Origin of the sequence: Bacillus sp. AFS059628, from assembly GCF_002571225.1 — a bacterium.
In the GTDB taxonomy this organism is placed as follows: Bacteria; Bacillota; Bacilli; order Bacillales; family Bacillaceae_G; genus Bacillus_A.
Genome location: NZ_NVEC01000007.1, coordinates 57,672 through 115,342, shown reverse-complemented (window position 1 = coordinate 115,342; position 57,671 = coordinate 57,672). Strand labels below are relative to the sequence as shown.

The 57,671-nt window shown below is 37.2% G+C and carries 53 protein-coding genes and 3 pseudogenes (2 of these 56 cut by a window edge); 2 read left to right on the top strand and 54 right to left on the bottom strand.

Annotation, left to right across the window (positions count from 1 at the left end; genetic code table 11):
* Window positions 1-739, top strand: partial view of a hypothetical protein gene (locus tag COL05_RS04650; protein ID WP_098667749.1) — the 3' portion only. The gene continues 134 nt to the left of window position 1, outside the view; only the last 739 of its 873 coding nucleotides appear in the window; the start codon falls outside the window, past its left edge; the stop codon is at window positions 737-739.
* Between the two features lie 93 nt (window positions 740-832).
* The gene (locus COL05_RS04645; protein WP_098667748.1) at window positions 833-2,380 is read left to right on the top strand and encodes a recombinase family protein; all 1,548 of its coding nucleotides are present in this window, start codon (window positions 833-835) and stop codon (window positions 2,378-2,380) included.
* 32 nt (window positions 2,381-2,412) lie between these two features.
* Here the strand turns inward: COL05_RS04645 and dpaB are convergent.
* The 54 genes and pseudogenes from dpaB to fabD form a co-directional block, all read right to left on the bottom strand.
* Window positions 2,413-2,838: pseudogene (gene dpaB, locus COL05_RS04640) on the bottom strand (dipicolinate synthase subunit B); the annotation flags it as partial.
* Complete coding sequence (gene dpaA, locus COL05_RS04635; RefSeq protein ID WP_087996537.1) at window positions 2,835-3,737, bottom strand: dipicolinic acid synthetase subunit A; 903 nt, start codon at window positions 3,735-3,737, stop codon at window positions 2,835-2,837. The gene dpaA and the pseudogene dpaB, both read right to left, overlap by 4 nt.
* 273 nt (window positions 3,738-4,010) lie before the next feature.
* A complete protein-coding gene (locus tag COL05_RS04630; RefSeq protein ID WP_098667747.1) occupies window positions 4,011-4,262 on the bottom strand; it encodes a YlmC/YmxH family sporulation protein in 252 nt (83 codons plus the stop codon).
* 253 nt (window positions 4,263-4,515) lie between these two features.
* Window positions 4,516-5,757 carry a M16 family metallopeptidase gene (locus COL05_RS04625; protein WP_098667746.1) on the bottom strand — a complete coding sequence of 414 codons (1,242 nt, stop codon included), beginning with the start codon at window positions 5,755-5,757 and terminating at the stop codon, window positions 4,516-4,518.
* An 86-nt stretch (window positions 5,758-5,843) separates the two neighbouring features.
* A complete protein-coding gene (locus COL05_RS04620) occupies window positions 5,844-6,743 on the bottom strand; it encodes a polysaccharide deacetylase family protein (RefSeq protein ID WP_098667745.1) in 900 nt (299 codons plus the stop codon).
* Between the two features lie 151 nt (window positions 6,744-6,894).
* Window positions 6,895-9,033, bottom strand: coding sequence for a polyribonucleotide nucleotidyltransferase (gene pnp, locus COL05_RS04615; protein ID WP_098667744.1), 2,139 nt, complete (start codon window positions 9,031-9,033; stop codon window positions 6,895-6,897).
* Between the two features lie 160 nt (window positions 9,034-9,193).
* Window positions 9,194-9,463, bottom strand: coding sequence for a 30S ribosomal protein S15 (rpsO, locus tag COL05_RS04610; protein WP_001229392.1), 270 nt, complete (start codon window positions 9,461-9,463; stop codon window positions 9,194-9,196).
* A gap of 100 nt (window positions 9,464-9,563) precedes the next feature.
* Complete coding sequence (ribF, locus tag COL05_RS04605) at window positions 9,564-10,535, bottom strand: bifunctional riboflavin kinase/FAD synthetase (protein WP_098667743.1); 972 nt, start codon at window positions 10,533-10,535, stop codon at window positions 9,564-9,566.
* Window positions 10,536-10,578: 43 nt separating this feature from the next.
* On the bottom strand, window positions 10,579-11,502 hold the full coding sequence (truB, locus tag COL05_RS04600) for a tRNA pseudouridine(55) synthase TruB (RefSeq protein ID WP_098667742.1): 924 nt from the start codon (window positions 11,500-11,502) through the stop codon (window positions 10,579-10,581).
* An 86-nt stretch (window positions 11,503-11,588) separates the two neighbouring features.
* Window positions 11,589-11,945, bottom strand: a complete 357-nt coding sequence (gene rbfA, locus COL05_RS04595; protein ID WP_000776443.1) for a 30S ribosome-binding factor RbfA — start codon at window positions 11,943-11,945, stop codon at window positions 11,589-11,591.
* A 15-nt stretch (window positions 11,946-11,960) separates the two neighbouring features.
* Complete coding sequence (locus COL05_RS04590; RefSeq protein ID WP_000582364.1) at window positions 11,961-12,242, bottom strand: DUF503 domain-containing protein; 282 nt, start codon at window positions 12,240-12,242, stop codon at window positions 11,961-11,963.
* Window positions 12,239-14,299 carry a translation initiation factor IF-2 gene (gene infB / locus COL05_RS04585; RefSeq protein ID WP_098667741.1) on the bottom strand — a complete coding sequence of 687 codons (2,061 nt, stop codon included), beginning with the start codon at window positions 14,297-14,299 and terminating at the stop codon, window positions 12,239-12,241. The genes COL05_RS04590 and infB overlap by 4 nt, the downstream gene beginning before the upstream one ends.
* A 4-nt stretch (window positions 14,300-14,303) precedes the next feature.
* Window positions 14,304-14,615: a YlxQ family RNA-binding protein gene (locus COL05_RS04580; protein ID WP_001286518.1), complete on the bottom strand. Its 312-nt coding sequence runs from the start codon at window positions 14,613-14,615 to the stop codon at window positions 14,304-14,306.
* Window positions 14,616-14,888 (bottom strand): RNase P modulator RnpM, encoded by a 273-nt coding sequence (rnpM, locus tag COL05_RS04575; RefSeq protein WP_000071128.1) that lies wholly within the window; start codon window positions 14,886-14,888, stop codon window positions 14,616-14,618.
* 11 nt (window positions 14,889-14,899) lie between these two features.
* On the bottom strand, window positions 14,900-16,006 hold the full coding sequence (gene nusA, locus COL05_RS04570) for a transcription termination factor NusA (RefSeq protein WP_098667740.1): 1,107 nt from the start codon (window positions 16,004-16,006) through the stop codon (window positions 14,900-14,902).
* A 17-nt stretch (window positions 16,007-16,023) separates the two neighbouring features.
* Window positions 16,024-16,494, bottom strand: coding sequence for a ribosome maturation factor RimP (gene rimP, locus COL05_RS04565; protein ID WP_000359097.1), 471 nt, complete (start codon window positions 16,492-16,494; stop codon window positions 16,024-16,026).
* A 332-nt stretch (window positions 16,495-16,826) separates the two neighbouring features.
* Window positions 16,827-18,242, bottom strand: a pseudogene (locus COL05_RS04560) (PolC-type DNA polymerase III); the annotation flags it as partial.
* 97 nt (window positions 18,243-18,339) lie between these two features.
* Window positions 18,340-20,166 carry a group II intron reverse transcriptase/maturase gene (gene ltrA / locus COL05_RS04555; protein ID WP_098667739.1) on the bottom strand — a complete coding sequence of 609 codons (1,827 nt, stop codon included), beginning with the start codon at window positions 20,164-20,166 and terminating at the stop codon, window positions 18,340-18,342.
* Between the two features lie 164 nt (window positions 20,167-20,330).
* Window positions 20,331-20,543, bottom strand: coding sequence for a hypothetical protein (locus tag COL05_RS04550; protein WP_257152534.1), 213 nt, complete (start codon window positions 20,541-20,543; stop codon window positions 20,331-20,333).
* A 354-nt stretch (window positions 20,544-20,897) separates the two neighbouring features.
* Window positions 20,898-23,795 (bottom strand): annotated as a pseudogene (locus COL05_RS04545) (PolC-type DNA polymerase III); the annotation flags it as partial.
* A gap of 124 nt (window positions 23,796-23,919) precedes the next feature.
* A complete protein-coding gene (locus COL05_RS04535; protein ID WP_098667736.1) occupies window positions 23,920-25,620 on the bottom strand; it encodes a proline--tRNA ligase in 1,701 nt (566 codons plus the stop codon).
* Window positions 25,621-25,729: 109 nt separating this feature from the next.
* A complete protein-coding gene (gene rseP / locus COL05_RS04530) occupies window positions 25,730-26,986 on the bottom strand; it encodes an RIP metalloprotease RseP (RefSeq protein WP_139365409.1) in 1,257 nt (418 codons plus the stop codon).
* A gap of 16 nt (window positions 26,987-27,002) precedes the next feature.
* Entirely contained in the window at window positions 27,003-28,145 is a 1,143-nt protein-coding gene (dxr, locus tag COL05_RS04525) for a 1-deoxy-D-xylulose-5-phosphate reductoisomerase (protein WP_098667735.1), read from the bottom strand.
* 23 nt (window positions 28,146-28,168) lie between these two features.
* Complete coding sequence (gene cdsA / locus COL05_RS04520) at window positions 28,169-28,960, bottom strand: phosphatidate cytidylyltransferase (protein ID WP_098667734.1); 792 nt, start codon at window positions 28,958-28,960, stop codon at window positions 28,169-28,171.
* Between the two features lie 17 nt (window positions 28,961-28,977).
* Window positions 28,978-29,754 (bottom strand): undecaprenyl pyrophosphate synthase, encoded by a 777-nt coding sequence (uppS, locus tag COL05_RS04515; RefSeq protein ID WP_078419066.1) that lies wholly within the window; start codon window positions 29,752-29,754, stop codon window positions 28,978-28,980.
* 85 nt (window positions 29,755-29,839) lie between these two features.
* Window positions 29,840-30,397 carry a ribosome recycling factor gene (gene frr, locus COL05_RS04510; RefSeq protein WP_000531503.1) on the bottom strand — a complete coding sequence of 186 codons (558 nt, stop codon included), beginning with the start codon at window positions 30,395-30,397 and terminating at the stop codon, window positions 29,840-29,842.
* Window positions 30,398-30,399: 2 nt separating this feature from the next.
* Complete coding sequence (gene pyrH, locus COL05_RS04505) at window positions 30,400-31,122, bottom strand: UMP kinase (RefSeq protein WP_000042663.1); 723 nt, start codon at window positions 31,120-31,122, stop codon at window positions 30,400-30,402.
* 66 nt (window positions 31,123-31,188) lie between these two features.
* Complete coding sequence (tsf, locus tag COL05_RS04500; RefSeq protein WP_060631984.1) at window positions 31,189-32,076, bottom strand: translation elongation factor Ts; 888 nt, start codon at window positions 32,074-32,076, stop codon at window positions 31,189-31,191.
* A 103-nt stretch (window positions 32,077-32,179) separates the two neighbouring features.
* Window positions 32,180-32,881 (bottom strand): 30S ribosomal protein S2, encoded by a 702-nt coding sequence (rpsB, locus tag COL05_RS04495; protein ID WP_000111485.1) that lies wholly within the window; start codon window positions 32,879-32,881, stop codon window positions 32,180-32,182.
* A 352-nt stretch (window positions 32,882-33,233) separates the two neighbouring features.
* Window positions 33,234-34,013, bottom strand: coding sequence for a GTP-sensing pleiotropic transcriptional regulator CodY (gene codY, locus COL05_RS04490; protein WP_000421288.1), 780 nt, complete (start codon window positions 34,011-34,013; stop codon window positions 33,234-33,236).
* Window positions 34,014-34,090: 77 nt separating this feature from the next.
* A complete protein-coding gene (hslU, locus tag COL05_RS04485) occupies window positions 34,091-35,482 on the bottom strand; it encodes an ATP-dependent protease ATPase subunit HslU (protein ID WP_002194930.1) in 1,392 nt (463 codons plus the stop codon).
* Window positions 35,483-35,504: 22 nt separating this feature from the next.
* The gene (gene hslV / locus COL05_RS04480; protein ID WP_000526271.1) at window positions 35,505-36,047 is read right to left on the bottom strand and encodes an ATP-dependent protease proteolytic subunit HslV; all 543 of its coding nucleotides are present in this window, start codon (window positions 36,045-36,047) and stop codon (window positions 35,505-35,507) included.
* A gap of 42 nt (window positions 36,048-36,089) precedes the next feature.
* Window positions 36,090-36,989 carry a tyrosine recombinase XerC gene (gene xerC / locus COL05_RS04475; RefSeq protein WP_098667733.1) on the bottom strand — a complete coding sequence of 300 codons (900 nt, stop codon included), beginning with the start codon at window positions 36,987-36,989 and terminating at the stop codon, window positions 36,090-36,092.
* Window positions 36,990-37,054: 65 nt separating this feature from the next.
* Window positions 37,055-38,359 carry an FADH(2)-oxidizing methylenetetrahydrofolate--tRNA-(uracil(54)-C(5))-methyltransferase TrmFO gene (trmFO, locus tag COL05_RS04470; protein ID WP_098667768.1) on the bottom strand — a complete coding sequence of 435 codons (1,305 nt, stop codon included), beginning with the start codon at window positions 38,357-38,359 and terminating at the stop codon, window positions 37,055-37,057.
* Window positions 38,360-38,409: 50 nt separating this feature from the next.
* Window positions 38,410-40,488 (bottom strand): type I DNA topoisomerase, encoded by a 2,079-nt coding sequence (gene topA / locus COL05_RS04465; protein WP_098667732.1) that lies wholly within the window; start codon window positions 40,486-40,488, stop codon window positions 38,410-38,412.
* Window positions 40,489-40,632: 144 nt separating this feature from the next.
* Window positions 40,633-41,502 carry a DNA-processing protein DprA gene (gene dprA / locus COL05_RS04460; RefSeq protein ID WP_098667731.1) on the bottom strand — a complete coding sequence of 290 codons (870 nt, stop codon included), beginning with the start codon at window positions 41,500-41,502 and terminating at the stop codon, window positions 40,633-40,635.
* 87 nt (window positions 41,503-41,589) lie between these two features.
* Complete coding sequence (gene sucD / locus COL05_RS04455; protein ID WP_000115178.1) at window positions 41,590-42,492, bottom strand: succinate--CoA ligase subunit alpha; 903 nt, start codon at window positions 42,490-42,492, stop codon at window positions 41,590-41,592.
* Window positions 42,493-42,511: 19 nt separating this feature from the next.
* Window positions 42,512-43,672 (bottom strand): ADP-forming succinate--CoA ligase subunit beta, encoded by a 1,161-nt coding sequence (sucC, locus tag COL05_RS04450; RefSeq protein ID WP_001020785.1) that lies wholly within the window; start codon window positions 43,670-43,672, stop codon window positions 42,512-42,514.
* Window positions 43,673-43,865: 193 nt separating this feature from the next.
* Window positions 43,866-44,639: a ribonuclease HII gene (rnhB, locus tag COL05_RS04445; protein ID WP_098667730.1), complete on the bottom strand. Its 774-nt coding sequence runs from the start codon at window positions 44,637-44,639 to the stop codon at window positions 43,866-43,868.
* Window positions 44,640-44,690: 51 nt separating this feature from the next.
* Entirely contained in the window at window positions 44,691-45,581 is an 891-nt protein-coding gene (gene ylqF / locus COL05_RS04440) for a ribosome biogenesis GTPase YlqF (RefSeq protein WP_078419062.1), read from the bottom strand.
* A gap of 20 nt (window positions 45,582-45,601) precedes the next feature.
* The gene (lepB, locus tag COL05_RS04435) at window positions 45,602-46,153 is read right to left on the bottom strand and encodes a signal peptidase I (RefSeq protein ID WP_000711855.1); all 552 of its coding nucleotides are present in this window, start codon (window positions 46,151-46,153) and stop codon (window positions 45,602-45,604) included.
* 101 nt (window positions 46,154-46,254) lie between these two features.
* Window positions 46,255-46,599, bottom strand: a complete 345-nt coding sequence (gene rplS / locus COL05_RS04430) for a 50S ribosomal protein L19 (protein ID WP_001186516.1) — start codon at window positions 46,597-46,599, stop codon at window positions 46,255-46,257.
* A 146-nt stretch (window positions 46,600-46,745) separates the two neighbouring features.
* Window positions 46,746-47,480: a tRNA (guanosine(37)-N1)-methyltransferase TrmD gene (gene trmD, locus COL05_RS04425; protein ID WP_000686892.1), complete on the bottom strand. Its 735-nt coding sequence runs from the start codon at window positions 47,478-47,480 to the stop codon at window positions 46,746-46,748.
* Window positions 47,480-47,995, bottom strand: a complete 516-nt coding sequence (gene rimM, locus COL05_RS04420; protein WP_098667729.1) for a ribosome maturation factor RimM — start codon at window positions 47,993-47,995, stop codon at window positions 47,480-47,482. Before rimM ends, trmD begins: the two co-directional genes overlap by 1 nt.
* 121 nt (window positions 47,996-48,116) lie before the next feature.
* A complete protein-coding gene (locus COL05_RS04415) occupies window positions 48,117-48,344 on the bottom strand; it encodes a KH domain-containing protein (protein WP_048530518.1) in 228 nt (75 codons plus the stop codon).
* 14 nt (window positions 48,345-48,358) lie between these two features.
* Window positions 48,359-48,631, bottom strand: coding sequence for a 30S ribosomal protein S16 (rpsP, locus tag COL05_RS04410; RefSeq protein ID WP_000268750.1), 273 nt, complete (start codon window positions 48,629-48,631; stop codon window positions 48,359-48,361).
* Between the two features lie 100 nt (window positions 48,632-48,731).
* On the bottom strand, window positions 48,732-50,081 hold the full coding sequence (ffh, locus tag COL05_RS04405) for a signal recognition particle protein (protein ID WP_000863461.1): 1,350 nt from the start codon (window positions 50,079-50,081) through the stop codon (window positions 48,732-48,734).
* A 12-nt stretch (window positions 50,082-50,093) separates the two neighbouring features.
* Window positions 50,094-50,426 carry a putative DNA-binding protein gene (locus COL05_RS04400; protein WP_000891062.1) on the bottom strand — a complete coding sequence of 111 codons (333 nt, stop codon included), beginning with the start codon at window positions 50,424-50,426 and terminating at the stop codon, window positions 50,094-50,096.
* A gap of 133 nt (window positions 50,427-50,559) precedes the next feature.
* The gene (gene ftsY, locus COL05_RS04395; RefSeq protein ID WP_098667728.1) at window positions 50,560-51,549 is read right to left on the bottom strand and encodes a signal recognition particle-docking protein FtsY; all 990 of its coding nucleotides are present in this window, start codon (window positions 51,547-51,549) and stop codon (window positions 50,560-50,562) included.
* 15 nt (window positions 51,550-51,564) lie between these two features.
* Window positions 51,565-55,134 (bottom strand): chromosome segregation protein SMC, encoded by a 3,570-nt coding sequence (smc, locus tag COL05_RS04390; protein ID WP_098667727.1) that lies wholly within the window; start codon window positions 55,132-55,134, stop codon window positions 51,565-51,567.
* A 146-nt stretch (window positions 55,135-55,280) separates the two neighbouring features.
* Window positions 55,281-56,018: a ribonuclease III gene (gene rncS / locus COL05_RS04385; RefSeq protein WP_001146876.1), complete on the bottom strand. Its 738-nt coding sequence runs from the start codon at window positions 56,016-56,018 to the stop codon at window positions 55,281-55,283.
* A gap of 58 nt (window positions 56,019-56,076) precedes the next feature.
* A complete protein-coding gene (gene acpP, locus COL05_RS04380) occupies window positions 56,077-56,310 on the bottom strand; it encodes an acyl carrier protein (protein WP_000786062.1) in 234 nt (77 codons plus the stop codon).
* A gap of 69 nt (window positions 56,311-56,379) precedes the next feature.
* Complete coding sequence (fabG, locus tag COL05_RS04375) at window positions 56,380-57,120, bottom strand: 3-oxoacyl-[acyl-carrier-protein] reductase (RefSeq protein WP_016718306.1); 741 nt, start codon at window positions 57,118-57,120, stop codon at window positions 56,380-56,382.
* A protein-coding gene (gene fabD, locus COL05_RS04370) for an ACP S-malonyltransferase (protein WP_098667726.1) crosses the window boundary here: on the bottom strand, window positions 57,120-57,671 show its 3' portion. It continues 393 nt past the right edge of the window; the window shows 552 of its 945 coding nt (coding positions 394-945); its start codon lies beyond the right edge, outside the window; the stop codon is at window positions 57,120-57,122. The genes fabG and fabD overlap by 1 nt, the downstream gene beginning before the upstream one ends.

Genomic DNA, 57,671 nt, shown 5'->3' with positions numbered 1-57,671 from the left:
CAATAGTAAAGAGCAAAAAAACAGATTAAAAATTACAGAGCTTATTAGTGTATTGTGTATATTCATACTACTCATTTACCTTGTTCCAGGATTATTGATTAATGCTGCATTCTCTGACTATATACATAAACACGGTTTTATTTTCAGTATAATTGCTCTAATAGCAATTTCAATATCAGCATTTGCAACTGCAAAGTTATTTAAAATCACTGAACATGGAGATAAATCCAACGAAATAAAGAAAGAAATTCGTAAACAAGCACTATATTTTCTTTTATCAAGTATATTTTGGTATTACACACTTCTAACCATAGCAATAGATAGGGCTATTTGGTACGAAATCATTGGATTAGGACTTGCATTCCCTATATTTATCAGCGGACTTTTCATTTATCATCTCATTAGAGTGCAAGAATTAGATAATAAAAAGTACTCAATTCGTATCTTAACTCAAGATGAAATTATAAAACTAAATTTGATTCATAATTATGTAATTGATGAAAAGAAAACCCTTTGTACATTAGCGAATACTCCTGAAGATAAACTTTTTTATATCTGTGACTTTTCTTCTAAAGTTTACTTAGAATATAAAGAATTAGGATTTAAAGTAAAGAAGGTTAGACAAACAACATCTACTAGTACGAAACTAGAAATTACAGAAGCTGATCATGATTCTAATCCTATCAAAGATAATTCTGATACAAATATATCTATCAATGTACATATAAATCCAAAATAATTTACTAAAGCTCTTATACAGGGCTTTTTCTTTTCTTTACTTCTTCTATCTATCTGCTTTTCGTATACTAACTAATAACAAGGAGGTCTATCTATGAAAACCGCAATCTACCTAAGAAAATCCCGTGCCGATCTCGAAGCTGAAGCGCGCGGCGAAGGAGAAACATTAGCTAAGCACCGCACTACCCTGCTGAAAATAGCGAAGGAAATGAACTTAAATGTTTTAGCTGTCCGTGAGGAAATTGTTTCTGGTGAGAGCTTAGTGAAACGTCCTGAGATGTTAGCGCTGCTTGAGGAAATTGAAGATAATAAATATGATGTTGTTCTTTGTATGGATATGGACCGTTTAGGTCGTGGCGGTATGAAAGAGCAAGGAATCATTTTAGAGACGTTTAAACGCTCGAATACGAAGATTATGACACCTAGGAAGACTTATGACCTTAATGATGAGTGGGATGAAGAATATAGCGAATTTGAAGCGTTTATGGCTCGTAAGGAGTTAAAGATTATTACGCGTCGTATGCAACGCGGCCGTATAGCAAGCGTGGAGGCTGGTAATTATCTCGGTACCCATGCGCCTTATGGTTATGATATCCACCGTTTAAATAAGCGTGAGCGTACGTTAACGATTAATTCAGAAGAGGCTTCTGTCGTAAGAATGATATTTGATTGGTATGCAAATGAGGATATGGGCGCTAACGCAATCCGAAGCAAGTTAAATGATCTTGGTTACAAAAGTAAGTTAGGGAATGAATGGAACCCCTACAGCATCTTGGATATATTAAAAAACAATGTGTACATCGGAAAAGTGACTTGGCAAAAGAGAAAAGAAGTAAAACAGCCTGATGCCGTAAAAAGAAGTTGTGCTCGTCAAGATAAATCAGATTGGATTATTGCTGATGGCAAACATGAGCCAATCATACCGGAAAGTTTATTTGAACAAGTACAAGAAAAATTAAACTCAAGATATCACGTTCCTTACAATACGAATGGAATTAAAAATCCTCTAGCTGGCATTATTAAATGTAGTAAATGTGGTTATAGCATGGTCCAACGTTATCCGAAGAATCGAAAAGAAACGATGGATTGTAAACACCGTGGCTGTGAAAACAAATCAAGTTATACTGAATTAATTGAGAAGCGTTTACTCGAGGCATTAAAAGAATGGTACATCAATTATAAAGCTGATTTTGAAAAACATAAGCAAGATAACAAATTAAAAGAAACACAAGTTATTCAAATGAATGAAGTTGCATTACGCAAGCTTGATAAAGAATTAGTAGATGTCCAAAAACAAAAAAATAATTTACATGATTTATTGGAGCGTGGTGTTTACACAGTCGATATGTTTTTAGAACGTTCGAATGTAATTTCTAATCGCATTACTGAAATTACTTCCACGATGGAAAACCTAAAGAAAGAAATTAAAACAGAAATTAAGAAAGAAAAAGTTAAGAAAGATACAATACCTCAAGTAGAGCATGTTCTTGATCTGTACTTTAAAACAGATGATCCCAAAAAGAAAAACAGCCTCCTAAAGTCAGTTTTAGAAAAGGCTGTTTATAAAAAGGAAAAGTGGCAAAGACTCGATGATTTCGAACTTGTGCTTTACCCTAAGCTCCCTCAAGATGGCGACATATAAGCGTTTATGCTTTGTTGTCACCTTGTTGGTGTAATTAGATTTACTCCATTAAGCCCTAGAGCATCATTCGTCGAAACAGCCAATACGACAGGCTTGCCATTTCTTAGCGTCGCCTTCGCTGCCATTAATACTGGAGAGTCTGTCATTGCATTTGCAAATTTACTCATTGAATTTCCTGTTAGTGGTGCAATTACCATACAATCTAGTGGAATTTTAGGTCCTAGTGGTTCTGCACCAACGATTGAATTAATCGCTTTAAAGCCTGTTACTTCTTCAATCTTTTTAATCCACTCTGCTCCTTCGCCAAATCTCGTATTCGTTGATTGAACAGTATAAGAAACAACGGGACGTACTTCTGCTCCCTCAGCAATCAATTTTTCTAAATGAGGCATTACTTCTTCGTACGTACAATGTGAACCAGTAAAACCAAACCCTATTCTCTTCCCTTTTAAATTCATTCTCCATTCTCCTTTCTTGCGATTACATCTTCTGCTAATAACTGAGAAAGAACGTTCGCTAAAATTTGTCCTGCTGTTTTTGGAGCAACAATACCTGGTAATCCAGGTGCTAACAGCGCTTTGACTCCTCTTTTTTCCGCATATCTAAAGTCGGTACCGCCTGGTTTAGAAGCTAAATCAATTACTAACGTATGGGCCGGCATTTTTGAAATGACATTCGCTGTCACAACGAGATGCGGAATTGTATTAATGACAATATCGATATTCCCTACTTCTTTCTCAATGTTCTGCATATGAAAAGGAGAAAACATCATCTCTGTAATACGTGCAATATGTTCCGATCGTCTTGCTCCAACTTTGACATGGGCTCCTAATGATTGAAATGCTCTGGCAACGCTCATCCCTGTTCTACCAAATCCTAAAACCATTACATTAGAACCATGAATCGTATAGTCGGTATGTTGAATTACCATCATTAATGTACCTTCTACAGTTGGTATAGAATTGTAGATTGCCACATCATCACGATCAAATAATTTAATTAATTTACGGTTTGTAGTAGATACGAGATTTTCCAAGTAAGGCGTACCAATACCTGAATATATAGTAAAATGTTCTGGTGTATTTTCAATTTGTTCTTTCGTTATAGAAACTTTTTCGTTTGAAAAAATAGTATCTACTTCTCCCTTGGCATTTGTACCTGCAACTGGCAAAATAATTGCATCTACAGAAGTGAAATCTAAATTTTGTATACTTTCTTTTGCCGCCCCTGTGAAGCCATGATCTAACTGATCAAACCCTATCAATGAAAGTTTCGCATCCAATTCAACTAGCTTGCGAATTACTTCTAGCTGTCTTGCATCTCCTCCTATGACAGCAATATGCATCTCAGTCAACATTCCCTAATTCACCTTCTTTTTCTGTCATTTATAAGAAAAGTGCCTACTTTTTCTTTTTCCTCCACATCATATGTAATGTACGAGTTTTAGGTGATTGAAAAACAAAAAGCACACATGATTGATTTCGCTCTTTGTATGCAAAAAAACCTCCCCTCAAAATTCCGCATATGAGAGGACATTATGTAGGAAATTGATTGCCCGTAGAAGCTCGATTCATGTGAGCTAATACTCTGCGGGGAATGCACAAAAAAAGATGACCAAAATGGCCATCTTTCACTTCAAATTTGGACGATCTGTAATATCACAAAGGATCATATCATGCCCTACTTTTTTAATTTGGCTCCACGTAACTCTTACTTCTTGTGGTTCCTTTTTAAAACCTCCCCATTTCCCAGCTGGTATGATAAGAGCCTGTATTTGGCCATCCTTCTCATCAATCTCTAAATCCACATATCCTAAAACACCCATTTTTTCGGCTCTTTCTAAATTTACGATCTCTTTACCGCTTAATTCACTTAATCGCATATGCTCTCCCCCTATCGAAATTATGAATGTAAGTTATCCATAATTAGTACCTATTCTGTATATCCAAAAAAAATAACCGTATCTCTTTTAAAAGAGATACGGTTATTTTTACATACTTCATATAAAGTGAAACTTTAATCAGTGGGGGGATGAACATCCCCCCCACTGATTATCAGCTCTCACCTAACTTCTTTGCTCCAGCCGAATTTTGAGGTGGGAGTCTTACTGCCCGGCGAATAGCGGGATAAAGCAATTATAGTTTTATTCCTTTTGGAAGTTTTCCATCTGGACTAATTAATGCTGCAGAGAATTCATCTGTAAACATGTTACGAATTAACCCATCTACATTTTCTTTTGTTACAGTGTTTACACTTTCAATAATTTCATCAAGTGAACGGTGCTTACGAAGTAGCAATTCATTTTTACCATTACGGCTCATACGGCTATTCGTACTTTCTAAACTTAACATTAAGTTTCCTTTTAATTGCTCTTTACTATTAATAAGCTCTTTTTCTGTGATACCTGTATTTTTCAATGTTTCTAATGTTTCTTGCATTGTTTCATACAGTGTATCTAATTGTTGACTACCTGTTCCACCATACAGTGTTAACATACCTGTATCTTCATAAGAAGAATGGTAAGAAAATACTGAGTATGCTAACCCACGTTGCTCACGTACTTCTTGGAATAAACGGCTACTCATACTACCGCCTAAAACGTTATTTAATACGATTAAGTTATAAATATCCTCGTGCCCCATTTGTAAGCCTTTATATCCTAGACATAAATGAGCTTGTTCTGTTTCCTTTTTACGTGCTACCTTATTAAAATGGAAGATTGGGCTATGTACTTGTTCACGGTTTGTCGTTCCTTCATAACTACCGAAATATTGCTCTACTGTTTGTAAGAAGGCTTCATCAATATTTCCTGCAACTGAAACAACTACATTTTCAGGTGTGTAATGATCCTTAATATATTGGCGTAGCGTATCACCTGTAAACGTATTAAGCGTTTCTTCTGTTCCTAAAATAGGATATCCAAGCGGATGCGTTTCATATGTTGCTTTCGTTAACATATCATGCACAATATCATCTGGAGCATCTTCGTACATTTTAATTTCTTCACATACGACATTCTTCTCTTTTTTCAATTCTTCTTCATCAAATGTTGAATTAAAGAACATGTCTGCTAATACATCTAAAGCGTATTTAGCATGCTCATCTAGCACTTTTGCATAGTAACAAGTGTATTCTTTTGAAGTAAAAGCATTCACTTGCCCACCAATGCTATCAAATGATTCTGCGATTTCGCGTGCACTACGTGTTTCCGTCCCTTTAAAGAACATATGCTCTAAAAAGTGAGAAATCCCGTTATTTTTTTCATTTTCATTTCTTGATCCTGCATGAATCCAAATACCAATCGCAACTGATCTTACAGTTGGTATATTCTCCATAACTATTCTTACACCATTTTTACAAGTATATTTTTTAATCAAAAACTTTCCTCCTACTGCCAGTTTCTCTAAATAAGTGCTATTATTTAATGATAACAAGTTTAAGGATGAATGTCATGCAAATGTATTTAATCCACGCGTTTTTCATCCATTAATTCTGTTATATTCCCTATTTTATATCCTTGTTCCTTCAATTTTGTAATCATTGTATCTAATGCTTCTGATGTAGATGAAGTAGGATGCATTAATACGATAGCACCAGGATGTATTTTTCGCATTACTCTCTGCAATAGTACATCTGGCTCAGGTCGCTTCCAATCAATTGTATCGACAGTCCACATGATCGTTCCCATTTGGAAATCATCTGCAATTTTCACGACTTCATCCCGAAAACTTCCGCTCGGCGGTGCAAACCATCTCACCTTTTGATTCGTAGCTGCTTCAATCATTCGATTTGTTTTTTGTAACTGCTCTCGTATTTCATCAGACGATAGCGTTTTCATATTAGGGTGAGTGTATGAATGATTTCCAACTTCTTGATTTGCATCGACAATCATTTTTGCAAATCGTAAATTTTCTTTCACCCAACGTCCTTCTAAAAAGAAAGTTGCCTTCACATCGTGTTTTTTCAATATTTCTAATATACGAGGCAAATACTCATTTCCCCATGCCACATTTATTGTTAATCCCACCATCTTTTTATTCGGATGCCCCCTATAAATTGGAGCTGGTGATAAATCTTCTAAGTGGACACTCGGTGATACTTCCTTGAATTCAAGATGTTTTTGATCAAATTTCTTTAGCTTCTTCATATTGTTGTAGGATGCTTCCATATCAACTTGTCTTCCATTATATCCTGGTGTTGCTTTCCAGATCTTATCAATCATCGCATTTTGAGGTGCAATCTCATATTGTTTTGCATGCTTTTGAATTTCTTCATATAAGTTATCCTGTGCAAAAACGGAATAAGAGCCTACACTGACATATAAAAAGAATATACATATGTATGCCAATATACGAGCTTTCATATAAACCCTCCCATTAACTATATAAAAAACATTTTTCTTCTTATCTTTGTTAATTTGAGCGTTATAATGAAAACTATACCTATGCTGACATAAAAATATATATAAATCATATTTTTACATAACAAAAAAAGCCAGTTAAACTGGCTTTTACTTATTGCTGCTCTTGTTTGTTTTCTTCTTTAGCAGCTTCTTTTTCTTGCTCTTCTTTTAGCAATACTTTTCTAGATAGATTCACACGACCTTGCTTGTCAATCTCGATAACTTTAACTGTAATTACATCACCGATTTTCACAACGTCTTCTACTTTACCTACACGCTCAAGTGCAAGTTCAGAAATGTGAACTAATCCATCTTTTCCGCTGAATAATTCAACGAAAGCACCGAATTTCTCAACACGTTTCACTTTTCCTTCGTAGATTTCACCTACTTGTACTTCGCGAACGATATCTTCGATAATTTTCTTAGCTTTGTCGTTCATTTCTTGATTTATTGAAGAAATGAATACTGTACCATCTTGCTCGATATCAATTTTAACGCCAGTTTCTTCAATAATTTTATTGATTTGTTTACCGCTTGGTCCGATAACGTCACGGATTTTATCTGGGTTAATTGTCATTGTAATAATCTTTGGAGCGTATGCTGATAATTCAGTACGTGGCTCTGCAATAACAGATAACATATGATTTAGAATGTGCACACGACCAACTTTCGCTTGTTGTAATGCCTCTTCTAAAATTTCACGAGATAGACCATCGATTTTAATGTCCATTTGTAGTGCAGTTACACCTTGCGCTGTACCTGCTACTTTAAAGTCCATATCACCTAAATGATCTTCCATACCTTGAATATCAGATAAAATTGTGTAATGCTCACCTGATTTAACTAGACCCATTGCAATACCTGCAACTGGAGCTTTAAGTGGAACACCAGCATCCATCATTGCTAAAGTACTACCACAAATACTTGCTTGTGAAGTCGAACCATTTGATTCTAAAACTTCAGATACAAGACGTACTGTATATGGGAAATCTTTTTCAGATGGAATTACAGGCTCAAGAGCACGTTCTCCTAGTGCACCGTGACCGATTTCACGACGACCTGGCCCACGCATTGGTCTTGTTTCACCAACACTAAATGATGGGAAATTGTAATGGTGCATAAAGCGTTTTGATTCTTCTACACCAAGACCATCTAAAATTTGCACATCGCCTAATGCACCTAATGTACAAATACTTAATGCTTGTGTTTGTCCACGTGTGAATAAACCAGAACCGTGTGTACGAGATAAAATGCCAACCTCTGATGCTAATGGACGGATTTCGTCACCTTTACGGCCATCTGGGCGGATTTTCTCAACTGTAATAAGACGACGTACTTCTTCTTTTACAATTTTATATAAAATCTCATTTACTTGTCCTAATGTATCAGCGTCAGCTTCTTGCGCTTCGTAATGCTCGATTACACGCTTTTTCACTTCATTAATTGCATCTTCACGTGCATGTTTCTCATGTACTTGAATTGCAGAATGCATATCCTTCTCAGCCATTTCACGTACAGCTTGGTTAAGATCAGCGTCAACTTCATAAAGTTTCACTTCTGATTTCTCTTTACCTACAGCTTGTACAATCTCTTCTTGGAATGCAATTAGACGTTTAATTTCGTCATGACCAAACATAATTGCTTCTAACATTGTTTCCTCAGGCACTTGATCTGCTCCTGCTTCAACCATGTTAATTGCATCTTTCGTACCAGCTACAACAAGGTGAATATCACTTTGTTCTTGCTGTTCTACTGTTGGGTTGATAACGAATTCGCCGTTAATACGACCAACTGTTGCACCCGCGATTGGACCTTCAAATGGAATATCTGAAATCGATAACGCTAATGAAGAACCAAGCATAGCTGCCATTTCAGAAGAACAATCTTGATCAACACTCATTACGATGCTGACAACTTGTACTTCGTTACGGAAACCATCTGCGAAAAGTGGACGAATTGGACGGTCGATTAAACGACTTGCCAAAATTGCTTTTTCACTTGGACGACCTTCACGTTTAATGAAACCGCCTGGAATTTTTCCGACTGCATATAAACGCTCTTCATAGTTTACTGTAAGTGGGAAGAAATCTACATTTTTTGCTTCTTTTGATGCAGTTGCTGTAGATAGAACCGCTGTATCGCCATATCTTACTAATACTGCTCCGTTCGCTTGCTTTGCAAGCTGACCTGTTTCAACTGTTAGCTGGCGACCAGCTAAATCTATCGAGAAGACTTGCTTTTCTTGACTCATTTAAGTACCCCTCTCAATTTAAAGTATTCAATTCTTCTATGTAAATGGATAGTATATCACAATATTCTACCTCTAGTATTACCGAAAATGAAGTAAGCTATAAAGAGTAGAAGATATATTTTTACCTAACAAAAAAGCGGGAATATTCCCGCTTCTTTGACTATCGACGTAAGCCAAGCTTTGTGATTAATTCACGGTAACGTGTGATATCGCTATTACGAAGGTAAGTTAGTAAGTTACGACGTTTACCAACCATCTTTAATAGACCACGACGTGAATGATGATCTTTCTTGTGAGTACGTAAGTGCTCGTTTAGAGTGTTAATTTGCTCCGTTAGGACAGCAATTTGAACCTCTGGAGAACCAGTATCAGTCTCATGAGTTCTAAATTGTGCAATGATTTCATTTTTACGCTCTTGTGTTAAAGCCATCCTATTTCACCTCCTATTAATTAAACCCCCGATTACCTAGCAAGCGTCGGTGAGTCGCAATGCCAAGCAATGGTTGTCATAAAGTACATAACATAGAATACTACTTTTCATTTGAAAAAGCAAGTATATTCTTTTCGTTCGCAAAATATTCTTGTGCTGTTTTCTTATCTTTTGCGATTTGTTCAACTAACTCATCGATGCCATTGAATTTCTTCTCTTCTCTTATACGCATATGCCACTCTACTGTAACATTTTGATCATATATGTCTTTGTTAAATTCAAATAAGTGCACTTCAATAGAAAGTTGACGCTCATCTTCTTTAAAGGTTGGTTTATATCCAATATTACATACACCATCGAACCATTCATCGTGAACTTTTAATCTCACTGCATAAACACCTACAGGTGGTAATAGATACTCATCACTTAAACCAACATTCGCTGTCGGGAAACCAATTTGACGTCCACGTTTATCACCGTGTACAACCGTTCCCCCTACTGTATATGCTCTACCTAAAATAGATGGAATTTTTTCCATTTCGCCATTTCGAATTAACTTTCGTAATGCTGTAGAACTTACTTTCTCTTCTTGAAATTCAACTTTTTCAATCACAGTCTGTGTAAACTCCCCTCTTGCATGAAATGGTAAAGTCTCCATCTTTCCTTTTCCTAAACGTCCATATGAATAATCAAACCCTGCTACTACATGCTTTACATTTAAACCAATAATATAATCATCTACAAATTGTTGTGGTAATAACTCTGCAAATAATTCATCAAATTTAACAACATATAATATATCGATTCCTAAGTTCTCGACTATTTTCTCTTTATCACACATCGGTGTAATATACTCGGCATGCGCTTCCTTTTTACCTAAAACAACAGATGGATGTGGGTAAAATGTCATCACTGCACTTTTGTATCCTCGTTCATCTGCTATTTGTTTCGCAGTTCGAATTACACGTTGATGTCCTAAATGAATGCCATCAAAAAATCCTAATGCCATTACAGTAGGTGGTAATTCTAATTTATTTTGTTCATGTGGATGAGTTAAATGAATAAGTTTCACGCTTGAATTCACCTTTTTCTGTAATAATCCTTCCAATAATTCATTATAGCTTTAGTTCTTGATTATTCACAAGTACTTTCATCGGCTTTAGCATACCAGGGTGTTTTGGATGGTGTTCATAAATTGCAAGGCAGCGCTCGTTTTTATCAAATACTGTTATAAATGGCGCCGTTATTTGCGATTCATTTTTTAAGAACATACCATTCTTTATTTTTTCTGCTTGCTTTTCATCTACAACCATTTTCGGGAACTTACTTAATGCTTCATCAATTGAAATGAAGATAGACTCTACTGTTCCATTTTGCACGTTTTCTTCAATTTCTTCAAATGATATGCAATCTTCTAATAAAAATTCACCAGAAGCCGTTCTTACAAGGTGAGACATATGTGATGGAAAACCAAGTTTTTCACCAATCATTACCGCTAACGTTCTTACATATGTTCCTTTACTACACGTTACACGGAAACGGAATGAAATATTTTCACCTTCAAACACTTCACGGTCATCTAGTAATACAAATTCATGAATTGTAATTGTACGCACTGGACGTTCAACCTCTTGTCCGGCTCTTGCGTATTCATATAATTTTTTTCCGTTAACTTTTACAGCCGAAAACATCGGAGGCATTTGCTCAATCGTACCTGTTAATGCCGCAAGAACCTCTTCCACTTCTTTACGAGAAAGAACACGATCTACATGTTTCGTTTCCACAACTTCACCAGAAGCATCTTCAGTTGTTGTTGAAAATCCTAATGTTACTTCACCTTCATATGTTTTCGTTTCGCTTGTTAAAAATTGTGCAATCTTCGTTGCTCGTCCAACACAAATAGGTAATACTCCTGTTACATCTGGATCTAATGTTCCTGTATGACCAATTCGTTTTTCACGTAATATCTTTCTTAATTTAAATACACAATCGTGTGATGTCATGCCTTTTGGCTTATGTAATAATACTATACCTTCCATATATGTTCACCTCATCGTATTTCTTTCATAATGATTACCTAAAACTTATTTTACATTGAAAAAATGGATAGACAAATGTCTATCCATTATTCTTCACGTTTACCTTCTTTATTAATTTCATGTAAAAGTGTATCAATTCGATGACCATATCCGATAGATTCATCAAATTCAAAAGAAATTTCCGGCGTTTTACGAAGACGAATACGTTGGCCAATTTCTGAACGAATGAAGCCTTTTGCCTTCGCTAAACCTTTTAATGTACTTTCTTTCTGTTCTTCATCACCTAAAACAGAAATATACACTGTAGCAATTTGTAAATCTCCACTCACTTGTACATCTGTTACTGTAACAAATCCGACACGTGGATCTTTAATTTTACGACTGATGATGTCGCCTAATTCTTTTTTCATTTGCTCGCCTACACGGTTTGCACGTAATTTCATAACTCTTCACCTCATTCAATACCATTCCAATTGTGTTATTGTACGTTCAATTTCAGGAAATGAATCGATGTACTCAAGTACACGATTCATTTCTTTTTCACAAATAACACGATTGGAGGATACAGAAACAATTGCAATTTCTGTACGTTGCCATACATCTTGATGCCCTACTTCTGAAACAGCTACGTTATAACGCTGCTTCACACGAGTTAGCACACGTTGCAAAATTGCTCGTTTCTCTTTTAAAGAATGCACATCGTAAATCATACACTCGAATGAGAGTGAAGCGATAATCATCGCTTCACTTCTTCCATAATGTACGCTTCAATGATGTCCCCTTCTTTAAGATCATTATATCGCTCAATTGTAATACCACACTCATAGTTTTGTGCAACTTCTTTTACGTCGTCTTTGAAACGTTTTAACGTATCAAGTTGTCCTTCGAAGATTACTACGCCGTCACGGATAATACGCACGCCACTATCACGTGTAATTTTACCGTCTGTTACGTAACAACCTGCGATTGTTCCAACTTTTGTTACTTTAAACGTTTGACGTACTTCCGCTTGACCGATTACTTTTTCTTCGAATTCTGGATCTAGCATACCTTGCATTGCTGATTCGATTTCTTCGATTACTTTATAGATAATACGGTGTAAACGAACGTCAACATTTTCTAATTCAGCTGTACGCTTCGCATTCACATCAGGGCGTACGTTAAATCCAATTACAATTGCATTAGATGCAGAAGCTAAAATGATATCAGATTCTGTGATTGCACCTACGCCTGTATGGATAATTTTAACTTTAACACCTTCAACATCAATTTTACGAAGTGATGCTGCCATTGCTTCTACAGAACCTTGTACGTCTGCTTTCACAATTAAGTTAATTTCTTTTACATCGCCCTCTTGGATTTGTTGGAATAAATCTTCAAGGCTTAATTTAGATTTTTCACCACGTTGAGCAAGTAACGCTTCTTGTGCACGTGATTCACCGATTTGACGAGCTTTCTTCTCATCAGCGAATGCCATGAAACGATCTCCCGCTTGTGGTACTTCGTTTAAACCTGTAATCTCAACAGGAGTTGATGGGCCAGCAACTTTTACACGACGACCAATATCACTTACCATCGCACGAACACGTCCGAATGAAGTACCAACAACGATTGGATCTCCAACTCGAAGCGTACCGTTTTGAACAAGTAATGTCGCGATAGTTCCTTTACCTTTATCAAGCTGTGCTTCGATTACAGTACCAGTTGCATAGCGGTTTGGATTTGCTTTATATTCTTCTACTTCACTTACAAGAAGAATCATTTCTAGTAAGTTGTCAATTCCTTCACCTTGAATTGCAGAAATTGGTACAAAAATTGTATCTCCGCCCCAAGCTTCTGGAACTAATTCATATTCTGTTAATTCTTGCATTACACGATCAGGATTTGCCGCTGGTTTATCCATTTTATTCACAGCTACAATAATTGGTACTCCAGCTGCTTTCGCATGGCTAATTGCTTCAACTGTTTGTGGCATAACACCGTCATCAGCTGCAACAACAAGAATTGTAATATCCGTTACTTGCGCACCACGAGCACGCATCGTTGTAAATGCTGCGTGACCAGGTGTATCTAAGAATGTAATCTTCTTATCATTTACTTCAACTTGGTATGCACCAATATGCTGAGTAATTCCACCTGCTTCGCCTGCAGTTACTTTTGAATTACGGATAGAGTCAAGTAATGTTGTTTTACCATGGTCAACGTGTCCCATGATTGTAACTACAGCTGGACGTTCTTTTAAGTTCTCTTCATCATCTTGCTCATCGATAAATGTTTCAAACTCAGTCTCGCTTACAATTACTTCTTCTTCTACTTCAATACCATAATCAGTAGCAATTAATTCAATTGTATCTTTATCTAAGTCTTGGTTAATTGTTGCCATAATTCCAAGCATGAAGAGCTTCTTAATAATTTCAGACGGCTCTTTGCTTAATTTCTTAGCAAGCTCACCTACTGTAAGACTTCCAGAGAAAGTAATTTTATCTGGTGTTTCTACAGTTTGTGTTTGTTGTCTTCCAGCAAAGTTATCTTGACGTTTGTCTTCATTTCCTTTGCCTTTTTTCTTTTTCTTATTGCTGTTCTTTTTACTACGAACAACTTTTTCTTCTACTTCAAACTCATCTGCAACAGAAGGTTTTTCAGTTTGATACTCATTATCTAATTTGTTTACTACTTCATCGTCTAACATTGTCATATGATTCGAAACCTCGATATTCATTTCTTTTAGTTTTGTCATAAGATCTTTACTTGAGATATTATGTTGTTTTGCATATTCATGCACTCGAATTTTACTCATACCTTCACCCCCGGTAATTTGTATCGAGCATGCTACGCAGCTTTTTCGCAAAGCCTTCATCTAACACAGCTACAACGACTCGCTCATCTCTCCCAATCGCATGCCCTAATTGTTGTCGATTTTCGACCTTTCTCATTGGTACGTTGTAATACGTCGTTTTATCCGTAATACGCTTTGCAGTATTTGCTGACGCATCCTCAGATAGCAATACAAGCTTTGCTTTGCCACTTCGTACTTCTTTTAAAACAAGTTCTTCACCCGAAATAATTTTCCGAGCCCGGTTTGCTAGTCCTAAAAACGATTTCCAATCGGACACTTATTTCGACTCCTTCTCAACAAGCTCAAGAAGCTCTTCATAAAGAGAACTGTCGATTTTCGCTTTTAGATGATGTTCCAAAACATTTTTCTTTTGGGCTTGAAGAATACTTTCTTTATCTTTTGATAAATAAGCACCTCGTCCTGATTTCTTTCCAGTTAAATCAATGGACACTTCTCCCTCTTTGGAACGAACAATGCGAACGAGCTCTCGTTTTGATTTCATTTCTTGCGTCGCAACACATTTTCGTAACGGAACTTTTCGATTGCTCATACTCATCACCTCTATTCGATTTCGTCTTCAACTGAATCGAATCCGAATGCGACTACGCTATCTTCTTCTGTTACAATACCAAGTTGTTTCGCATCAGACTCACTCTTAATATCAATTTTCCAACCTGTTAATTTAGCTGCTAGACGTGCATTTTGTCCACGTTTACCGATAGCTAATGACAGTTGGTGGTCTGGAACAACAACTGTTGTTGCTTTTTCTTCTTCATCTACAAGTACTTTCACAACTTGTGATGGGCTTAAAGCATTGGCAACATATTCTACTGGATCATTTGACCAGCGAACGATGTCAATCTTTTCACCTTTTAGTTCGTCTACAATACGTTGTACACGTTGTCCTTTTGGTCCTACACAAGAACCTACTGGATCAACATCAATGTTCTCTGCATGTACAGAGATTTTAGAACGATCGCCCGCTTCACGTGCTACAGAACGAATTTCAACAGTTCCATCATAAATTTCAGGAACTTCCATTTCGAATAAACGTTTTAAAAGACCAGGATGTGTACGTGATACGTAAATTTGTGGTCCTTTTGTTGTTTTTTCTACTTTCGTAATGAATACGCGAATGCGATCATGTGGTTTGTACTGTTCGTTTGGCATTTGCTCACTTACAGGTAATAAAGCTTCTACTTTTCCTAAGCTTACGTAAATGAAACGAGCATCCTGACGTTGTACGATACCAACCATGATATCTTCTTCACGGTCACTAAACTCAGAGTAAATAACACCACGTTCTGCTTCACGCACTCGTTGTGTTACAACTTGTTTTGCAGTTTGTGCTGCAATACGACCGAAATCTTTTGGTGTTACTTCAATTTCTAGTACGTCACCATCTTGATAGTTTGGATTAATTTGTCTTGCTTCTTCAACAGAAATTTCAAGACGTGGATCAAACACATTATCAACAACGTCTTTACGTGCTAAAACTTGGATTGTTCCCACTTCTGGGTTAAAGCTCACACGAACGTTTTGTGCTTGGTTAAAATTGCGTTTATAAGCAGAGATTAACGCTGCTTCAATCGCATCAATAATAATATCTTTGCTAATTCCTTTTTCTGACTCTAATACGAGCAAGGCATCTAACAACTCAGTGCTCATGAAGATCCCCCTTCTAACTAAAACGTAACAGCAAGTCGCGCATTTGCAACTTTATCCATTGGAATTTGGATTTCTTTTTTACGTGTTTTAATTGTTAATAATAGTGTAATTGTAGTACCATCATAGGAAAGCATTTTGCCTTCAAACATCTTTTCACCATCAATCGGCTCATATGTTTTAATTGCCACTTGTTTTCCTACCGCTTGCTGGAAGTCTTTCTCTTTCTTTAATGGGCGTTCTGCTCCAGGAGATGACACATCCAAAAAGTAAAGATGAGGAATTGGATCCTCTTTATCTAAAGCTTCGCTTAAACGTTCACTCACCGCACCGCATTCTTCAATGTCGACTCCCTTTTCAGAATCGATGAATACGCGTAAGAACCAGTCTTGTCCTTCTTTCACATACTCTACATCTACAAGTTCAAGATTTAACTCTTCAACGATTGGCTGCGCAAATGCTTCTACAACTTCTGTGACTTTCTTATCCATAAACAGCCTCCTTCCTGCCGTCATGTACCATTTACAAGAAAAGACTCCGTCCATAGAACGGTCTATCTTATTCTTTCTCGTTAGCTAACAAAAGCCCCTGCTGTTAAGCAGGGAATATCTGTCTTAGTATTACCAAATTTAAGAAGTAAAACTTGTAACAAAATATGTATATACGACAGAAATTTCTTACCTCTCCACATCAATAAAATGTAGATAGTAACACGAAAGAGTGGGTTTCCCCACTCTTTTTTTCACACAATATACATGACATGGTTATCTCGGTTAATAGTATACCATAGCAAATGTTGATTTGCAAAGACTTTTCCTACCTATTAGAACAGTGATAACTGGTTTTGGTCAGGTAGATCTCCTAAGCAACCTTGACTATCTAGATACTCAATAATTGTTTTTGAAACCTTACTGCGTTGCTGTAAATCTTCTTTTGATAAGAAATCTCCATTTTTACGTGCTTCTACAATACTTAAAGCTGCGTTTGTACCAAGTCCAGGCACTGCATTAAATGGAGGAATTAACGTATCTCCATCAATAATAAAGTCTGTTGCATGTGAGCGATATAAATCAACCTTCTGGAATGAGTATCCACGCTCACACATTTCAAGTGTCATTTCTAGTACCGTTAATAAACTCTTCTCTTTCGGCGCTGCATCCAAACCTTTTTGCGCAATTTCATCAATTCTTGCACGTATAGATGCTGAACCTTTCGCCATCGCTTCTACGTCAAAGTCATCTGCACGAACCGTAAAGTATGCGGCATAGAATAGAAGCGCGAAATGTACTTTAAAGTATGCGATACGCACAGCCATAAGTACGTACGCAGCCGCATGAGCTTTAGGGAACATGTACTTAATCTTCTTACATGAATCAATATACCAACCAGGTACATTATTACTTTTCATGTCCTCTTCCCATTCTTCTGGTACACCTTTACCTTTACGAACGGACTCCATGATTTTGAATGCTAATGATGGGTCTAAACCTTGATAGATTAAATATACCATGATGTCATCACGACAACCGATAACTTCGCTCAGCGTACATGTACCGTTATAAATTAACTCGTTGGCATTACCTAGCCATACGTCCGTACCATGCGATAGTCCAGAAATTTGGACTAACTCTGAGAATGTCGTCGGTTTCGTCTCTTCTAACATCTGTCTTACGAATTTCGTACCAAACTCTGGTATACCAAGTGTACCTGTTTTACAGTTAATTTGTTCTTCCGTTACCCCTAATGATTCTGGACCTGAGAAAATTTTCATTACTTCTGGATCGTCCGTTGGGATTGTTTTCGGATCAATACCACTTAAATCTTGTAACATACGAATAACCGTCGGATCATCGTGTCCTAGTATATCAAGTTTCAATAAATTATCATGAATCGAGTGGAAATCAAAGTGTGTTGTTCTCCACTCAGCCCCTATTGAATCTGCCGGAAACTGTATTGGTGAGAAGTCAAAGATGTCCATATAATCTGGCACAACGATAATACCACCTGGATGCTGTCCTGTTGTACGTTTTACACCAGTACATCCTGCTACTAAGCGGTCAATCTCTGCATTTCGAATCGTCAAGTTATGATCGTTCGCATAACCTTTTACATATCCATAAGCCGTTTTTTCCGCAACTGTACCAATCGTTCCTGCACGGTATACATAATCTTCACCGAACAGTACTTTCGTATAGTTATGGGCACGTGGTTGATATTCCCCGGAGAAATATAGTGATAGGTAAGCATTTGATATTATCTCCAGCTTTTCCCCCACTCCACACCGTGCATGAGGCTTTCACACTCACACGGCGTTCCATCGTTAACTTTATCGAAGTTTATAAGCTCAGTTTTGGATTTCCTACTTCCGTTCTCAACTTATTTAATTTACTTAATGCTTTCTTATCGAATTTGACTAACAATTTTTTATAATCTTCATTAGCAAGAGGGTCTTTATTGTGAATTAACATATGATATTTCTTATTAATAATAATTAAGTTGTGATATTCATCACTACCACCTTGTCCTGTTGGCTTAATATGATGACATATAGCATTATGAGGAGTCAATCGTTCTCCCGTTATGCCACAACATCCTTTTTGCGCGACATATTTACTTAAGCGATTATTTTCATACAAAACACTTTTTGTTTTATATATTCCTTTACGAAACATTTCGATTTCTCGCACAGACACATGTTTTATCTCTTTATGAATTGATGCCCTATCCTTTTTATTATAAACAGAAAAATTAGGGTCTCTTTGACCTCGTATATCATGTCGAATTGCTTCAATAGGATAGACCAGTAATCCATTACTTTTAAACCTTGGACAATTATAATCTCCATAAAACTTATCAATGATATGATTGGTTTCTTTTGTATAAACAAAGATGTTTCTGAACATCAATGATTTTATATTCGGATGAATTTTATGTCTTAGCTCGTTAAAATCTTGAGAGATTCTGGTCGCAATTTTGTAGTAATTATGCAATCCAAGTATATTCGAATTAAAATTCATCACTTTTTCTGGAGTAGGACTTTTTCTTAGTTTCACTAATTGATGCCTAATGACACCTAATACTTTATCTTTCGCTTTCGGGTCCATTTTAGAATTTACAATATAACCAGTTTTAGCATTTCCCTTCTGAACGGCTCTAAATCGAATCCCTAAAAAATCTGTACCGTTTTTCCGTAAGTTTGTGATTTTACTTTTTTCTTCACTTATCTCAAGACCCAATCTTTCTTTGAGCCATTTTTCAACCGCTATTTTAATCTTTCTAGCGTTATCGTAGGAATTTGTGAAGATTTTAAAATCATCTGCATACCTTACTAGATACATTGGCTTTAACCTTGTCTTTTTTAGCGCATCCGTTTTATTGCGTTTTAATTTATAAGGTACTCTTGTTGGTTTTGTTTCCCATTGGTTTGACACCCACCAGTCAAGTTCATTTAATACAACGTTGGCTAGTAATGGAGATAAAATACCACCTTGAGGAGTCCCTTTAACAGGAATGCCTTCACCTGTAACTTCCGCCTTCAGCATCTTTTTGATGATGGATAAAACTTTTTTATCCCGTATTCCAATTGTCCATAGTTGCCTCATTAGCTTTTTATGATTAACGTTATCAAAGAAACCTTTAATATCTATGTCCACTACAAAATGTTGATGACTGTGATTGACCATATGATAGCATCTAGCTAAAGCATCATGAGTGCCGCGTTTTGGTCGAAAACCATAGCTTTGTGGATGAAACTTCCCTTCAACAATCGGCTCTAGAACTTGTTGGAACATTTGCTGGATTAATCGGTCTTCAATTGTTGGAATCCCTAAAGGTCGCATTTTTCCATTTGGCTTTGATATAAACAAACGCCTTACTGCATGCGGCATATAGTTTTCTAATCTCTTCTGCGTTAATCTAATTAGCTTATCGGCATCTATTTTATTAAGATGTTTTATTGTGTGTCCATTTGTCCCTTTCGTTTTACTACCTGTGTTGCATTTTAAATTACGAAAGGCTAATCGAATGTTTTCTTCAGAAATAATCAGCTCATAAATATTTTTGAAATATCGACCCTTTTTGCTTTCTTCATAAAGATTGTCAAAAGTTGATTGTAAGCCAAAATATTCATTGTTTCTTAACTTTTGAATCATCAAGTCAGCCAACTAATCACTTCCTTAATGAAGTTTTCGTTTCTCTTTTGTCATACACGAATCTGACTTTTGTAGGTTTTGTTTCGACGTTAACGACTTGTGCCCTTCCCTCTGAAATGTTTTTATCCTCCGACCTATTGGTTATTCAGTCATCTTCGGCATTTCATTAAGCGGTACTACGGCACTACTGCCACTTTCGTAAAATGTGTTATAGCATCTGCCTTTCCACATGCCATCGTCATCGAAGTGCAATCTTCTCTTATGTCGAAAGCTTCACACGTTCCACTATTCTTATCTTTACATAATCCCCTTAGGTTCCCCCTAAATTCCGCCAAGCTTGACTGTGCCTGTAACACAGTATGGATTTTCATAACCAAACGCTTACTCATCCACACTTGGAAGTCCTCTTTGGACCCCGTTACATTTCTGTAACGTGACATTCACGAAAAGTCAGTCGAGGGTTCGTCCCAGTGATTCTACTGATTCTAACCGTAGGAATTTTATAGACACCAGACCTATCATTCACAGAAGATTTATACCTCCCTTTCCTCGTCTTTTACGTTAGGGTGAACTTCAGCCTACTTTAACGGGCTTCAAACGATGTTGATGTTTGCATTATCGCTATCGCTTGCCGTAGCTTCAGCGAGTATGTTTCAGGACGTTACTCCATCTTTCCATACTTCAGAATAGCAGTTCTACTAGCGGATGCTAGTGCTTAACCTTTTCAGTTAAGAACGTGTCGCACTCAAATCGATGTCGGGTACCTTATCTCCTTTAAATCCAAGGAACGTTTCGAACGGAATATCATGTCCATCTTTTACGTATGGAACGTTACATGCAGGACATTCTTTATCCGGTAAGTCAAAACCAGAACCTACAGAACCATCATTAAAGAATTCTGATTGCTTACATTTCGGACATACATAATGTGGTGGTAATGGGTTTACTTCTGTAATTTCCATCATCGTTGCAACGAATGATGAACCTACCGATCCACGCGAACCTACTAGATATCCGTCTACTAATGATTTTTTCACAAGTTTATGTGAAATTAAATAAATTACGGCAAATCCATGCCCAATAATACTTTTTAATTCTTTTTCTAAACGGGCTTCTACTATTTCAGGTAACTCTTCACCATAAATGCTACGCGCCATTTTATAACTCATATCACGCGTTTCATCATCCGCACCTTCAATTTTCGGTGTATATAGATCATCTTTTACTGGATGAACATCACCAATTAATGATGCAATCTTTTGTGTATTCGTTACAACAATTTCTTTCGCTACGTCTTCACCTAAAAATGAGAAACACTCTAACATTTCATCCGTTGTACGGAAATGTACAGGTGGTAATGAATGTCGGTTTAACGGATTCGCTCCACCCTGTGAACTTACTAAAATTTTACGATACATTGCATCTTCTGGATTTAAGTAATGCACGTTTCCTGTAGCAACAACTGGTTTATCTAACGTCTCACCTAGTTTTACTAAGTTAGAAATAATTGTTTTTAATTGTCCCTCATCTCGAACGAGTTCACGCTCTACTAAATGACGTAACACTTCTGGTGGCATTACTTCAATGTAATCGTAAAACTGCGCAATTTCTTCTACCTCTTCAGGAGCTTTTTGCATCATCGCCTCAAACACTTCACCTTTATCACAAGCCGTTCCTACTAAAATACCTTCACGATACTTTTTTAATAGTGATCTTGGTACTCGTGGTACACGGTAAAAGTAATTTAAATGAGAATATGAAACAAGTTTATATAAATTTTTCAATCCAACATCCGATGTAGCAAGTAATGTCATATGACTTGGACGCCCGCGTTTATATGCATCCCCTTGTCCCATACTATCGTTTAATTGATCATGATATTCAAAACCTTTTTCAATTACCTCTTTTAACATTTTTACAAGTAAATATCCCGTTGCTTCTGTATCATAAATTGCACGGTGATGTTGCGTTAATTCGATATCCATCTTTTTACACAACGTATTTAAACGGTGATTTTTCATTTCTGGGAATAAGAATCGTGCAAGCTCTAACGTATCTATTACTGGATTTTTCGTTTTTTCTAAACCAGCTTTTTTAAATCCTACGTTAATAAAGCCCATATCGAAGCTTGCGTTATGAGCAACAAGTGTATGGTCACCCATCCATTCCTCAAACTTTTTAAACACTTCGTCCACTTCTGGTGCGTCGGTTAACATATCATCTGTAATACCTGTTAATTCAATAATTGTTGCCGATAATGGTTGATGCGGATTTGCAAAAGATTCAAAGCGGTCAATAATTTCGCCACCTTTTACTTTTACGGCAGCTAACTCAATAACTGTATCATATACAGCTGATAAACCTGTCGTCTCAACGTCAAAAACAACATATGTTTCATCAGCCAGCAAACGATGTTCTTCATTATAAGCAATTGGTACTCCGTCATTCACTAAGTTTGCTTCCACACCATATATAACTTTAATTCCGGCTTTTTTCCCAGCTGAATATGCTTCTGGGAATGACTGTGCAACAGCATGGTCTGTAATCGCAATCGCCTCATGTCCCCATTTACCAGCTTGAGCAACAAGCTTAGAAACTGGAGTAACAGCGTCCATTTGGCTCATTGGAGTATGAAGATGGAGCTCTACTCGTTTTTCACCTTCTGGCGCTTTATCTTTACGAGACGGTCCCGTTATTTCATTAATATCATTTGCAATCATTACTAAATCTCGAACAAACGTATCATTTTGAACAGAACCACGTGCTTTTACCCACATTCCTTTTTTCAAGGACTGCAGCATTGGAATATCTTCTTTGTCACGGGAGAACATTTTGATCATAATAGAATCCGTATAATCCGTTATTTTTAAAGTTAATAACGTACGTCCACTACGAAGTTCTTTCGTTTCTACGTGGAAGACATATCCTTGAACCGTTTTTCTTCTTTCTTCATCTTGAATTTCTCGCATCGGTGTAATCTCTTCATCTGGCTTAATAAGATATCCGAGTACAACCGGCCCTTCATGCACAACGCTACTTTCTTCAGCTTGCTTCTTCGCCATTTCTTCCATAGCTTGTATAACACGTTCGCGGTCTTCTTGCTGCGTTTGCTCACGAAACTTTTGCATTTCTTCTGTATTTTGCTGTATATGTGTGTCTAACTGGAAACGCGGGAATCCAAAAGCTTCGTATTGATCCCCTACTGGTTTCGCAACGTTTTTCTTTAAAGCAGTAGATTCCAGCTCATTATTCACATTTATAAGCAACTTCACTCCATTCACCTGAGGAAGCTGCTTCTTTAAGTAAGCAAACATAGGTGAAAATGTAATTCGTTCCGTACAAAGTGGCCAATACGCCCTCACTTCTTCTTCTGTAAATTGTTTATTCTCTGTTTCTAATGCAAATGTTGTTCTTGCAATATGAGAAAATGATTGCTTAAGCTTTGTTTCTAGCAATTCATATAATTCTGTAGGCAAAATACGTGGCACTTGTAAATTAAAATGCCAACTTTTATTTGTTTTATCAATAATAAGCCTTTCAATACCACCGCCTTGTAAATATTGATTTATAAGGTCGTCTGGTATTTGCAACTGCTGGAGCAAAATTTGAAATCGCTCTTGTTGTTCATTTGTTAAAGACATAAGCACTCTCCTTCCATTTGCTATTATAAATTGAAACGTACTACAAAGAAAGATTTCCCCCTTCTTCTTTTACAAAATACGTTTACAAAGAAAGAGAAGGTACCTCATTACGAGGTACCTCTTCTTATTTTAAAATATTAGCAATATATGTTTGAAGTTCTTCTACTTTTACTTCTTCAGACTCGCCTGTAGCGCGTACCTTCACTTCTACAATACCTTCGTCTGCTTTTTTACCAACTGTCACGCGAACCGGAAGGCCGAATAAATCTGCATCTGCAAATTTAACACCTGCACGTTCTGCACGATCATCTAGTAATACTTCATATCCTTGCTCTTGTAATGAGTTGTAGATATTTTCACCCATTTCACGTTGTGCATCAGATTTCATATTTACTGGAATTACATGCACATGGAATGGTGCAACAGCTTTTGGCCAAACTAAACCGTTCTCATCGTTAAACTGCTCTGCAATTGCTGCTACTGTACGAGATACCCCGATACCGTAACAACCCATAATAAGCGGTTGTGTTTTTCCGTTTTCATCTAGGAATGTTGCGTTCATTGCTTCACTATAACGAGTTCCTAATTTGAATACATGACCAACTTCAATTCCGCGTGCGAAAAGAATTGTTCCGTTTCCATCTGGAGATTTGTCTCCTTCTTGGATGAAACGTAAATCTGTATATTGACTTACTTTAAAATCACGTTCTGGATTTACATTTACATAATGGAATCCTTCTTCGTTCGCTCCTGAACATCCGTTAACAATCGATGCTACAGCATGGTCAGCGATAATTTCGATATCACCTGTTACACCAATCGGCCCTAATGAACCAACTTCACAATTTAATAGTTGTTTTACTTCTTCATGAGAAGCAAGTTCAACAACTGAAGCACCGTATACATTTTTCACTTTTACATCGTTTACTTCATGATCTCCACGAACAAGTACCACTACTAATTTCTCATCTACTTTAAATACCATAGACTTAATGCACTTGTCAGCTTCAATGTTTAAGAATGCAGATACTTCTTCAATTGCTTTTTGGTCTGGTGTTGCTACTTTTTCAAGTGCTTTTTCTGCTTCGTCACTCTTCGTATACGTAGCTACAACAGGAGCCATTTCGATGTTCGCTGCATAATCAGATGTATCAGAATATGCAATTGTATCTTCACCAACATCAGATAATACCATAAATTCATGTGTATCTTTTCCGCCCATTGCTCCAGAATCAGCAATAACTGCACGGAAATTCAAACCACAACGAGCAAAAATGTTAGAGTATGCTTTGTATAAGCGATCATACACTTCATCTAAGCTCTCTTGTGTAGCATGGAAAGAGTATGCATCTTTCATTAGAAACTCTCTTCCACGTAATAAACCGAAACGAGGTCTTTGTTCGTCACGGAATTTTGTTTGAATTTGGTATAATGTTAACGGTAATTTTTTATATGACTTTACTTCATCACGTACAAGATCCGTAATTACTTCCTCGTGTGTCGCTCCTAATGCGAATTCACGAGCGTTACGATCTTTCATACGCATTAATTCAGATCCGTAAGAATACCAACGGCCTGATTCTTGCCATAATTCTGCAGCTTGCATCGCTGGCATTAATAATTCTACAGCACCTGCGCGCTCCATTTCTTCTCGAACGATACGTTCTACTTTGTGTAGTACTTTTAAACCAAATGGTAGAAAACTATAAATACCAGAAGCATTTTGACGCATAAAACCTGCACGAAGTAATAACTGATGACTCTTAATCTCCGCATCAGCTGGAACTTCACGTAATGTAGGACTGAATACCATACTTTGTTTCATTTATTCGCACCTCTTCATTTTACTCTTACACGCAGGAAAACCCCTCACCTCGAGTTAGGTGAGGGATTTTATTCTACGAGCTCTATTTCATTATAAGTTTCACTTTATTTTACAAGAAAAACTTACGAATGTCATTCCAAGTTACAACTAACATAAGTAACATTAATAATGCAAAACCAATAAAGTGAACCATTCCTTCTTTTTGGCGATCAATTGGTTTCCCTCGTAACGCTTCAATTAAGAAGAAGAATAAACGTCCACCATCTAAAGCAGGAACTGGTAGTAAATTAAATAAACCAAGGTTAATACTTAATACTGCAGCTAAACTTAATACACGCGTAAATCCATAATCTACTACTTGATCTGTTAGATTATAAATTCCTACTGGACCTGACAACTCATTAATAGAAAATTGACCAGTTACTAATTTCACAAGAGACTCAAAAATTAGTTTCGTCCATTGGTATGTTTGTTCAAAACCTGATTTAATAGAACCCATCACTGTTTTCTCTACAGGAGAGTAGACACCGATTCTACCAACTTCTTCTTTACCTTCTTTATCAAGCGTTGGCGTTACTTTCACATTAAACTGTTCACTATCACGCTTTACTTGTAACGTAATTTCTTTATTCGGGTTTTCACGTACAATGGTAACAACATCTTTCCATGTACTTGTGTTTTTCCCATCAATTGCTTGAATTGTATCATTTTCTTTTAATCCCGCTTGCTCTGCTGCACTATTCTCCATTACTTTTCCGACCATTGGCTTGTCAACAGGAACACCTTGTACAAATCCAAGAATCACAAAAATAACAAACGCTAAAATGAAGTTCATTGCAGGACCTGCAAAGATTGTTAGGGCACGTTGACCTAATTTTTTAGAGCCAAACTGCCTGTTATACGGAGCAATTTGAATTTCTTCACCAGCAGTAATAATACGAGCCTTTTCATTCACTCGGAATGTTTGAAGCTCTTCCTCGTACTCTTCATAGCCCGAAATTGTTAAATTATGTTCTAAATCAGCTTGTTCCACTTCAATAACGCGAACATTTGGATACTTTTCATATCCATCAAAAACTAATTTTGCAACTTCGTCTTTTTCATTTAATACAAGGCCAACCTTTTTCCCAGGCTTTAACTCTACTGTGTCTGCATCCTCGCCAGCCATTCTTACATAGCCACCAAGGGGCAGTAATCGAATCGTATACACCGTTTCATTCTTTTCAAATGAGAATATTTTCGGACCAAAACCAATCGCAAACTCACGGCATAAAATACCTGCTCTTTTTGCGAAATATAGATGCCCTAGCTCATGGAAAAATACGAGTGCACCGAAAATTAATATAAAGGCAATCGCTGTATTCAATTCCATACCACCTTTGCTAAATTTGTTCCATCACAAACCGTCTTGTGGTTGCATCAATTTCCAGAATTTCCTCTAAGCTCGGACGTGCAATGACATTGTGATGGTTCATTGCTTTTTCAATGAGGTCTTCCACTGTTAAGAAACCAATTCTCTTTTGTAAAAAAGCTTCAACAGCTACTTCATTCGCTGCATTCATTACAGCTGGCATACTTCCACCTGCTTTTCCAGCTTCATACGCAAAGCGCAAGCAACGGAAACGTTCTTGGTTCATTTTCTCAAAATGCAATGTACCCATTTCCCATAAATTTAACTGCTTTGTGTCTGAAAGAGGTAATCGATCAGGATATGTAAGTGCGTATTGAATTGGTACTCGCATATCAGGTGAGCCAAGCTGTGCCATCACACTACGATCTTCAAATTCAACCATAGAATGAATAATACTTTCTTTATGTAAAACAACATCGATTTGCTCATAAGGGATACCAAAAAGCCAATGTGCTTCAATTACTTCTAGCCCCTTATTCATCATTGTAGCAGAATCAATTGTAATTTTCGAACCCATTGACCAGTTTGGATGTCGAAGCGCATCTTCTACGGTCACATGATGCAATTCATCTCTCGTTTTATCGCGGAAACTTCCTCCAGAAGCCGTAATAATTAGCCGAGAAATTCTTTTTTCATTTTCACCATTCAAGCATTGAAAAATAGCTGAATGTTCACTGTCTACTGGAAGTAACGAAACATTATGTTTTCGCGCTGCTTCCATTACAAGATGCCCTGCAGTTACTAACGTTTCTTTGTTTGCAATTCCAATTGTTTTTTTCGCCTCAATTGCACGAAGTGTTGGTAACAACCCTACGCTACCTACAACAGCATTTACTACAATCTCTGCATCTGGATGTAATGCTACTTCTAAAAGCCCTTCACTACCATATACAATTTTTGTATTACCAGAGACAGCTTGTAATTTTAAAACATCTTCCTCTCTTTGCACAGAGACAATTTGCGGAGAAAATTCTTGAATTACCTTTACTGCGTAGTCAATATTTTTCCCTACAGAAAAAGCAACGAGACGGAATTGGTCTGGGTGCGAGCGTAATACATCTAAAGTTTGTGTACCAATTGATCCGCTTGCACCTAATAAACTAATGTTTTTCATGACTCCAACCCCTCGTTCATTTATTAATTGTATTGTAATAAGAAGTAGAGAATTGGTAAAACAAATAACCAACTATCTGTTCGATCTAATATACCACCATGTCCAGGTAAAATTGTACCTGAATCTTTTACTCCATAATGACGTTTAAATGCAGATTGTACTAAATCACCAATTTGTCCAAAAATAGAAATGATAATTGTCAACACAATTAAAATCCCTACATTTGCCTCAACTGGGAAGAACATATTGTAAACAATTGCCACAACAATCCCACAAACGATGCCGCCCAATGAACCTTCAATCGTTTTATTTGGACTAATTTTTGGCCATAATTTTCTTTTTCCCAATGCTTTTCCTACGAAATATGCGCCTGAATCAGTAGCCCATATAACAAATAATGCGCAAAACACATATTTAATTCCTAAAATTCTCGTTTCATTCAAATATAAGAATCCCATTGCAACATATGTTGTTGCCATTAGTAAAAAGGAAGCATGGTCAAAAGTAAATGTATTCTTAGAAAGGACTGTATATGATAAAAGTAATAAAACAATCACAAATGTGATTTCTAATTTACCTAATCCAATCCAAGTAAACAGTTCTGATGCACTACTTGGAATTAAAATAACCCATAATAATACTGCAGCTAAAACTGTTGGTACTGAAATAAGCGTAAGCTTATTCATACGAATTAATTCATATAAACCTATAGAAGCAAGTGCATACACTAAAACCGTAAAAGGCACGCCACCGTAAATTACGATGGGAATGAATAGCGCGGCAGCAACCACTCCAGTAATAATTCTCTGTTTCACTACCAAACCCTCTCTTTCTACACGCCTCCGAATCTGCGCCCTCTATGTTGAAAGTCTGTAATCGCATTTAGCAAATGTTCCTCGGTAAAATCTGGCCAATACACATCTGTAAACCAAAATTCCGAATATGCAATTTGCCATAACATGAAATTACTAATACGTAGCTCTCCGCTCGTACGGATTAACAACTCTGGATCAGGTAAAGAACTCGTCATTAAGTAGGAAGAAAGCATTTCTTCACTTACATCTTCTACACGAATCTTTCCTTCCTCACTATCTCTCATCATATGTTGCACAGCAGAAACGATTTCATCTCGACTTCCATAGTTTAACGCGAAATTCAGAATTAATCCCGTATTCTCTTTCGTATCTTCCATGGCCTTCTCCATCGCTCTGCGTGTATGCGTAGGAAGACGATCTTGTTGTCCTATTACTCGGACTTGTACGTTCTCTTCAATCAATTCTGGTAAAAATGTACCTAAAAATTCTTCCGGAAGCCTCATTAAATAATCAACTTCCTTTTTCGGTCTTTTCCAGTTCTCAGTTGAAAAAGCATAAAGAGTCAATACTTTTACATTAAGTTTGCTTGCAAATTTTGTGATTTTCTTTACAACTTGCATGCCTTCATGATGTCCCGCAATACGAGGCATCGCTCTCCTCTTTGCCCATCTTCCATTACCATCCATAATGATGGCAATGTGTTCTGGGATGTATCCTTTTTTCACTTCTTCAACGAGATGATCAAACGATGTGTCCTTTTTACCTTTAAAAAAAGGAAAGTTTTTAAACATCATTCATACCCTCCAGCAAGCAGACGTATGCCTAAAAGTGTAAAAAGACCCCCTTAAGAAGAGGGTCATATTTGCGAAAGTATCGCTATTACACTTCCATGATTTCTTTTTCTTTGTTTTTTGCGATTTCGTCAACTTTTGCAATATATTTATCTGTTTCTTTTTGGATATCTTCAGTATATCCTCTTAAATCATCTTCTGTAATCTCGCCAGCTTTTTCAAGCTTCTTAAGATCATCGTTACCGTCACGACGTACGTTACGAACAGCAACTTTTGCTTCTTCAGCATATTTTTTCACAACTTTTACAAGATCACGACGACGCTCTTCTGTTAATGCAGGGAATGCAATACGAATTACAGTTCCGTCATTAGAAGGGTTTAAGCCTAAATCTGCTTTTAAAATCGCTTTTTCGATATCACCGATAGAAGTTTTATCATAAGGTTGAATTACAAGTAAACGTGCTTCTGGAACTGTAATGTTCGCTAATTGCACAACTGGTGTTGGTGCACCATAGTAATCAACTTGTACTTTATCTAATACAGACGCGCTTGCACGGCCAGCACGAACTGTTGCTAATTCACGAGAATAAGCAGCAACTGCTTTTTCCATTTTTTCATTTGAAGACTTTAATACTTGTTGTCCCATATTTATTTCCCCCTTACAACTGTTCCAATATTTTCGCCTAAAACGGCACGTTTAATATTACCTTTTTCCATAACTGAGAATACAATTAATGGAATATCATTATCCATACATAGAGAAGAAGCTGTAGAATCCATTACACCTAAACCTTCTTTTAATACATCTAAGTAAGTAAGCGTTTCGTATTTCGTAGCTGTTGGGTCAATAGATGGGTCCGCATTGTATACGCCATCTACATTGTTTTTCGCCATTAAAATTACGTCTGCTTCAATTTCTGCCGCACGTAATGCCGCTGTTGTATCTGTAGAGAAGTATGGATTACCTGTACCTGCTGCAAAGATAACAACACGTTTCTTCTCTAAGTGACGAACTGCTTTACGACGAATGTAAGGCTCTGCCACTTGACGCATTTCAATTGAAGTTTGTACGCGAGTTTGAATTCCGATATTCTCTAAGCTATCTTGAAGAGCTAATGAATTCATAACTGTTGCTAACATGCCCATGTAATCTGCTCCTGCACGATCCATGCCCATCTCACTTCCAATTTTTCCACGCCAAATGTTACCGCCACCAACAACAACAGCAACCTCTACATCTAGTTCTGCAATTTCTTTCACTTGTTCCGCAACTGACTTAATAACAGCCGGGTTAATTCCAAATCCTTGCTCTCCAGCTAAAGCTTCTCCACTTAGCTTTAAAACGACACGATTATATTTCGGTTTACTCATAATGAACCTCCAATTGCTTACATCTTTATTTTAAAAAAGGGAACACAATGTGTTCCCTAATCTGTATTAGTTACTACCTTTTACTTGGTTCATTACTTCTTCAGCAAAGTTGTCTTCGCGTTTTTCGATACCTTCACCAACAGCGTAGCGAACGAATCCTTTTAATGTTCCGCCTTTAGACTCAACGAACTGACGAACTTTCATATCAGGGTTTTTAACGAATGCTTGGTCAAGTAAGCAAATTTCTTCGAAGAATTTGCCAAGACGACCTTCAACCATTTTTGCAACGATTTTTTCAGGCTTGCCTTCGTTTAATGCTTGTTGTGTTAATACTTGACGCTCATGCTCAACTTCTTCAGCTGTTACAGCATCGCGGTCGATGTATTTAGGGTTAACTGCAGCGATGTGCATTGCAACATCTTTAGCAGCTGCTTCGTCAGTAGAACCTTCAAGAACTGTTAGAACACCAATGCGTCCACCCATGTGTAGGTAAGCGCCGAATGCATCTGCATCAGTTTTTGATACGATTTCGAAACGACGAAGTGTAAGTTTTTCACCAATTTTAGCAATTGCTTCGTTGATGTGCTCTTCAACTTTTTTACCGTTTTCCATTGTTTGAGCCATAGCTTCTTCAACGTTAGCTGGTTTGTTAGTTAATAAGTGAGCAGCTAATTCTTTAATTAATGTTTGGAAACCTTCGTTTTTCGCAACGAAATCAGTTTCAGAGTTTAATTCTAAGATTAAACCGTCGTTACCGTTTGTTTCGATGAAAGTTAAACCTTCAGCAGCGATGCGGTCTGCTTTTTTAGCAGCTTTCGCGATACCTTTTTCACGTAAGAAGTCAATTGCCTTCTCCATGTCGCCGTTAGTTTCTGTTAAAGCTTTTTTGCAGTCCATCATACCTGCGCCAGTTTTTTCACGTAATTCTTTTACCATTTGTGCAGTGATTGCCATACTTTTCATCCTCCTAAAATATGTATTTATACCTTTTATAAAGGTGTTTATACCTTAAAAAAGGTGATAAAAGGCCGAACCCCTTATCACCTTTCCAACTTTGTTACGCAGTAACAGTTTCTTCACCTTGTTTTGCTTCAAGGATCGCGTCTGCCATTTTAGATGTAAGAAGTTTTACAGCACGAATTGCATCATCGTTTGCTGGGATAACGTGATCGATTTCGTCTGGATCACAGTTTGTATCAACGATACCGATGATTGGAATGTGTAATTTGCGTGCTTCAGCAACTGCAATACGCTCTTTACGAGGGTCTACTACGAATAATGCACTTGGAAGACCTTTCATATCTTTAATACCGCCTAAGAATTTCTCAAGACGCTCTAACTCTTTTTTAAGTTGAACAACTTCTTTCTTAGGAAGTACTTCGAAAGTACCATCTTCTTGCATTCTTTCGATGTCTTTAAGACGCTTGATACGCTTTTGGATTGTTTGGAAGTTTGTTAAAGTTCCACCTAACCAACGTTGGTTAACGAAGTACATACCAGCACGAGTTGCTTCTTCTTTAATAGCTTCTTGTGCTTGTTTTTTAGTACCTACGAATAAGATGTCTCCGCCTTCAGCAGCGATGTCACGCATCGTTCTGTAAGCTTCCTCAACTTTTTTCACAGTTTTTTGTAAGTCGATGATGTAGATACCGTTACGCTCTGTGAAAATGTAACGCTTCATTTTTGGGTTCCAACGACGAGTTTGATGTCCGAAATGAACACCAGCTTCAAGCAATTGCTTCATAGAAATTACTGACATAATATAGTTCCTCCTAAATGGTTTTTGATATCCTCCGTTTACTTCATCTCTAAGCGAAACTACAAACGTAGCACCAACACTTAAATCAGTAAACGTGTGTACTTTGTACTGACACCACTGCTTACTATATCATACTGAAATATTACAATCAAGTCGAAAATGCGAACAATGTAAAACTTTCTTTGTCCATACTCGAATTCTAGTATTACCAACCTGCATTTCTTTTAAGCAAAAAAATAAAATTCAATTCATAGCTTTTCAAAATAATAAGATTATGACGCTATTTACAAACAACATCAATCTGTTATACACAAAAAAACTCTCCTCAAAAACATGAGGAGAGTTTTATAAATTAGTTTGTTTTTAATTTAGCAAGTTCATGTAAGAATTTGTCGTTTAATACTTTAATGTATGTTCCTTTCATACCTAACGAACGTGACTCAATTACACCAGCACTTTCTAATTTACGAAGTGCATTTACAATTACTGAACGAGTGATTCCTACGCGGTCAGCGATCTTACTTGCAACAAGTAAACCTTCTGTTCCGTTTAACTCTTCGAAGATGTGCTCGATTGCTTCTAACTCACTGTAAGATAATGAGCTGATCGCCATTTGAACAACAGCTTTGCTACGTGCTTCTTCTTCGATTTCTTCTGCTTTTTCACGTAAAATTTCCATACCTACAACAGTTGAGCTGTACTCAGCAAGGATTAAATCATCGTCCAAGAACTCTTGACCAAGACGAGCTAATACTAATGTACCTAAGCGCTCACCGCCACCAACGATCGGTACGATTGTAGTTAAACCTTGACCAAATAATTCTTTATTTTCTACTGGGAATGCTGTGTAAGCACTGTTTACATCTAAGTTTGAAGATGTTTCTGTAATGTTGAATAAGCTTTGTGTATACTCTTCTGGGAATTGACGCTCTGCAAGCATTTGTTTCATACGCTCATTCTCGATTTGTTGGTGAATTGCATATCCTAGTAATTTACCACGACGACTTACTACGAATACGTTCGCTTCGATTACTTCACACATTGTGTCAGACATTTCTCTAAAGTTTACAGGTTTTCCTGCTGCGCTCTGTAATAACGCATTTAATTTTCTTGTTTTTGCTAATAATTCCATTTCAAAAGTTCCTCCTACATATTACTCACATATTTTTTCATCACTTGGAAACTAGGGCGAGTCACCTGATGACACTATTACAAAATAAACTGGCTCACATCTTTATTTTTAGCAATCGTTGCTAATTTCTCCTCAACGTATTGAGGTGTTATCGTTATTTTCTCTAACGTAATTTCAGATGCTTCAAACGATAAATCTTCAAGGAGCTTCTCCATAATCGTATGAAGTCTTCTTGCTCCAATATTATCTGTATCCTGATTAACTTGATAAGCAATCTCAGCAATCTTACGAATAGCTTCGTCTGAAAATTCAATTTCTATACCTTCAGTCGCTAATAAAGCCATATATTGTTTAATTAACGCATTGTCAGGCTCGATTAATATTTTAACAAAATCATCAGTCGATAATTTCGTTAATTCTACTCGAATCGGAAATCTCCCTTGTAATTCCGGAATTAAATCCGACGGTTTAGACATATGAAACGCTCCAGCTGCAACGAATAAAATATAATCCGTTTTTACTGATCCGTATTTTGTCGCAACATTCGATCCTTCTACAATTGGCAAAATGTCACGTTGCACACCTTCACGTGATACATCTACGCTATTCGACTGCTTACCAGCAATTTTGTCAATTTCATCGATAAAAATAATCCCGAGCTGTTCAGCACGATAAACAGCCTCTTGTGTAACTTCATCCATATCAATTAAGCGCTGTGCTTCCTCATTTGTCAAGACTTTTCTTGCTTCTTTTACAGAAAGTTTACGTTTTTTTGTTTTTTTCGGCATAAAACTTCCTAACGCATCTTGGAAATTCATTCCCATTTGTTCCATGCCAGTTCCTTGTAACATATCAAACATAGAAGACTGTTGTTCAGTCACTTCAATCGATACAATCTCATCTTCAAGAAGTCCTGCAGCAAGCTTTCTTTCGACGTCTTGACGTTTCTTTTCGATTTCAACATCTTCCTGTGAATCTGTTGTTTGATTTGAATTTTGAGCGCCACCAAATAACATTTCTAATGGGTTTTTAAATCCAGATTGCTTCTCCGGACTCGGCACTAAAATTTCAACAAGACGTTGATTCGCTTGTTCTTCTGCTTTGTCTTGTACGTTAACTACCATTTCTTCTTTCACGATACGAACTGACGTTTCCACAAGGTCACGTACCATCGATTCTACATCTCTACCTACATATCCAACTTCTGTAAATTTAGTAGCTTCAACCTTAATAAAAGGTGCTCCAACGAGTTTCGCCATTCGTCGTGCTACCTCTGTTTTACCAACACCTGTCGGTCCAATCATTAAAATATTTTTAGGTGCAATTTCATCACGTAGATTTTCAGCTAATTTACTTCGGCGGTATCGATTTCTTAAAGCTACAGCAACCGCTTTCTTCGCATCTTTTTGACCGATAATGTATTGATCTAATTTTTCCACAATTTGACGCGGAGTAAAATGTAAATGCATATAAAATGCCTCCCTTACGATTCTACAATTCTTCCACAATTATATTGTGGTTTGTATACACACAAATATCGCCTGCAATGTCTAAACTCGCTTTCGCAATTTGCTTCGCTGTTAAATGTTCACTTGCATATTGCTTTAAAGCACGACCTGCTGAAAGCGCATAATTCCCGCCAGATCCAATTGCTAAAATACCATCATCCGGTTCAATCACTTCTCCTGTACCTGATACAAGGAGCATCGTTGTTTTATCCATGACAATGAGCATCGCTTCTAGCTGACGTAACATTTTGTCGCCACGCCATTGTTTCGCCATTTCAACAGCAGCACGCTGCAAGTTCCCATTATACTCTTCTAATTTTCCTTCAAACATTTCAAAAAGAGTAAATGCATCAGCAACCGATCCTGCAAAACCAGCTAAAACTTTCCCTTGGAAAAGTTTACGAACTTTACGAGCTGTATGTTTCATTACAACAGCATTTCCCATTGTCACCTGGCCATCTCCAGCCATTGCACATTCTCCATTATGATGAACTGCAAATATCGTTGTAGCGTGGAAATTTCCCATAGAAAAAACTCCTTTATATGTTTTTATAGCTTTAAAAGCAATTTATGCCCGTGGGTGATGCTTCATGTAGACAGATCGCAATCTTTCTTTAGAGACATGCGTATAAATTTGTGTCGTCGACAAATTCTCATGACCGAGTAGCTCCTGTACAGTACGTAAATCTGCCCCTTCATCTAACATGTGTGTAGCAAATGTATGCCTTAACATGTGAGGACTTATCCGCATTGTCAGTGAAGCTTTCTTAATGAGTTCGTTTAATACATAGCGTACCCCTCGACTTGTCAGCGGCGTACCTTTCGCGTTTAAAAATACCATATGAGATTGTTCTTCAGTTTTTTGAGCTAACTGTTTTCTCCCGTTCTCTATATAAGTAATTAAAGCATCTTGTGCATAGCTCCCGAACGGAATATACCTTTGTTTTTTTCCTTTTCCCATTACTAAAATTGTTCCCACCGCGAAGTCAATATCGGTAAGTTGTAAATTGACACATTCACTCACACGGATCCCAGTCGCATACATCAACTCTAATAAAGCTTGATTCCTTTGACCTAGCGGTGTTTCCGTATCAGAAACTTCAAATAATTCCTCTAATTCTTCAGCATATAAAAACTTTGGGATTGACAATTCTTTTTTGGGGAGTGACGCAAGTGCAAACGGATTATCTTTTCGATAACCTTCACGCATCAAAAAACGATATAAACTTCGTAAGCTTGATACTTTTCTTGCGACAGATTTACGGGCTAACTTTTCATCGTGCAACGTCGTTAAGTACAAACGAACATCCGCGTATGTAATATCTAAAAAAGAGGATATGCCTTCTCGCTCCATAAATTGCACAAAATGTTCTAAATCATTTTGATAACTTGCAATTGTATATTTTGAATAATTTCTTTCAATTTGTAAATATCCAACGAATAATTGTAACAATTTCTTCACATTCACACAACTCACCTCAATAAAGGCTACTAAATCGTATCACAACTTAGTAGCCTTTGCAAGAAATTTAACTAAATATTTACAAAATTTCGAATCGTTTCTAAAGCGCGTGTTGCATAGGCTTCATTACGTTCTGCTTTCTTCTTAATTTTCTTCTCTAACGGCGCAAACAGTCCGAAGTTCGCATTCATTGGTTGGAAGTTTTTCGCGTTTGTCGCAGTAATATAGTTCGCCATACTTCCCATTGCAGTTACAGGCGGTAATACAACTGGCTCTTCACCTTTCACAAGTCGAGCAGCATTAATACCTGCTAGCAATCCTGAAGCCGCCGATTCAACATATCCCTCTACTCCAGTCATTTGACCAGCGAAGAATAAATCATCACGTTGTTTATATTGGTATGTTGGACGAAGTAAATTAGGTGAGTTAATAAACGTATTACGATGCATAACACCATAACGTACAATCTCCGCATTTTCCAGTCCTGGAATCAACTGTAATACTTCTTTTTGTGGTCCCCACTTTAAATGCGTTTGGAAACCTACGATATTATATAGCGTTCCCGCTGCATCGTCCTGACGTAACTGAACAACAGCATATGGCGTTTTCCCTGTTTTTGGATCTTCTAATCCAACAGGCTTCATCGGCCCAAATACTAGTGTCTGTCTTCCTCTACTTGCCATAACTTCTACCGGCATACAACCTTCAAAGAAAATTTCTTTTTCAAATTCTTTTAAAGGTACTGTTTCAGCAGCGATTAAAGCCTCGTAAAAACGATCAAATTCCTCTTCCGTCATTGGGCAGTTTAAATATGCTGCTTCACCTTTATCGTAACGAGATTTTAAATACACTTTATTCATATCAATGCTGTCTTTCTCAACAATCGGTGCTGCAGCATCATAGAAATAAAAATAGTCTTCACCTGTTAATTCTTTTAATTGTGCAGAAAGATCAGGTGACGTAAGTGGACCTGTCGCGATAACAGTAGGACCTTCTGGGATTTCAGTGATTTCTTCATTCATCACAGTTACGTTTGGATGGTTCTTCACGTATTCCGTTACTTTTGCCGCAAACTCATGACGATCTACAGCTAAAGCCCCTCCTGCTGGTACAGAGCACTCATCAGCTGCACGGATAATAACAGAATCCATTAAGCGCATTTCTTCTTTAATAACACCAACAGCATTTGTTAATGTGTTCGCACGAAGCGAGTTACTACATACTAACTCTGCAAATTTATCTGTGTGATGAGCTGGCGTTTGCTTTACCGGTCTCATTTCATATAATCTTACTTGGACACCACGTTTTGCAATTTGGTAAGCTGCTTCGCTTCCTGCAAGACCTGCGCCAATGACGTTTACTACTTGTGTTGTCATATATTTATCACCTTTCCTTTTCTTCCCGAAAAAAATGTGAGCAGTTACGCTCACATTTGTTGTTCTTCTTCATAATCACACGAAATACATTGTACTTGCACGCCTTTTTTCAACTTCTTCTCTACTAACATACCTTCGCACTTCGGACATTTACGACCAATCGGCTTATCCCAAGATACAAAGTCACACTCTGGATACGTACCGCATCCATAGAAAAGACGTTTCTTTTTATTACTACGACGTTCAATAATTTGACCTTTATCACATTTCGGACAAGTAACACCGATTTCTTTCACAATCGGTTTTGTATTACGACAATCCGGGAAATTCGAACAAGCCATAAACTTCCCATATTTACCCATTTTAAAGACCATTGGGTGATTACATAATTCACAGTCTTCCCCAGCTGGTTCATCTTTAATTTCTACTTCACGCATTTCTTTTTCCGCTTTTTCTAAACGCGGTTCAAATCCTACGTAGAAATCATCAACAATTTTTACCCAATTCGCATTTCCTTCTTCTACTTCATCGAGGCTTTGCTCCATGTTAGCAGTAAATTCGATGTTAATAATTTCTGGGAAAAACTCTAAAATAAGTTCAATTACTATTTCACCAAGTTCAGTTGGAACGAATCGTTTATTATCCAAACCTACATACCCACGTTTTTGAATTGTTTCAAGTGTCGGTACGTAAGTCGACGGTCTTCCAATTCCAAGCTCTTCAAGTGTTCTTACTAGACGAGCCTCTGTATAGCGCGGCGGCGGTTGTGTAAAGTGTTGCTTCGGTTCTAGATCCTTAGAAAATACTGTTTCCCCCACTTCTAAAGGTGGTAACATCTTATCCTTTTCTTCAGCACCGTCATCTTTCGACTCTACATACACTTTCATAAATCCTGGGAACTTTACAACCGATCCACTTGCACGGAACTGAACATTGTTATTAATGAGTCTCGCTGTCACAGTATCCATTATAGCAGACGCCATTTGACTTGCAACAAATCGCTCCCAAATCAATTTATACAATCGAAGTTGATCACGACTTAAGAAACTCTTTAGTTCCTCTGGCTTTCTCATTACCGAAGTAGGACGAATTGCCTCATGCGCATCTTGTGCGTTCGATTTCTTCGTCTCTTTCTTCTTTTCTGTTCCTATGTATTCCGCACCAAACGCCTCAGTAATGTAAGCACGCGCCTCTGTTTGAGCTGTTTCTGAGATACGTGTTGAATCAGTTCTCATATACGTAATTAAACCGACAGTTCCTTGTTTTCCAAGATCAATTCCTTCATACAATTGCTGCGCAAGCATCATCGTTTTCTTTGCTCGCATGTTTAACTTACGCGCTGCCTCTTGTTGCAAGGAAGATGTCGTAAACGGTAATGCAGGATTACGTTTTCGCTCTTTTCGCGTTACATTTTCAACTGAGAACGCATTATCTTTCAACTGTTCAATTATTTCATTCACTTGCGTTTCATTCGTTAATTGAACTTTTTCACCATCTACACCGTAAAAGCTTGCTTCAAATGTGTCTTTCCCTTTCACAAATTCTGTCTTAATTGTCCAGAATTCTTCAGGCTCAAAACTTTGAATTTCTCTTTCACGTTCGATAATTAAACGAACTGCTACAGATTGTACGCGTCCTGCACTTAATCCTTTTTTTACTTTCTTCCATAATAAAGGACTAATATTGTAACCAACAAGACGATCTAGTATACGTCTTGCTTGTTGTGCATCTACTAAATCCATATTGATCGCTCGAGGATGTTTGAATGATTCTTTTATTGCATCTTTTGTAATCTCATTAAACACAACTCGGCAATCTGATTCAACGTCCACATTTAACGTATTGGCTAAATGCCAAGCAATAGCTTCCCCTTCGCGGTCTGGATCGGCCGCGAGATAGACTTTCTTTGCTTTTTTTGCCGCTGATTTTAAGTCTTTTAAGACGGGACCTTTACCACGAATGGTAATGTACTTCGGGGTGAAGTTGTTCTTTACTTCTATCCCCATTTGGCTTTTAGGTAAATCGCGAACGTGTCCCATAGACGCGACAACTTTGTATTTTTTCCCTAAATATTTCTCAATGGTCTTCGCCTTAGAAGGCGACTCCACGATTACGAGGTAATCTGACATGCTAGTGCCTCCTTAAGAGGTGGATTCAAGTCTTCATTAATCTTATTGATTTCTCTTGTTTTTGTCAATCAAGAATGAATATACCATACAGTGCCTATCTACCATTTGTCAATAATTGTTTAATAAAAACATAAAAATATAAGGTTAATTTAAAATCTCTTCTAGGATATCTTCTGCATTTCTTACTAGTTTCGCCCCTTGTTGAATTAGATGATTTGTTCCTGATGCACTATCTATAAATATCGGTCCAGGAAGGGCAAATACCTCTCTATTTTGCTCTAAAGCAAGGTCCGCGGTAATAAGTGTTCCGCTTCTCGATTTCGCTTCTACAACTAAAACACCTTTACTTATACCACTAATAATCCGATTTCTCTTTGGAAAATACCATTTTTTCGGTGCATAGTGCGGAGGATACTCTGTTAATAACAATATATATTCATTCCAAGCTTCATATAAATATCGATTCTCTTTTGGATATATATACGATAATCCGTGTCCTAGTATCGCTATAGTCGGGCAATGCCGTCTTACTGTAATTTCATGGGACATCGTATCTATCCCTCTTGCAAACCCACTGACAATAAGCCATTCCTTTTCTAATAATGGATGTAAAATAAATTGTAAACTCTCATGTCCATATAAAGTCGGTTCTCTCGTTCCAACAACCGCTAATTTGTTCGCTTTATTGAGGAAATCCTTCTCTCCTTTTCCATATAATACAAAGGGAGGGTCTTGTATTTCACGTAATAATTGTGGGTACTCTTCATCCCATATAGTCATATAAAAGATTCGGTTTTTCTCTAAATAAGATATATATTGCGGGAGATTTGAACTTTGAAGAAAATTTACTAATTCTGAAGATTTTTTTGAGGATATTCCAGTGTAACATTCCATTTGTTTTGCATTAAAAGTGTATATTTCCTTCAATTCTGGATCGACATATAATAGCCTCTCTATTACCTTCCAATGATCCGCTAACAAGTAGTGGAGATGCAATAATCGTTCTCTTTTCATCATAATTCTCCTTACCCATAATTTTTATTATGTTAACAAGAAGTTTGTAAAAAGACACCTTCAAGTAAGAAGGTGTCTTTCAACAGATTAATAGTTTTTACAAGTTTCAAATAGACCTTTTTCTTTTAAAACAGAGATTAACGTTTCACCCATAACTGCTGGAGTTTCCGCTACTTTAATACCGCAAGCTTCCATCGTTTTAATCTTTTCTGCAGCAGTTCCTTTGCCGCCAGAAATGATTGCACCAGCATGACCCATACGCTTGCCAGCAGGCGCTGTTTGGCCGCCAATGAAGCCTACAACAGGTTTTGTCATATTAGCTTTCACCCATTCAGCTGCCTCTTCTTCCGCTGTACCACCGATTTCACCAATCATAATTACAGCATGTGTTTCTTCATCTTCATTAAATGCTTTTAACGCATCAATAAAGTCTGTACCGTTAACAGGGTCTCCGCCGATACCTACAGCCGTAGATTGACCAATACCTTCTTGTGTTAACTGATGTACAGCCTCATATGTTAATGTACCAGAGCGAGATACGATACCTACATGACCTTTTTTATGAATGTATCCTGGCATAATACCGATTTTACATTCATCAGGCGTGATAACACCTGGGCAGTTTGGTCCAAGTAAACGTGTATGTTTACCAGCCATATATCTCTTTACATTTACCATATCTAATACAGGAATTCCTTCAGTAATACATACTACTAAATCAATTTCTGCATCAACTGCTTCCATAATTGCATCAGCCGCAAAAGCGGGTGGAACGTATACAACTGAAGCGTTTGCACCTGTTGCTTTCACTGCATCTTCTACAGTATCAAATACTGGTACACCTTCAATATCAGTGCCACCTTTACCTGGCGTTACACCACCGACAATTTTCGTACCGTATTCAATCATTTGTTTTGTGTGGAATAACCCTTGAGAACCTGTAATACCTTGAACAATAACTTTTGTATCTTTATTAACTAATACGCTCATTTTTCTCCCCCGCTTTCTATTAGCCCACTAGTGAAACAATTTTTTGTGCACCGTCTGCCATAGATTCTGCTGCAACAATATTTAAGCCAGACTCATTTAAAATTTTCTTACCTAACTCTACGTTTGTACCTTCAAGACGTACAACTAAAGGTAACTCAAGACCTACTTGTTTCGTTGCTTCAATAACACCTTCTGCGATAACATCACACTTCATAATGCCACCAAAAATGTTAACGAAGATACCTTTTACATTTTTGTCAGAAAGGATAATTTTGAATGCTTCTGTAACTTTTTCAGCTGTCGCACCGCCACCAACATCTAAGAAGTTAGCTGGATCGCCATGGTAATGTTTAATGATATCCATTGTAGCCATCGCTAAACCTGCACCATTAACCATACAACCGATATTTCCATCTAAAGGAATGTAGTTTAAGTCATATTTAGAAGCTTCGATTTCTTTTGCATCTTCTTCATCAAGATCACGAAGTTCTAAAATATCTTTATGGCGATATAAAGCGTTAGAATCAAAGTTTAATTTCGCATCTAATGCCATAACCTTACCGTCACCTGTTGTAACAAGTGGGTTAATCTCCGCGATAGAGCAATCTTTTTCGATAAACGCACGGTATAAGCCCATCATAAACTTCACAGCTTGTCCTACAAGCTCTTTTGGAATATTGATGTTAAATGCGATTCGGCGCGCTTGGAAGCCTTGTAAGCCTACTGCCGGATCAATATATTCTTTAAAGATTTTTTCAGGTGTTTTTTCTGCTACTTCTTCAATTTCTGTTCCGCCTTCTTCAGACGCCATTAAAACAACTTGGGAAGTTGCTCGGTCTAAAACAAGACCTACATAATATTCTTTTTTAATATCGCAACCTTCTTCGATAAGTAAGCGTTTTACTTCCTTACCTTCAGGACCTGTTTGATGTGTCACAAGTGTAGTTCCTAAAATGCTCTCTGCATATGTACGAACTTCATCTAAATTTTTTGCAACTTTTACCCCGCCAGCTTTGCCGCGTCCACCAGCGTGAATCTGTGCTTTTACTACACATACATCCGTTCCTAATTCTTTCGCTGCTTCTACAGCTTCTTCTACTGTAAATGCAACCTTCCCGTTCGGAACGCTAACCCCATAGCTTCTAAGGACTGCCTTACCTTGGTACTCATGGATATTCATGGTCCCATCCTCCCCTGTTTTCCTGTTTTACTCGAAAAGTTTTTTAATGTTTAAAAAACATTACATTGCCATTGTATAAGATGATTGGCACGCTGTCTACAATAAAGTGTCAGAAAACTGAAATCGCTTTATTCTTTTTTGAAAATAGTAATGTTTATATGTCAAAATAAAAAATAAGCTGTGAAAACACAGCTTATTTTTGAATCATATCTTTAATTGGCGCAAACGATTTTCGGTGTTCTTCTAATACTCCATGCGCTTCGATCGCTTCTAAATGTTGTTTCGTTCCATATCCCATATGTTGTTCAAATCCATATGCAGGATACTTTTCTCCAAGTTCTTTCATCATACGATCTCTCGTTACTTTTGCAATAATGGATGCAGCTGAAATAGAGATACTTTTTGCATCACCTTTAATAATGGATGTTTGCGGAATTGGTGTAGGGAGTTTCATCGCATCAATTAATAAGTATTCTGGTGTACAAGATAAATTTGCAACAGCATCTAACATCGCTTGTTTCGTCGCTTGATAAATATTTATTTCATCAATCACTTGCGGTGATACAATTCCAACTCCAATTGCAATTGCTTGCGCTTTAATTTCATCATAAAAACGCTCTCGCTTCGCCTCACTCAGCTTTTTGGAATCATTTAACCCTGGAATATAAAAATCTTCTGGAAGGACAACAGCTGCCGTCACGACAGGCCCAGCTAGCGGCCCGCGCCCCACTTCATCTATACCAGCGATATATGTGAGGCCTTTTTCACGTAATGCATTTTCATACTTAGACATTTCTAGAAATTTTTCTTTTTCCTTTTGCGCTAACTCTTTTTGTTTATACCACTTCGTAATGAGCTTTTGTATCCCTTTACGTTCATCTTTCATTAATATTTGAAAGCGATCATCCTCTTCACTCATAATTTCTTGCAGTAAATGTTCCGCTTCTTGAATAGTCACTTTTTGCATTCATGCCACTCCCTTTATATACAAAAAAGAAAAGACGTACAAATGCACGTCTTATACTTCTTCTACTTTTTCTACATCTTCTGTTTGTTCTGCAAACTCTTCTGGTGTTTCAAATGTCATTTTTCCAAGTTTGCCACCACGAAGCTCACGAAGTACAAGTTCAGATGTTTTATCATAATCAATCATTCCGCCGCCCATTAAACAGCCTCGGTTTTTCCCAATCGCATCAAATAACTCCACGATATCTTCTGGAATGTCATTTAAACTATAGCGCTCTTTTAATCGTTCTGGATAATGTTTCTCCATAAAACGTAACGCATAAACGGCTACATCTTGTAGATTTAAAATAGAGTCTTTAATTGCACCAGTCGTAGCTAGTCGTAAACCAACTAATTCGTCTTCAAATTTAGGCCATAAAATACCAGGTGTATCTAACAGCTCCATTTCTTTCCCAACTTTAATCCATTGCTGAGCGGTTGTCACACCAGGACGATCTCCTGTTTTAGCAATATTTTTCTTCGCTAACTTATTGATTAACGTAGATTTACCAACATTCGGTATACCTACAATTAATGCACGAATCGCTCTCGGTCTAATACCTTTTGCAACCATTTTATCAAATTTTTCTTTCACTAACACTTTACAAGCCGCTGCAATTTCCTTCATACCTTGTCCAGCTTGTGCGTTAATTGAAATTGCCATATGGCCTTTTTCTTTAAAATATGCGATCCACTGTTTTGTTAAACGATCATCCGCCATATCTGCTTTATTTAAAACAACAAGCCTCGGTTTATGTGTAATAATCTCATCAATCATCGGATTTCGAGAAGATAAAGGTAATCGAGCATCTACAAGCTCAATTACAACATCAATTAACTTTAATTTTTCTGTTACTTGGCGTCTAGCCTTTGCCATATGACCCGGGAACCATTGAATTACCATGTTGCCACCTTCTTTTTCTTTTATTTCACAATACGTGCATCTTTTAACGGCCAATATAGTATATTTGCTTTTCCGATTACTTGGTCCATTGAAATTGTACCAATCGAACGGCTATCTTTACTAAAACGACGATTATCGCCTAAAACAAATAATTGACCTTCCGGGACAGTTTTCTTCCCTGTCATTTCTTCAAGAGTAAAATCATATGTAAGCGGTCCGTCAGCAATTTGTTTTTTCTGCTTGTCTAAATACGGCTCCTCATAAGCCTTTCCGTTAACATATAGTTTATCATTACGATACTCTATTTCATCGCCTGGTAGGCCGATAATACGCTTAATATAATCTTTATCTTCCGTTGCTTGGAATACAATAATATCAAATCGTTTCGGATCTCCTATGTGATAACCAATTTTATTAACAATCATTCGATCGCGATCATGTAAAGTAGACGCCATCGATACTCCATCTACGAGAATTGGCGCAAAGAAAAACTGTCTAATAACACCCGCTAATACAACAGCGATCAAAATTGCTTTGATCCATTCCCAAAGTGAACTCTTTTCTTTCTTCATGCTTTTCCCCTCCACGATTATGTAAGCTGCTCGTATTATATCAAAATTTTATATAGATTGGAAAAAGGGAGCTTGTGCATTTACAAGCTCCCATACATGTCTTATCGAATTTCTTTAATACGTGCTTTTTTACCGCGAAGGTTACGTAAGTAGTATAACTTAGCACGACGTACTTTACCACGGCGAAGTACTTCGATTTTCGCGATTCTTGGCGTGTGAACTGGGAATGTACGCTCTACACCTACACCGTAAGAAATCTTACGAACTGTGAATGTTTCACTGATTCCGCCACCACGACGTTTAATTACAACACCTTCGAAAAGCTGAATTCTTTCACGAGTTCCCTCAACTACTTTTACGTGTACACGTAAAGTGTCTCCAGGACGGAATGAAGGAAGGTCAGTTTTTAATTGGCCTTTTGTAATTTCTGCGATTAATTGTTGCATATTAAATTCTCTCCTTTAAACAGATGCTCTTATAAAGTCTAAATAAATTACAGCGGAACATCGTTAATACGGCTACTGATTTCAGCAGCACAAGTGTTATAATAGCATATTGCTAGAACTGTTGCAATAGAAAATATATCAAGCCCTTATTTGCCTTCTTTAATCTGTTCTAGCCACTTCTTTTCTTGCTTAGACAATTCTCGTTCTTCTAGTAAATCCGGTCTACGCGTGTACGTACGACGCAACGATTCTTTATGTCGCCACTCATCAATATTTTTATGATTTCCTGACATTAATACATCGGGCACTTTCATACCACGAAAATCAGCTGGACGTGTATAATGAGGATGCTCTAATAAACCTGTACTAAACGAATCCTCGACTTGTGAAGCATGATTTCCTAGTACTCCTGGCAAGAGACGTACGACACTATCAGTTATAACCATAGAGGCTAACTCTCCACCCGTTAATACGTAGTCACCAATAGAAATCTCATCTGTCACGAGATGTTCACGAATTCTCTCGTCATATCCTTCATAATGTCCACATACAAAGATTAAATGTTCTTCTTCTGCAAGCTCTTCCGCTTTCTTTTGAGTAAATCTTTCACCCTGCGGACACATTAAGACAACTCTCGGCTTACGCTCTGTCTCTTTCGTTAAATCTTCTACAGCATCAAAAATAGGCTGAGGGGTTAATACCATCCCAGCGCCACCACCATACGGATAATCATCTACGCTATTATGCTTACTCGTTGTATAATCGCGGAAATTGACCACACGAAGCTCTACCGCTTCTTTTTCTTGTGCTTTCTTTAAAATTGAAGATCCAAACACACCTGTAAACATATCTGGAAACAATGTTAAAATGTCAATTTTCATTATAGCAGCCCTTCCATTACATGAATGGTTACTAATTTATTCTCAATGTTAACTTGAAGTACAACATCATCAATATAAGGAATTAACAGATCTTGACCTTTTGGACGTTTAATAACCCAAACATCATTTGCACCGGGAGATAAAATTTCTTTTATTGTCCCTAACGCTTCTCCTTCTTCCGTTACAACGTTGCAACCAATAATTTCATGATAGTAGTATTCACCTTCAGGTAGTTCGCCTAATTGATCTTCAGGCACTTTTAAAAGAGATCCTTTAAACTGTTCTACTTCATTTACATTCCCATATCCTTCAAATGTCAATAAATCAAATGTTTTATGTTGACGATGAGAAGTAATCTTTACTGGGAAAGGCTCTCCACCTTTTTCATTCGATATGTATAATGTATTTCCTACTTTATATCGCTCTTCTGGAAAATCAGTACGAGAAACTACACGAATTTCTCCTCTTACGCCATGAGTATTTACAATTTTCCCTACATTAAACCATTTTGTCATAAATAGTATTTCACCCCTGGTTTCTATATAAATTAAGCATCCCCATTTCACATATGGAACATGCAACTTCTCTTTAAATGTTAAAAAAGGGAGAGGAAATAACTCCTCGCCCTTTTTACGTTTATTGAATTTCCAGTGTTACTTTTTCATCATTATGATGTCCCACTGAATACAAGAGCATTCGAATTGCTTTCGCAACTTTGCCTTGCTTTCCAATGACTTTTCCAACATCCTCAGGATGTACAGTTAATCGATACTTTATCTCTCCGTTGTAAAGTTCCTGTGTAACTTTTACATCTTCAGGATAATCGACAAGAGGCTTGACAATCGTCTCGACTAACTTCTTCATAGTCATTGCCTCAATTACTTACCTTGTTTAGATAAGTGGAATTTCTCCATGATACCTTGGTTAGAGAATAAGTTACGAACTGTATCAGATGGTTTAGCACCATTTCCTAACCATTTTAATGCTGCTTCTTCGTTGATCTTAACTTCAGCTGGTTGAGCAACCGGATTGTAAGTACCGATTTCCTCAATGAAACGTCCGTCACGAGGAGAACGAGAATCTGCAACAACTACACGATAGAAAGGAGTTTTTTTAGCTCCCATACGTTTTAAACGAATTTTAACTGCCATTTATAAAGCACCTCCGAATTTATTTCACACAGATAATTATATTAGCAAAAAGACTATTGCTTTGTAAAGTATTTTTTCTTAACAGAGCCATCTTTTTTCCTTACATGAATGGAAACTTCAATCCACCTAGTCCTTTTTTCTTACCTTTTTGCATTCCAGTCATCGTTTTCATCATCTTTTTCATATCATCAAATTGCTTGATTAAACGATTGATTTCTTGTACCGTTGTACCGCTACCTTTGGCAATGCGCTTTTTGCGACTAGCATTGATTATTTCCGGTTGTTCTCGCTCTAATTTAGTCATAGAACGAATAATTGCCTCAATATGCCCAATTTGTTTTTCATCAACTTGTGCATTTTTCAGCCCTTTAATTTTATTTGCACCAGGAAGCATTCCTAACAATTCATCAAGCGGTCCAAGTTGACGCACTTGTCCAAGTTGTTCTAGGAAATCGTCAAGCGTAAACGAAAGTGTACGCATTTTTTGCTCAAGTTCTTTTGCTTTCTCTTCATCAACTGTAGCTTGCGCTTTTTCAATTAACGTTAAGACGTCTCCCATCCCTAAAATACGGGATGCCATACGTTCTGGATGGAACGCTTCAAGTGCATCTAGTTTTTCACCCATACCAGCAAATTTAATTGGTGTATTTGTAACAGCTTTAATAGATAATGCCGCACCACCGCGCGTATCACCATCTAGTTTTGTTAATACAACCCCAGTTAAACCTAACTGTTCATGGAAACTTTGTGCAACATTAACCGCGTCTTGTCCTGTCATCGCATCGACAACAAGGAAAATTTCATCCGGTTTCGCAACTTCTTTCACTTTCGCTAATTCATCCATTAGTTCTTCATCAATATGCAGGCGACCCGCTGTATCAATTAAAACATAATCGTGATGATCTTCTTTTGCTTTTGCAATCGCTTGTTTCGCAATTTCAACAGGACTTACTTGATCTCCTAAAGAGAATACAGGCATGTCCAATTGCTTCCCTAATGTTTCAAGCTGTTTAATCGCTGCAGGACGGTAAATATCCGCCGCAACAAGCATAGGTTTACGATTATGCTTTTTACGAAGCAAATTCGCAAGCTTACCTGTCGTCGTTGTTTTACCTGCACCTTGCAGACCAACCATCATAATAACAGTCGGTGGCTTATTAGCAACAGCAATTTTGCTTTGCTCTCCGCCCATAAGTTCTGTAAGTTCTTCCTGTACAACTTTAATTACTTGTTGTCCAGGTGTCAAACTTTTCATTACATCTTGTCCGACAGCACGTTCAGACACACGCTTTACAAAATCTTTTACTACTTTAAAGTTAACGTCCGCTTCTAAAAGAGCTAGACGAACTTCTCTCATCATTTCTTTCACATCGGCTTCAGAAACTTTTCCTTTGCCGCGGATTTTTTGCATTGTCTGTTGAAGTCGGTCGGCTAATCCTTCAAATGCCATATTGCCGCCCTCCTAATCTAATTTTTCGATAGCTTCAACAACTTGTTTCATTTCTTCATTCACATGCTCTTCTTCGCTGATTAGCTGTTTTAGCTTTGCAACAAGTCGCTGTCGCTCTTGAAACTTTTGAAGTAATACTAATTTTTCTTCATATTCTTCAAGCATCGCTTCAGTCCGTTTAATGTTATCATACACGGCTTGGCGACTTACATCAAATTCTTCCGCAATTTCACCAAGAGATAAATCATCTAGATAATAAAGCGACATATAACTTCTTTGTTTTTGCGTTAACAACGATTGATAAAAATCAAATAAATAGTTCATTCTCGTTGTTTTTTCGAGCATGTTGGATCATCCTTTGTTAAGTGATTTCCCTTTACATGAATTAGTTTACATGGAGTACAAAAGAGTGTCAAGTTTTTTTCTTAACATCACATATTTTTATAGAAAAAGAAGCGGAAAATACCGCTTCTTTCACTTATACTTCTTCTGTTTCTACTAAGTTCGCAAATAAACCATATACATATTGTTCTGGATCGAACTGTTGTAGATCATCCATTTGCTCCCCTAATCCAACAAATTTAACCGGTACATCCATTTCGTTACGGATCGCTAATACAATACCACCTTTAGCAGTCCCATCTAACTTCGTTAAAACAATACCAGTAACATTCGTTGCTTCACGGAATGTTTTCGCTTGACTTAAACCATTTTGTCCTGTTGTAGCATCAATAACAAGTAATACTTCATGAGGAGCTCCTGGTACTTCACGTTCAATTACACGCTTTACTTTCTCTAGCTCCTTCATTAAGTTCACTTTATTTTGTAAACGTCCTGCTGTATCGCATAGTAATACGTCTACGTTACGTGCTTTCGCAGCTTGTACAGCGTCATACATAACCGCTGCCGGATCAGACCCTGATCCTTGTTTAATCACTTCTACACCAACGCGATCGCCCCATACTTCCAATTGTTCAATCGCCCCAGCGCGGAATGTATCTCCTGCCGCCAATAAGACAGACTTACCTTCTGATTTAAACTTATGAGCCATCTTACCAATTGTTGTCGTTTTACCTACACCATTAACACCAACAAATAAAACAACTGTCAAGCCATCTTTTTGCATATTAACTTCATTAGTAAAATCGCTGTCGCCTTTATAAATTTCTATTAGTTTTTCCGAAATAACAGCTTGTACTTCTTTTGGATCTTGAATATTACGGCGTTGCACTTCTTCTTTCAATTGATCAATTAATTCCATCACCGTTGAAACGCCAACGTCTGCACCGATTAAAATTTCTTCTAATTCTTCGAAGAAATCTTCATCCACTTTACGGTAACGAAAGACTAGATCATTCACTTTATCCGCAAATGAATTTCTTGTTTTTTCTAATCCTTGTTTAAACTTCTCTGTTACCGTATCTGTTTGTTTCGAAATTTTTTCTTTTAGTTTTTTAAAAAAGCTCATACTGACCCATCCTTCCTATTTGCTTGCAACTAGTTCTTCTCCATCATCTAAACGAACCGAGACAAGTTTAGATACCCCTGACTCTTGCATTGTTACACCGTACAATACGTCAGACTCTTCCATTGTACCTTTTCTATGTGTAATTACAATAAACTGTGTCTCATCACTAAATTTCTTTAAATACTGGGCAAAACGGGCAACGTTCGCCTCATCAAGAGCAGCCTCTACCTCATCTAGTACACAGAATGGCACTGGGCGCACTTTTAAAATACCAAATAACAGCGCAATTGCTGTTAAAGCACGCTCTCCACCTGAAAGTAAACCTAAGTTTTGCAGTTTCTTCCCTGGCGGTTGCGCTACAATATCAATACCTGTATTTAATAAATCCTCTGGATTCGTCATGACTAAATCCGCTCTACCGCCTCCGAACAATTCAGAGAAGACCGATTGAAACTCCATTCGAATTCCTTCAAACGTAGTAGAAAAGCGTTTTTTCATTTCTTCATCCATTTCAGTAATAAGTTGATGCAATGTTGTTTTCGCTTCTTCTAGATCATCTTTTTGTTCTAGTAAGAATGTATGACGCTCTGCTACACGCTCATATTCATCAATTGCTCCTAAGTTTACTGTACCTAGCTCTTCAATAGATAATTTAATTAATTTCACCTTTTTACGTGCATCCTCGGCAGGCATCACCATTGTATACTTCAGTTTTGCCGCTTCAAATGAAATTGTATATGTTTCACGTAAATGTTGTAATCTATTTTCTAACTCTACATCAAGTCGGTTAATTTTCACCTCTTGATCTTTCAACATCTCAAGAATGTATTTATGTTTACCTGTGGTCTCTTTCAGATTACGCTCTAACTGTTCTACCCTCTCTTGTAACGATACACGTTGTTCACGACGAGAGCGAATTAACTCTGAAGTTTGATTACGATCGTATGCTTTCTTCTCAATCATATTCGTAATTTGCTCTTCACCACTTGAATTCGATGTCATTTCTTGTTTTAAGAATGCTAAGTCCTCTTTCGTTTTAACAAGCGTTGCATCTGTTTCTTCTTTTTCCTTCGTCAATCGTTCAACTTTTTCTTTTTGGTTAGATAAGCGTTGTTGCTTTTCAGCTGCTAACACTTTTAACTCTGTCATTTCTTTTTGAACTTTTTCTTTCGAAGAATGCTGCTCACTTTTTTGTTTTGTTAAAGCTGCAATGTTACTATCTAATTCCGTAATCTCCACTTGAAGGGTCGCTAAAATCTTTTCTAGCTCTTCTTTACGCCCTTGTATTTTCACTTGATCTTGTAAGAACCCTTCAATCTCTAAATCATAAATTGATAAACGATCATTAATACGATGTTCTTCTAATTCTAAGCGACTAATTTCTTCTCTTAATTTCTGTTCTTCTACACGCTCTACCTCTACGCTTTGTCTCAGTTCGCGTATTTGTACTTCTTTTTCTTGAATTTCTTGCTTTACTGCTTTAACAAAGTTTTCTAACTTCGTCGTTTTTTCTTCCATATCAGTTAACTTGTTTGTCCACTCTTCTAGCTCACGTTGACGTCCTAATAAAGAAGATTTCGCCTGTTTTACCGCTCCACCTGTCATAGAACCGCCAGGGTTCACTACATCACCTTCGATTGTTACAATGCGATAACGGTATTGTAGTTGTTTCGCCAACTCATTCGCCCCGCGTAAATCTTTTGCAACAATAACAGTACCCAACAAATTCGAAACTACATTTTCATATTTATTGTTATATTGCACAAGTTCTGCCGCCACACCTACAAACGATGGGTGCTGATTTACAATACGTAATTGCTCAAACGATAATGATCTACCTTTAATAACAGCTTGTGGTAAAAACGTTGCTCGTCCATGTTTATTTTGTTTTAAAAATGCAATAGCATTACGAGCATGCTCTTCTTTTTGTACGACAATATGCTGCATTGCTGCACCTAGAGCAATTTCCATTGCAACTTCATATTCTTTCGGTACCGTTAGCAGTTCTGCGACAGCACCCTCGATACCTTGCAACCTATTTTCTCTAGCTTTTAATACTTCACGTACCCCTTGATAGAAACCAGAGTAATCTTCTTGCATCTCTTCTAGCATTTCTTTTCGAGAACGTGCCTGTTGTACAAATTGATACGCTTGATACAGTTTTGTTTCATTTTCACTATACTGCACCTTGCATTTCCCAAGTGCCGCTTCTGTCTTTTGTATATTCAAAAGGATTCCAGCTACTTTTTCTTTCACTTGTTCATAACTTTCCACAAGTTTCGTCTTTTTCGATGTAATTTCCATACGCATTTCTACATATTTCGCATTTTCTTCATCAAGGCGTTCATTTTTAGAGTTTTGTTGTTTAGATTGTTCTTCAATCATAGATAATTCATTACGATGACTAGCTTGTTGATTTAAAAGTTCAATATAGTCACCTTTTAAATTCTCAATCTGTTCCTCTAAATTGTCAGCAAACGTTGCAAGTAATTGCTCATTATCATGCAATTTCGTCTCCAACTCTTTTACTTGATTTACAAATTGCATCAATACTTCTGTACTTGATTCTATTTCACCATCATAACTTGTAGCTTTCGCTGTTAATTCAACAATTAACTGTTCGAGTTGCGCACAATGCGTCGTTGCATTTTGCTTTCTCTCTTTTAATAGCTCACGTTGCCCTTCTAACTTTTCTAGTTCTTTACTAGAAAGAAGAAGTACTTCTTGCAAGGAATCTACAGACTCCTCTACTGCTTGTAATTGACCTCGTAACTCCTCTAGCTCTCCTTCACCTTTTTGTAAATGCGTTGACATTTTCGCTTCTTCGTTTTTATTATGCCCAAACTGATTTCGAAGCGCTTCCCATTTCTCATGTAATTCTTCAATTTCATGTACAATAAGCGCCGCTTCTACTTTCTCTAATTCTTCTTTTTTCTCAAGATAATCTTTCGCAATAGAAGCTTGTCTTTCTAAAGGTTCTACTTGACTACTTAATTCGTGAATTATATCTTGTACACGATTTAAGTTTTCTTGTGTATCTGCTAATTTCCCTTCAGCTTTCTTTTTACGAAGTTTGTATTTCAGCACTCCCGCTGCTTCTTCAAATACACCACGACGTTCTTCTGATTTACTACTTAAAATCTCTTCAACTTTCCCCTGGCTAATAATCGAAAAAGCTTCTCTTCCCATACCAGAGTCCATAAATAAGTCGATAATATCTTTCAATCTACATGATTGTTTATTAATATAAAAATCACTATCACCAGAACGAGATACACGACGCGTTACACACACCTCATTATATTCAATCGGTAAACGTTGATCCTCATTATTTAAAGTTATCGTTACTTCAGCAACATTAACTGCTCTTCTCGTATCACTGCCTGCAAAAATAATATCTTCCATCTTTGCACCACGTAATGATTTTGCCGATTGTTCACCAAGTACCCAGCGAATAGCATCAGTAATATTACTTTTCCCGCTTCCATTAGGTCCTACTACAGACGTTACACCTGGGACAAAATCAACAGATACACGCTCAGCAAAAGACTTAAATCCTGCTATTTCTAATCTTTTTAAAAACACGAAAGGCCTTCCTCCTATTCTCCGTTGCTATTAATGTTGTTTATACAAAAACAAACGATTATACGATTACATTCCCTTACATTTACAAACGAAAGGAAAGTTTCATTCTATACACAAGGAATCCCCCTCATTCAAAGGGGGATTCCTTATAGTTGTTCTTTTAACTTTTTCAACGCTTCTGCAGCAGCTTGTTGCTCTGCTTCTTTTTTCGACTTGCCACTACCAAGACCTAAAGCCACGTTATTTAACGTAACACGTGACACAAATTCTCGATTGTGAGCCGGTCCTTTTTCTTGCAAAATTTGATACTCAATATTGCCACTACCATCACGCTGAATCAACTCTTGTAATTGACTCTTATAATCCATCACATGAGAAAAAGCACCTTCATTAATTTTAGGGTATACAATTTCTTTTAAGAAGCCCCATACTGTTTCTAGCCCTTGATCAAGATAAAGGGCACCAATAAACGCTTCAAAGACATCCGCTAATAAAGCTGGTCGTTCACGTCCGCCTGTCATTTCCTCACCTTTTCCTAATAAAACAAGGCTACCAAATGACAACTCGTTTGCAAAACGAACAAGAGATGGTTCACATACAATAGCTGCACGTAGTTTTGTTAACTCCCCTTCGCTCATTGTCGGATATTTTTGAAACAGATACTGCGATACAGTAAGTTCCAATACTGCATCTCCAAGGAATTCGAGACGCTCATTGTCTTCATGCGGTTTTTTTCGATGCTCATTCACATACGATGAATGCGTAAATGCTTGAATCAATAATTTTTCATCTGTAAACGTAATACCTATCTTTTCTTGAAATACTTTAAACGCTTCACGATATTTTGTTTCGTATTTTTTTTCTCTATATTTACGGTACGGCATAGGTCCCTCCAGATATAAGCCGAGAAGCCCCGCTAAAAAACGGGACTTCATTCAAGCATTATAGATGACTCTCTATGTAAGTCACAGCATCGCCAACAGTAGCAATCTTTTCAGCATCTTCATCAGAAATTTCCATTTCGAATTCGTCTTCTAATTGCATTACAAGTTCTACTACATCTAGGGAGTCTGCTCCTAAATCTTCCTTGAAGCTTGCAGCTGGTACTACTTCTGTTTCTTCTACTCCTAAACGATCAACGATGATTTTTGTTACACGCTCTAAAACATCTGCCATTCCATTCACCTCCCCTCAAATATTATATTAAATATTGTCCAAAAAAACTAGCTGAAATCGATTCTTTTATTACATTACCATACCGCCATCAACATTTAACGTTTGACCTGTAATATATTTGCTTTGATCAGAAGCAAAAAATGTTACAGCATTTGCGATATCTTGCGCCTCACCAAACTGAGCTGCAGGAATTAATTTTAACATTTCAGCTTTTATATTTTCATCTAATACGTCTGTCATATCTGTCGCAATAAATCCAGGAGCAATTGCATTTACAGTAATATTACGGCTCGCTAACTCTTTTGCTGATGTTTTTGTTAATCCAATTACACCCGCTTTAGCAGCAACATAGTTTGCTTGTCCTGGGTTTCCCGTTACTCCGACAACAGAAGCGATATTTACAATACGTCCATGACGTTGACGCATCATATATCGAGATACTGCCTTTGTACATAAGAATACACCTTTTAGGTTTGTATTAATAACTGTATCCCATTCTTCTTCTTTCATACGCATTAATAAATTATCTTTTGTTACACCTGCATTATTCACAAGAATATCAACTTGTCCAAATGCATCTACAGTTTGTTTCACCATAGTTGTAACGTCTTCAGCATTTGCAACATCTGCTCTTACTGCAATTGCATCCGAACCTAATTTCTTTATTTCATCAACTACTTCATTTGCCTTTTGCTCGTTACCAGCATAATTTACTACAACATTTGCACCTTGTTTCGCTAAATCAATCGCAATTGCACGACCGATTCCACGTGAAGCACCCGTTACTAATGCTACTTTCCCTTTTAACATCAGTTTTCTCCTCTCAAATTCGAAATGGTATCTTGTAATGTCTCTTCATCATATATCGCGTATGCTTTCACTGATGAATCAATTGACTTCATAAGTCCAGCAAGTACTTTCCCAGGTCCAATCTCAATAAATGTATCTACCCCTTGACTCACCATGTATTCAATAGATGGGTACCATAAGACAGGCGAATAGAGCTGCTCGATTAGCTTTTCTTGAATATGCGCACCACTTGTAATAACGTCTGCCGTTACATTTGCGATAACCGGAATATTCGTATCTTGAATTGTAATTTCATTTAAGACACTTTGGAATTTCTCCGCTGCTGGCTTCATAAGCGAAGAGTGGAACGGTCCACTTACCTTAAGCGGAACAGCTCTCTTTGCACCATTTTCTTTCGCTCTTTGAGAAGCAATCTCGACTCCTTGCTTCGTTCCAGAAATCACAATTTGCTTCGTACTATTCATATTAGCAATTTGTACTGCATATCCTTCACTTGTTACTTCTTCTGTAACTTGTTTCAGCATATGTGGATCAGCACCTAAAATAGCCGC

What these genes read in the sequence shown, in the direction of transcription:
- codY (WP_000421288.1), bottom strand. Translation starts at nt 34,013, where the DNA reads ATGGAATTATTAGCAAAAACAAGAAAATTAAATGCGTTATTACAGAGC.
- dpaA (WP_087996537.1), bottom strand. Translation starts at nt 3,737, where the DNA reads ATGTTGACTGAGATGCATATTGCTGTCATAGGAGGAGATGCAAGACAG.
- COL05_RS04620 (WP_098667745.1), bottom strand. Translation starts at nt 6,743, where the DNA reads ATGAAAGCTCGTATATTGGCATACATATGTATATTCTTTTTATATGTC.
- rpsP (WP_000268750.1), bottom strand. Translation starts at nt 48,631, where the DNA reads ATGGCAGTTAAAATTCGTTTAAAACGTATGGGAGCTAAAAAAACTCCT.
- dprA (WP_098667731.1), bottom strand. Translation starts at nt 41,502, where the DNA reads ATGAAAAGAGAACGATTATTGCATCTCCACTACTTGTTAGCGGATCAT.
- COL05_RS04400 (WP_000891062.1), bottom strand. Translation starts at nt 50,426, where the DNA reads ATGCTCGAAAAAACAACGAGAATGAACTATTTATTTGATTTTTATCAA.
- COL05_RS04535 (WP_098667736.1), bottom strand. Translation starts at nt 25,620, where the DNA reads ATGAAACAAAGTATGGTATTCAGTCCTACATTACGTGAAGTTCCAGCT.
- acpP (WP_000786062.1), bottom strand. Translation starts at nt 56,310, where the DNA reads ATGGCAGATGTTTTAGAGCGTGTAACAAAAATCATCGTTGATCGTTTA.
- rimM (WP_098667729.1), bottom strand. Translation starts at nt 47,995, where the DNA reads ATGACAAAATGGTTTAATGTAGGGAAAATTGTAAATACTCATGGCGTA.
- rbfA (WP_000776443.1), bottom strand. Translation starts at nt 11,945, where the DNA reads ATGAAATTACGTGCAAACCGTGTAGGCGAGCAAATGAAAAAAGAATTA.
- trmFO (WP_098667768.1), bottom strand. Translation starts at nt 38,359, where the DNA reads ATGACAACACAAGTAGTAAACGTCATTGGCGCAGGTCTTGCAGGAAGC.
- tsf (WP_060631984.1), bottom strand. Translation starts at nt 32,076, where the DNA reads ATGGCAATCACTGCACAAATGGTAAAAGAATTACGTGAAAAAACTGGC.
- COL05_RS04645 (WP_098667748.1), top strand. Translation starts at nt 833, where the DNA reads ATGAAAACCGCAATCTACCTAAGAAAATCCCGTGCCGATCTCGAAGCT.
- truB (WP_098667742.1), bottom strand. Translation starts at nt 11,502, where the DNA reads ATGGAAGGTATAGTATTATTACATAAGCCAAAAGGCATGACATCACAC.
- dxr (WP_098667735.1), bottom strand. Translation starts at nt 28,145, where the DNA reads ATGAAAAACATTAGTTTATTAGGTGCAAGCGGATCAATTGGTACACAA.
- uppS (WP_078419066.1), bottom strand. Translation starts at nt 29,754, where the DNA reads ATGATGTTTAAAAACTTTCCTTTTTTTAAAGGTAAAAAGGACACATCG.
- pnp (WP_098667744.1), bottom strand. Translation starts at nt 9,033, where the DNA reads ATGAGTCAAGAAAAGCAAGTCTTCTCGATAGATTTAGCTGGTCGCCAG.
- rpsB (WP_000111485.1), bottom strand. Translation starts at nt 32,881, where the DNA reads ATGTCAGTAATTTCTATGAAGCAATTGCTTGAAGCTGGTGTTCATTTC.
- frr (WP_000531503.1), bottom strand. Translation starts at nt 30,397, where the DNA reads ATGGGACAACAAGTATTAAAGTCTTCAAATGAAAAAATGGAAAAAGCA.
- ftsY (WP_098667728.1), bottom strand. Translation starts at nt 51,549, where the DNA reads ATGAGCTTTTTTAAAAAACTAAAAGAAAAAATTTCGAAACAAACAGAT.
- COL05_RS04630 (WP_098667747.1), bottom strand. Translation starts at nt 4,262, where the DNA reads ATGCGATTAAGTGAATTAAGCGGTAAAGAGATCGTAAATTTAGAAAGA.
- COL05_RS04550 (WP_257152534.1), bottom strand. Translation starts at nt 20,543, where the DNA reads ATGAGTAAGCGTTTGGTTATGAAAATCCATACTGTGTTACAGGCACAG.
- COL05_RS04415 (WP_048530518.1), bottom strand. Translation starts at nt 48,344, where the DNA reads ATGAAGAAGTTAGTCGAGACGATTGTCAAGCCTCTTGTCGATTATCCT.
- sucC (WP_001020785.1), bottom strand. Translation starts at nt 43,672, where the DNA reads ATGAATATCCATGAGTACCAAGGTAAGGCAGTCCTTAGAAGCTATGGG.
- hslV (WP_000526271.1), bottom strand. Translation starts at nt 36,047, where the DNA reads ATGGGAAATTTCCACGCTACAACGATATTTGCAGTTCATCATAATGGA.
- ffh (WP_000863461.1), bottom strand. Translation starts at nt 50,081, where the DNA reads ATGGCATTTGAAGGATTAGCCGACCGACTTCAACAGACAATGCAAAAA.
- topA (WP_098667732.1), bottom strand. Translation starts at nt 40,488, where the DNA reads ATGTCAGATTACCTCGTAATCGTGGAGTCGCCTTCTAAGGCGAAGACC.
- rnhB (WP_098667730.1), bottom strand. Translation starts at nt 44,639, where the DNA reads ATGCAAAAAGTGACTATTCAAGAAGCGGAACATTTACTGCAAGAAATT.
- ylqF (WP_078419062.1), bottom strand. Translation starts at nt 45,581, where the DNA reads ATGGTAATTCAATGGTTCCCGGGTCATATGGCAAAGGCTAGACGCCAA.
- trmD (WP_000686892.1), bottom strand. Translation starts at nt 47,480, where the DNA reads ATGAAAATTGACATTTTAACATTGTTTCCAGATATGTTTACAGGTGTG.
- hslU (WP_002194930.1), bottom strand. Translation starts at nt 35,482, where the DNA reads ATGCATTTACATTTTACTCCGCGTCAAATTGTGGAAAAATTAGATCAA.
- rncS (WP_001146876.1), bottom strand. Translation starts at nt 56,018, where the DNA reads ATGCCGTACCGTAAATATAGAGAAAAAAAATACGAAACAAAATATCGT.
- nusA (WP_098667740.1), bottom strand. Translation starts at nt 16,006, where the DNA reads ATGAGCACTGAGTTGTTAGATGCCTTGCTCGTATTAGAGTCAGAAAAA.
- fabG (WP_016718306.1), bottom strand. Translation starts at nt 57,120, where the DNA reads ATGTTAAAAGGGAAAGTAGCATTAGTAACGGGTGCTTCACGTGGAATC.
- rplS (WP_001186516.1), bottom strand. Translation starts at nt 46,599, where the DNA reads ATGCAACAATTAATCGCAGAAATTACAAAAGGCCAATTAAAAACTGAC.
- lepB (WP_000711855.1), bottom strand. Translation starts at nt 46,153, where the DNA reads ATGAAGAAAGAAAAGAGTTCACTTTGGGAATGGATCAAAGCAATTTTG.
- rpsO (WP_001229392.1), bottom strand. Translation starts at nt 9,463, where the DNA reads ATGGCTTTAACACAAGAGCGTAAAAATGAAATCATTGCACAATTTAGA.
- sucD (WP_000115178.1), bottom strand. Translation starts at nt 42,492, where the DNA reads ATGAGCGTATTAGTTAATAAAGATACAAAAGTTATTGTTCAAGGTATT.
- infB (WP_098667741.1), bottom strand. Translation starts at nt 14,299, where the DNA reads ATGAGTAAAATTCGAGTGCATGAATATGCAAAACAACATAATATCTCA.
- rnpM (WP_000071128.1), bottom strand. Translation starts at nt 14,888, where the DNA reads ATGAGCAATCGAAAAGTTCCGTTACGAAAATGTGTTGCGACGCAAGAA.
- pyrH (WP_000042663.1), bottom strand. Translation starts at nt 31,122, where the DNA reads ATGAGTAAACCGAAATATAATCGTGTCGTTTTAAAGCTAAGTGGAGAA.
- COL05_RS04590 (WP_000582364.1), bottom strand. Translation starts at nt 12,242, where the DNA reads ATGATTATCGCTTCACTCTCATTCGAGTGTATGATTTACGATGTGCAT.
- rimP (WP_000359097.1), bottom strand. Translation starts at nt 16,494, where the DNA reads ATGGATAAGAAAGTCACAGAAGTTGTAGAAGCATTTGCGCAGCCAATC.